Below are 56,683 nucleotides of genomic sequence, written 5' to 3' on the forward strand. Positions count from 1 at the left end.
GACGTGCGGCTTCCGCGACGTCGGCACCCGCGAGCGGGTGGGCCGCGACTACGGCACCTGGCGCGACGTGACCCTGATCGAACGCCGCAGCCCCGCAGTGATCTGACGCTCCCCCGCCCCGGCACTGGCCCGTCCCGGCCCGCCCGGTGATCAAGAAGTTTGTGTCCGGTCGGCGCGGTCCGGGAGACGTAAACCCCTTGATCACCGGGTGAGGTCGCGGCAGGACACGCTCCAGGATCAGGTCAACCATCTGCCGGAACTCGGGGAGCTTGCGGCCGAAGATCGGGCTGTCCCCCGCGACCTCACCGCCGTTGACGAGCGTCGCGGCCGGCCCCGGCGAGCCGGCCACCGGCCCGACCCGGCAGCCGAAGGTGACGCGTCGTCAGCATGGATGTCGGCCCAGGTCCGCTCCGCGGCGGTGTCGCAACAGCCGCAGACGGACTGCCGTACCTGGCGGGTGCTCTCGTCGATCGTCAGTGTCACGGCGCGAACCCGAGCGAGCCGTGATCGGCCGCGCGTACCGAAGAAGACTTGACGCCCCGGCCCGCGAGCGCCAAGGTTAGTTACATGAGTAATGAACCAAAGAACCAGGATGGATGACGGCCGGCCGATCTTCGTCCAGATCGCGGAGATGATCGAAAACTCGATCATCGACGGGACGTACGCGGAGGAGACCCAGGTGCCGTCGACGAACGAGCTTGCGGCGTTCCACCGGATCAACCCGGCGACCGCCGCCAAGGGGATCAACCGCCTGGTCGATGACGGGCTTCTCTACAAGCGCAGGGGGATCGGAATGTTCGTGGCAACGGGCGCCGTCGAAACACTCCGGGAACGCCGCCGGCGCGAGTTCTCCGACCAGTACGTGCGGCCCCTCATCGAGGAGGCACGCAAGTTGGGCATCGGCACCGAGGAGCTGAAGAAGCTCATCGACACAGGGGAGGAACAGCGATGAGCGTCGTGGCGGCAGCCGGGCTCACGAAGCGGTTCGGCGAGGTGACCGCTCTCGATGACGTCACCTTCACGTTGACGGGCGACAAGATCTATGGGCTTCTCGGCCGCAACGGCGCCGGCAAGACGACGCTGATGCAGCTGATCACCGGCCAGAACAGCGGCACCAGCGGCGACCTCATGCTCTTCGGTGAGCGGCCGTACGAGAACGAGCGGGTGCTGTCGCGGGTGGTCTTCATCAAGGAGAGTCAGACGTACCCGACCGCGTACCAGGTCCGGCACGTGCTGAGCCTGGCCAAGCGGCTGTTCCCCAACTGGGACGAGGACTTCGCGCAGTCCCTGGTGGACGACTTCGACCTGCCGCGCAAGCGCAAGGTACGCAAACTGTCCCGCGGCATGCTGTCCGCGCTGGGCGTGACGATCGGCCTGGCCGCACGCGCGCCGCTGACCTTCTTCGACGAGCCGTACCTCGGTCTCGACGCGGTCGCCCGGCAACTCTTCTACGACCGGCTGCTCGCCGACTACGCCGAGAATCCGCGCACCGTCGTGCTCTCCACACACCTCATCGACGAGGTGGCCGACCTGATCGAGCACGTACTGCTGCTCGACCGCGGAAAGCTGCTGCTCGACGCGCCCAGCGACGAGCTGCGCGGCGAGGTGGTGGAGGCGTCCGGCCCGGCCGCTGCGGTGGACGAGTTCGCCGCCGCGCACCAGGCGCTGCATCGTGAGCAACTCGGCGGCGCGGTCCGCGCGTCGCTGCGCGGGTCGTTCGACGACGCCGAACGGACGCGCGCCAAGAAGCTCGGCATCGACCTGGCGCCGGTGTCGCTCCAGCAGGCCGTGGTGCGCCTGACGACGGAAAGGACGAACGCGCGATGACTCGTATCCTCGACGTCGCCCGGATGCACACCATCGCCTGGGTCAGCCAGTTGGCCTGGCCATGGGGCATCATGGCCATCTCGCTCGGCGTCAACCTGCTGATCTTCGCCTCGATCGACGAGGCCGCGCCGGGCAAGAACACCACGGGCGGTCTGGTCAGTATCTACATCGTCTGCTCGATCGTCGCCGCCACCTCGATCAGCCAGGTGTTCCCGTTCGCGCTCGGCATGGGCGTCACCCGGCGCACCTTCTACCTCGCCACGGTGCTCGTCAACGTGGTGCAGGCGGTCGTCTACGGCGTCCTGCTCTACCTGCTCAACCTGATCGAGGGCGCCACCGGCGGCTTCGGGATCCAGCTGCGGTTCTTCCGAATCCCGTACGTCGACGTCGACAACGGGCTGTTGCAGATCGCCGTCTACGCGGTGCCGTTCCTGTTCCTGAACTTCGTCTCCGTCTTCGTCGCCGTCTGGTACGTCCGGTTCGGCATGAACGGCCTGTTCGGGGCCGGCGCGGCCCTGATCCTGGTGACCGGCCTGCTCGTCGCGTTGATCACCTGGCAGGGATGGTTCGGTGACATCTGGCAGTGGCTGAGCAGCCAGCACCAGGTCAGCCTGCTGGTGGGGTGGCCCGCCCTGATCGCCGCGGTGGCCGCCCTCGGGGGGATGGCGGCCATCCGCCGGGCCAACGCCTGACGGCGGGCACGGATGGTCGGCCGACGATCCGCGCGATGCGGGTCGTCGGCCGCCACCAGCAGCTTCCCGGTCCGGTCGCATCGACAGCTGTTGTCGGACCTGCTCGCTAGCATTGCCGCGATCGCCGACGAGAGGGGTGCGCCGTGGACCAGAGCGACCTCACGACGTTCGTGGACCGGAACCTGCAAGGCGCGCGCTTCACCAGGTCGACGCTGGCCGGCGCGGTGATGCGCGGCGTCGACGTGCGCGGGCTCGACATCGACGCGCCGTGGCTCACCGACGGCGCGCTGCTGGTCAACGGTGTCGACGTCGTGCCGCTCGTCGAGGCCGAACTCAACCGGCGGTTCCCCGGGCGCGAGCTGAGGCGTGCCGAGGATCCCGACGGCCTGCGCGCGGCGTGGGCGGCGCTCGAACGAGCCTGGGCGGCCGCGGTCGACCGGGTCGTGTCCATGCCCGACGGCGCCGCCGACATCTCGATCGACGGCGAGTGGTCGTTCGCGCAGACCCTGCGCCACCTCGCGTTCGCCACCGACGCCTGGCTCGGCAAGGCGATCCTGCGCCTGCCGCAGCCCTTCCATCCGCTCGGGCAGCCACACGCCGAGTACGAGACGGACGGACTCGACATGTCGATCTTCCCCGCGGCGCGGCCGAGTCTCGCCCAGGTGCTCGATCTGCGCGCCGAGCGGCAGGCCATGGTGCGGGACTTCCTCACGGGCGTCACTCCGGAGCTGCTCGCCGAGCCTCGGCCGTCAGCGTGGTCACCCGAACACGAGAAGCCGGTCCTGCACTGCCTTCACGTCATCTTCGACGAGGAGTGGGAACACCTCCGCTTCGCGGTGCGCGACCTGGACGCGCAGGCGTAGCGTCCGGTGTCCACGTGGACCGGCCCCGCATCGGAGGCCTCGGCGGACGGCTCTCCCAAGGCGCGCATCGTCACCGGGTTGCTGTGCGACGGCAACCGGATACTCCTGTGCCACCGCTCTCCCCTGCGTCGTGTGCTGCCCGACGTCTGGGACCTGCCCGGCGGGCACGTCGAACCCGGGGAACCGCCCAGTGTCGCACTTGCTCGTGAGCTCCGAGAGGAACTGGGCGTCGACGCGGCGTTGCCGTCGGGTCCACCAGTGCACGAGGTTCACGCCGACACGTTCTCCATGCGGATCTGGCTGGTCGAAGCGTGGACGGGGTATCCGGCCAACCTCGCGCCGGAGGAACACGACGCCATCGGCTGGTTCACCGAAGACGCGCTCGGAGCGCTGCCGCTGGCTCATGCCAGCTACCCCGCCCTGTTCCGCAGGGTTCTTGCCGAGCGTCGCGCCTGACCACGACGGACACGTCTCTCGGCACGAATGCGCGCAGGGGGAGCCTGCGGCTCGGTCGATCACTCGCCCGGGCCGGGACCGGAAGTCGTCGCCCCGCCGGACCCCCACCCGCCCCGGCACCCGAACCGATCCGGGTCGAACGCCGCGTCAGCTGCCGAGGAACCCTTGTCATCGCCGGCCAACGCATCCACGTCGGTATCCACCACGCCGGAACCACCCTCACCGTCGAAGCCTCCGACACCACCTTCCGCGTCCACAACGGCGACCAACTCGTCGCCGAGGTCACCCGCACCACTGTCAAGCCGATCGCCCGGTTCAAGGTCCGCAAACCCGAACCCTCACGCGCGGCCCGCACCCCGCAGCACCGGGACGAAGCTTGACGCCCGGCGGTGCCATTCCTAGCTTTGTCGCTCATGAGCTGGGGTAAGGAAACTGGCAGATCGACCATGGATAGCACCAGGTTGACGAAGGCCCTCGGCTACACCGTCGGCGACCTGCTCCTGATCTCAGCCGAGGCGTTCGACACGCGGGTCGTCAGGACCACGCCCCAGCGCCTGCTCATCGACTGGCCATGGCGGGAGGCGGACCCCGAGTCAACCAACTCATGGGATGGCACCGTGGGCTTTCCTCGTGACCCTGACGCGCACGGCTGGCTCAACACACCGTGGCGACTGGAGCCCGACGCCTCCGAACTGCATGCCGGTGACCCTTGCTTCGTCGGCATCCCACCGACGGAGGTGCGGGTTACCTCCATCGAGAGGTTCGACCCTCCCGCCGACTTCGGATTCCTACCCCGGCCGGACTACGCGCTTGAGATGGTTCCTGTCGACGCGATCGAGGACCAAGAAGCGGGCTACGTCCACTACCTCAACAGCCAAGAGCCGATCCACATCGAAGTTCTTGCCAACCCCGACTAGCCAGGGCATACACAAGCGCTACCCTCAACCGAAGATCGTCTAGCCGGACGTGTCACCCACGTCCCGAGACTGATCTGTCACGCAGGTCCTGAGACCCGACATCGCTGGCAGCCGCTGGCAGCCGGTGTCGTAATCCGGTTGATGCGCTAAACGGCGATGCCAGTTGACGGGTTACACAAGCCCGGAGAGCGCCGGGCACCGACGGTGACACCATGGTTCACGACGCTGGCGTGCTGGCAGCCTGGGCAGGAAGATCGCAGGTCATGAGCCGCATCGTGGACGTGTCGAGCCCTCTCGACATGCAGCAGCTTCGAGTCAGGCTCGACGATGCTTCGGTTGTTCAGTTCAGCCAGCCACTCGCCGAGGCGGAGTACAGGTTGCTCGCCGCGCTATTGGCGGAGCATCCGACGGTCACTCTGCGCGCGTACGGCTTCGACGAGGACCTCGCTACGCTCCGGTTCCTGCGCTGGTTCCCACGCCTCCGTCGCTTCAGCGTCGCCCACCTACACAACCTGACTGACTTGGCGCCGCTGCACCAACTGAGCGCCGACGTCGAGCTCCTCGACATCGGCGAGACCCGCAAGCCTCTCAACCTGACCCCGGTCGCCGCGTTCCGTGACCTTCGCCAACTGCGGATCGTCGCGCACCGAGGCGGCCTTCCGGAACTGATCGACGCCAACCCCAACCTGCAGGGACTTTCGCTGTGGCGACTCCCGGTCGACCAATATCTCCCACTGATTGCCCTGCCCCACCTGCAGTCATTGGCGCTGACCCTCGGCTCGTTGGCACACGGCGAATGGCTGCTCCAGGTCCCCACGCTTCGCTACGTCGCGCTACGCGCAGTTCGCAAGCTCACCGACCTCGACCCGGTGACACGCCTGCCCGCACTGCAATGGCTGTGTTTGGACGCGCTCACTGCGGACCGACTTCCCGACTTCAGCTCCTGCACTACGCTGCTACGCGCCGACTGCACCGCCATGCGACACCTTCGGCACACGACATCCCTACAGGGCCTCGCTGCCGCACCCCAGCTGCGGGAGCTGTCGGTAACTGAGGCCCTGCTCCCTGCTGATGCGTTCAAGCCATTCGTTGATCACCCGACGCTTGAACACGTCAGCGTCGGCCTAGGCACCGAGCGCCGCAGCGGCGAGGCTGAGCAACTTCTGCGGCGGACACCACCACGCTCCGACACTGACTTCGCCGTGAGGTACGGCCTTCTACGCGTGCTGTAGCCGGCCGCAAGACCCGCGAGGAGTTCGGGTGCGGGATCAGAGCTGATCCAGCGTGGTAGCGGCACTGTGAGGCCATGGCCCGAAGTGGGCCGGCGAACTGCAACCCTTCAAGTCGACTCACGACCTGCGCAACCACTACGCTTCGGTCCTGCTGATGCAGGGCGAGTCGGTCATCACCGTGGCCGAACTGCAGGTGCATGCCGGACTCGGAGGAGCGCACCCGCCGGGCGGTCGATGAAGCGTGGGGTTGTGCCCCCGGTGTGCCCCAGGGCGAGGCACCAAACCGCTGACCTGCGGAAACGGGCCGGATTCAGACGTTGAAGCGGAACTCCACCACGTCGCCGTCCTGCATGACGTACTCCTTGCCTTCGATCCGGACCTTGCCGGCGGCCTTCGCCGCCGCCATCGATCCGGCCTCGACCAGGTCGTCGTAGGAGACCACCTCGGCCTTGATGAAGCCGCGCTGGAAGTCGCTGTGGATCACCCCGGCGGCCTCCGGCGCGGTCGCGCCGACCGGGACGGTCCAGGCCCGCGCCTCCTTGGGGCCGGCCGTCAGGTACGTCTGGAGCCCGAGCGTGCGGAAGCCGACCCGGACGAGCTGGTTCAGGCCGGGCTCGGACTGCCCGATCGACTCCAGCAGCTCGCGGGCCTCGTCCTCGGGCAGGTCCACCAGCTCAGACTCGATCTTGGCGTCCATGAAGATCGCCTCGGCCGGCGCGACCAGGCCGCGCAGCTCGTCGAGGAACTCGGCGTTGCCCAGCTCGGCCTCGTCGACGTTGAAGACGTAGAGGAACGGCTTGGTGGTGAGCAGGTGCAGCTCACGCAGGTGTTCCAGCTCGACCTTCGCGGCGGCGGCGCCCGCGTACAGGGTCACGCCGTTGTCGAGGACCTCGACCGCCTTCTTGGCTGCCTCGACGGCGGCGGCCCGGTCCTTGCGGAGCTTGGCTTCCTTCTCCAGCCGGGGCAGCGCCTTCTCCAGCGTCTGGATGTCGGCCAGGATCAGCTCGGTGTTGATCGTCTCGATGTCGTCGGCCGGGGAGACCTTGCCGTCGACGTGCACCACGTTCGGGTCGGAGAAGGCGCGCACCACCTGGCAGATCGCCGAGGCGTCGCGGATGTTGGCGAGGAACGCGTTGCCCCGGCCCTGCCCCTTGGACGCGCCGCGGACCAGGCCGGCGATGTCGACGAAGGAGACGGGCGCCGGCAGCACCTTCTGCGAGGAGAAGATCTCGGCCAGCTTGGTCAGCCGCTCGTCGGGCAGCCCGACCACGCCGACGTTCGGCTCGATGGTGGCGAACGGGTAGTTCGCGGCGAGCACGTCGTTCTTGGTCAGCGCGTTGAACAGGGTGCTCTTGCCCACGTTGGGCAGGCCGACGATGCCGATGGTGAGACTCACGACGAACCAGCTTACGCGGTTCGCCGCCCGCGCCGGGCAGGCAGGTCCGCGAAGCCTGTCACTCCGACAGCAGGCGCGGCTCGATCCGGGTCTCCCGGGCGGTGCCGTCCTCGGCGCGGACCAGCTCGTACGCGGCCACGCCCGGCCGGTCGGCCACCGCCTCGGCCAGCCGGGCGCCCCGGTAGATCAGCCCGACGCCGTCGTCGGTGCAGTGGCTGGCCGGGAGCGTGCCGTCGGCGACCAGCCGGTGCATCAGCGGTCGCCGCTGTTCCTCGCTGTCGTAGTGCACGCCGTTGCCGTACGGGAGCCAGCCCAGCCCTTCGGTGAAGGGCCGCAGCGTCGGGCTGTAGCTGTCGGTGGCGCCGCCGGTGTGCCAGCAGATCGAGCCGGCGGAGACACCGCCGAGCACCACGCCTGCCTGCCAGCACTCGTGCAGGATCTCCGGCAGACCGTGCACCCGCCAGACCGCGCAGAGGTTGGCCACGCTGCCGCCGCCGACCCAGATGACGTCCTGCGCGAGCAGGTGGGCGCGGATGTCCTCGACGTTCGGCATCGGATAGAGCGCCAGGTGGGAGGCGCGGAACCGGGTGCCGGCGAAGGCGCCGTAGAAGACGGTGAACCCGGTCGGCTGGTCCCCGGTGGCCTGGCCGAGGTAGCAGACGCGCGGCGCGTCACCGGCCCCGGCCAGGTCGGCCATCAGGTCGAACAGGGCGCTGGGCCGGGCGTCCCAGGGGCCACGACGACGGCTGGCGAAACCCATGCTGGTGGCGACGATCGTCGGTTCAGTGGCGGGCACGGGCGTCCTTCCGGCCGATGACAGTGACGATCATTGTGCCGGACCGGAGGTGTCGGCCGCGGCGAGCAGCGTACGCAGCAGGTCGGCCAGCCGCTCCTGGTCGGCCGGGGGCAGCGCGTCGAGGATCCGCCGCTGCACCGCGAGCCCGGCCTCGGCGGACTCCTCGACCACCCGGCGACCGGTGTCGGTGAGTATGACCCGCAGCGCCCGCCGGTCGGCCGGGTCCGGCGAGCGCCGTACCAGGCCGGCCCGTTCGAGGCGGTCGAGCCGCCCGGTCATGCCGCCCGAGGTGAGCATCAGCGAGGCGGCGAGCGCCTTCGGCGCCAGCGTGTACGGCTCACCGGAGCGGCGCAGCGCGGCGAGCACGTCGAACTCACCTCGGCTGATGCCCCAGGCCGCGTACACCTTCTCCTGGCCGTCGCCGACCAGCCGGGCGAGCCGGTAGATGCGGCCGAACACGGCCATCGGCTCGGGCCGCATGCCGGGTCGTTCCCGCCGCCACTGCTCGACGATCGCGTCCACCTCGTCGCCTGCCACGGCTGCCGATTGTGCCCCACGTCCCACTTCCCTTTTCGCTCGGGCCTGAGTAGCTTAGCCCTAAGATACTTAGAGCTGAGGAAGCTGCTGTGAACTCTCGCTGGACCGACGTCGCGCTCACCGCCGCCGCCCCCGTCACCTGGGGCACCACCTACCTGGTCACCGCCGAACTCCTGCCCCCGGACCGGCCGCTCTGGGCCGGCGCGATCCGCGCCCTCCCGGCCGGTCTGCTGCTGCTCGCGCTGACCCGAAGGCGACCACACGGCCGCTGGTGGGGGCGGGCCGCCGCGCTCGGCGCGCTCAACATCGGGGTGTTCTTCCCGCTGCTCTTCCTCGCCGCGTACCGGCTGCCCGGTGGCACCGCCGCCGTGCTCGGCGCCGCCCAGCCGCTGCTGGTGGCGGTGCTGACGGTCGCGCTGCTCCGCGACCGCCCCACCCGGCCGGCGCTGGTCGCCGCCGTGGCCGCCCCGCTCGGCGTCGCCCTCGTGGTGCTGCGCCCCGGCGCCGGCCTCGACCCGCTCGGCGTCGCCGCCGGGCTCGCCGGGGCCGTGGCGATGGCCGCCGGGCTGGTGCTCACCCGCCGCTGGGGCCGGCCGCCCGGAGTGGGCGTCCTGGCCGCGACGAGCTGGCAGCTCGTCGCCGGTGGCCTGATGATCGTGCCGGTCGCCGCCGCCGTCGAGGGTGCGCCGCCCGTGCCCGACGGGCCGGCTCTTCTCGGGTACGCGTGGCTCGGGCTGGCCGGCACCGCGCTGGCGTACGTGCTGTGGTTCCGGGGCGCGGCGCGACTGCCGGTGTCCCGCGTGTCGGTGCTCGGCGCGTTGAGCCCGCTGACTGCGGCGACGCTCGGCTGGGCGGTGCTCGGTGAGGCGCTGGACCCGGTCCAGCTCGCCGGTTTCGCGGTGGCCGTGGCGGCGATGGTGCTCGCCCAGATGCCGGACCGGCCTCCTCGCCCGCGGCTGGGTGGCGACGCGGACCACCCGGCGATGGCGCTGGTCGGGCTGCCGGCGGGCGGCGGAGCGGTGGGCTGGTGGCGGCGCCGTCAGCCGGCCCGCAGCCGGCGCCAGTCGTCCGGCCACGCCTCGGCGGCGATACCCTCGGGCAGCGCACCGGCCGGCAGTTGCGCCGCGGCGGCCAGCGGCAGCGTGAACCGGTGCGCGGCGGCGGGCCCGGCCTCGTACGACCGGTCGAGCAGCCACCGCACCTCGTCGGCGGTCCAGCCCAGGCCGGACCGGGCGGCGATCTCCCGGACCAGCCGCAGGCCGACGCGGGTGTCGTCGTCGTAGAAGCGCATGCACCAGTGGTGCGCCCACATGCCGAGCGCGCGCAGCCCGTCCGGGTCGAGTGAGCCGGCCAGCCGGCCGCAGGCGGTGTCGGGGAAGGGGCGCCCGAGGTCACCGGCCCGGTCGCGCTCGATCGCGCCGTAGGCGGCCGGCGCCACCAACCTCATCCGCTCGTAGAAGCCCTGCACCACCGCGGCGTCCAACGGTGCCCGCCCCGATCGCATCAGCGGACACCCCGCCCGGCCACGCTCGCCATGCCCCGCACCTTTTCTTGAGTTGGTGGCGGGACCGTACCGACCACTTACGACACTTTCTCGGGTCCGCCGGGCATGATCCACACCATTCCGCCGAGGTGGCGGCATCCGGGAACCGGCGATACCGCCACCTCCCCGAGCTGACGCGACTGCCACACGTCATGTCCGAATACCGCCAGCCACGGCCGGGGACGGCGAGGCAGGATCGGGGGCATGGAGCTGGACTTTGAGCGGTGTTACCGGGCCGTCGACAGCCGCGATCCGCGGTTCGACGGCTGGTTCTACACCGGCGTGACGTCGACCGGGATCTACTGCCGGCCGTCCTGTCCGGCGATGACACCCAAGCGGCAGAATGTCCGCTTCTTCCCGTCGGCCGCCGCCGCGCAGGGGGCCGGGCTGCGGGCGTGCCGCCGGTGCCGGCCGGACGCGGCGCCGGGCTCCCCGCAGTGGGACGTCCGGGCCGACCTGGTCGGCCGCGCCATGCGGCTGATCGCCGACGGCGTGGTCGACCGCGACGGGGTGCCCGGGCTGGCCGGCCGGCTGGGCTACACCGAGCGGCACCTGCACCGGATGCTCCAGGCCGAGCTGGGCGCCGGCCCGCTGGCGCTGGCCCGGGCACAGCGCGCGCAGACCGCCCGGATCCTGATCGAGACCACCGGCCTCGGCCTGGCCGAGGTGGCCTTCGCCGCCGGGTTCGGCAGCGTCCGGCAGTTCAACGAGACGGTCCGTGAGGTCTACGGCGGCACCCCGTCCGAGCTGCGCGCCGGGCGACGCGGTCCGGCCTCGGCCACCGGCGCGGGCACGCTCTCGCTGCGGCTGGCATACCGGCCACCGCTGCACGCGGGCGCGCTGCTGGACTTCCTCGCGCTGCGCGCGCTGCCCGGCGTCGAGGTGGTCCGCGACGGCACCTACCACCGGGGGCTGCGCCTGCCGCACGGTCCCGGCACGGTGGCGCTGACCCCGTCCGACGGCCACATCGACGCCACGTTGCGGCTGGCCGACATGCGTGACCTGGCTCCCGCGGTGGCCCGCTGCCGCCGCCTGCTCGACCTGGACGCCGACCCGGTCGCGGTGGACGCCACCCTGGCCGCCGACCCGGCGCTGGCCCCGGCGGTCGTCGCCGAGCCGGGCGTCCGGCTTCCGCACGCGGTCGACGGCTTCGAGCTGGCCGTCCGCGCCGTCGTGACCCAGCAGGTCTCGCTGACCTCGGCGCGGACCACGCTCACCCGCCTGCTCTCCGCCGTCCGGTCGGCGAGCGGTTCGGGCACCGACGACCCGGCCGACGGCCTGGTGGCGTTCCCGGGTCCCGCCGACGTGCTCGCGGCGCCGGACCCGGCGTTCCGGATGCCGGCCGCCCGCCGGGAGACGATCCGGGCGCTGGCCCGCGCCGTCGCCGACGGGACGCTGGACCTGGAACCCGGGGGCGACCGGGAGGAGACGGTCCGGCTCCTGGCCGCGGTGCCCGGCGTCGGCCCGTGGACCACCGGCTACCTGGCCATGCGCGCACTCGGCGACCCCGACGTCGCCCTCACCACCGACCTGGGCGTACGCCGCGGCGCAACCGCGCTCGGCCTGCCCGACACCCCCAAGACCCTGCTCGCGTACGCCGAACGCTGGCGCCCCTGGCGGTCCTACGCGACGATCCGACTCTGGAGAGCAGCATGAGCACTGTGGACAGCACCGTCATCGACACACCGGTCGGCCCGTTGAGCGTGCTCGCCGGCCCCGACGGCGCGGTACGCGCGGCCGGCTTCACGCCCGACCCGGCGGCCCTGGCGCCGTTGACCCACCAGAGCCTGCGCGGCGACCTGCGGGAGCGGGCCGACCTCGGGCCGGTGACCGCCGCCGTGCGCGCCTACCTGGACGGAGACCTCGCCGCGATCGACGCGATCCCGGTGGAGCAGCACAGCGGCGGGCTCTTCCTGACGCACGCCTGGCAGGTGCTGCGCGACGTCAAGCCCGGCGACCCGGTCACCTACACCGGGTTCGCCGCGCTGGCCGGACGCCCCGCCGCGGTCCGCGCCGCCGCGGCGGCCTGCGCGCGCAACGCCGCAGCGCTCTTCGTGCCCTGTCACCGGGTGCTGCGCACCGACGGCACGCTCGGCGGCTACCGCTGGGGCCTGCCCGTGAAGAAGTGGCTTCTCGGGCATGAGGGACGGGTGACGGCTAGCTGACAGCGGAAACGTCACCCCCGGCGGCTACCGTCGGGTAGTGCCCGCGCCCAGCGACGGCAACCCCGCGGCGCAAGACGACGCCCGGTCCAAGCCGCTGCGCAACCTCTGGCGGCTGCGGCCCTACCTGCGCCCGTACGCGACGGAGTTCGCCTGGCTGCTGGTGGCGGCGCTCGCGGCCACCGCGGCGAGCCTGGCCGTTCCGCTGGTGGTGCAGCGGGTGGTCGACGGGCCGGTGGCCCGGCACGACGAGGCCGGGCTGCTGCGGCTCGGCGCCCTCGCGCTGCTGCTCGGGCTGGCCGAGGCGGTTCTCATCTTCATCCGCCGCTGGACCCAGTCGTCGTCCTCGGTGGGCATGGAGGCGGCCATCCGCGCCGACATCTACGCCCACCTGCAACGGCTCCCGGCCGGCTTCCACGACCGCTGGCAGTCCGGCCAGCTGCTGTCCCGGATCACCAGCGACCTCTCGGTGATCCGGCGGTTCCTCTCCTTCGGGCTGCTGTTCCTGGTCCTCAACCTGATCACCTACGTCGCCGTGGTGGTGCTGCTGATCCGGCTGCACCCCTGGCTGGGGTCGCTGGTCGCGGCCAGCGCCGTACCGCTGTTCCTGATCAGCCGCCGCTTCGCCCGGCACTACCACGCGGCGTCGCGCCGGATGCAGGACCAGCAGGGCGACGTGGCCACGCTCGTCGAGGAGACCGCGCAGGGGCTGCGCACCATGCGGGCGTACGGGCGGGGGCCGGAACTGGCCGCACGGTTCGCCGTCGGCGCGCGCCGGTTGCACGACACCGGGATCGGCAAGGCGCGGCTGCTGGCCCGCACCTCGGCGCTGTTCGACCTGGTGCCCAACCTGACCCTCGGCGCGGTCCTGGTGACCGGCGCGGCGGCCGTCGCCGAGGGCGCGCTGTCCATCGGGGAGCTGGTCGCGTTCGTCAGCCTCCAGCTCATGCTGATCTGGCCGGTGCAGTCGCTCGGCTGGATCATCGCCAACGGCCAGGAGGCCGCCACCGCCGCCGACCGGATCCAGGAGGTGCTCGACACCCGCCCGACGATCGTGGACGCGCCGCACGCCCGGTCGCTGGAGCGCGCCGACGTACGCGGCCGGCTCCGCTTCGAGGGGGTCACCTTTCGCTACCCGGGCACCTCGGCGCCGGTGCTGCACGACCTGGACCTGACCGTCGAGCCGGGCGAGACGATGGCGCTCGTCGGCGTCACCGGCTGCGGCAAGAGCACGCTGCTGTCGCTCGTCCCGCGGCTGCACGAGGTGACCCGCGGCCGGATCACCGTCGACGGGCGCGACGTGCGTGACCTGCGGCTCGGCTCGCTGCGACGGCTGGTCGGGGTGGCGTTCGAGGAGCCGACCCTGTTCTCCATGTCGGTCTGGGAGAACCTGACGCTGGGCCGGCCGGACGCGGGCGAGGAGGAGGTCCGGGCGGCGCTGGCGCTGGCGCAGGCGGACTTCGCGTACGAGCTGCCCTGGGGGCTGGCCACCCGGGTCGGTGAACAGGGGCTGTCGCTGTCCGGCGGGCAGCGGCAGCGCCTCGCGCTGGCCCGCGCGGTGCTCGGGCGGCCCGCACTGCTGGTGCTCGACGATCCGCTCTCCGCGCTCGACGTGCACACCGAGGCGCTCGTGGAGGCGGCGCTGCGCCGGGTGCTGCGGGAGAGCCGCACCACGGCCCTGCTGGTGGCGCACCGCCCCTCGACAGTGGCGCTGGCGGACCGGGTGGCGCTGCTGGACGGCGGCCGGATCGTCGCCGTCGGCACCCACTCGGAGCTGCTGGCCCGGGTGCCGGCGTACCGGGCGGTGCTCTCCGCCGAGCCGGAGCGCCGTTCCGGCGGCGTCGGTCTGGTGCGCTCGTGACCGGCGGCGCGCCGCGGGTGCCCCGGCCCCGCGACGCGCCGCGCGACACCGGCGCGCGCACCGCCGGGCACGGGCAGGCGCACGGCGCAGCCGGCCCACGCCACGACGACGCGAACCGCACCGGCGGACGCGACGACCTGTCCCGCTGGCGCGGCCGGGCCACCGACCCGGACGCCGACCGCAGCCGCGCCGAGGACTCCTCCCCGGCGGCGGTGGCCCGGCTCCGCGCCCGCAGCCGGCTCCTGCTGCGGCAACTGCTGCGCCCGCACCGGCGTGCGCTCGGGCTGGCGGTGGCGCTTCTGCTGGCCCAGAACGCCGCCGCGATGTCCGGCCCGTACCTGGTCATGCTCGGCATCGACCGGGGCATCGGGCCGCTGCGGGCCGGTGATCCCGGCCCGCTGATCGCTGTCGCCGCCGCGTTCGTGGTGGCGACAGCCGTCGAGTACGCGGCCCGGCGCGCGTTCCTCACCCTCGCCGCCCGGATCGGCCAGGCGGTCCTGCTGGACCTGCGCCGACGGGTGTACGGGCACTTCCTCCGCCTCGACGTCGGTTTCCACGAGCGCTACACGTCCGGCCGGATGGTGTCCCGGCTGACGAGCGACCTGGAGTCGATCGCCGAGCTGGTCGACGGCGGCATCGACAAGCTGGTGATGGCCGGGCTGTCGGTGCTGTCGGTGGCGGGCATCCTGCTCTGGCTGGACCTGCCGCTGGCGGCGGTGACGCTGCTGGCGTTCCCGTTCCTGTTCCTGCTGTCACGCTGGTTCGCGCGCGCGTCGGCGGGCGCCTACCGGCGTACCCGGGAGGCGGTGGCGCTGGTCATCGTGCACTTCGTGGAGTCGCTGCGCGGGATCCGGGCGGTGCAGGCGTACCGCCGGGAGGAGCGCAACGAGCGCATCTTCGCCGCCGTGAACGACGACTACCGACGCTCCAGCCTGCGTGCGTTCCGGCTGATCGCGATCTACTCGCCGGGCATCCGGCTGATCGGCAACCTGACCACGGCGGTGGTGCTCGGGTACGGCGGCTGGCGGGTGCTGGGCGGCGGCGTGGAGGTGGGTGTGCTCGCCGCGTTCCTGCTCTACCTGCGCCGGTTCTTCGAGCCGATGGAGGAGCTGAGCCAGTTCTACAACGCGCTCCAGTCGGCGACCGCCGCGTTGGAGAAGCTGGCCGGGGTGCTGGACGAGCGCCCGGCGGTGGCCGAACCGGCGGACCCGGTGCCGCTGCCGGCCGGGCCGCCGCGCGGGGCGGTGACGTTCCGCGCCGTCGACTTCGGCTACCGGCGGCAGACGCCGATCCTGTCCGGCCTGGACCTGACCGTGCCGCCCGGGCAGACGGTGGCGCTGATCGGGCCGACCGGCGCCGGGAAGTCCACTGTCGCGAAGCTGCTGGCCCGGTTCCACGACCCGGACGCGGGCGCTGTCGACCTGGACGGGGTGAACCTGCGTGACCTGGCCGACGCCGAGCTGCGCCGGGCGGTGGTGCTGGTGACCCAGGAGACCCACCTGTTCAGCGGCTCCGTGGCCGACAACATCAGGTTCGGGCGGCCGGACGCCGACGACGAGGCGGTGGTCGCGGCGGCGCGGGCGATCGGCGCGCACGACTTCATCGCCGCGCTGCCCGACGGGTACGCCACGGACGTGCACCGGCGCGGCGGGCGGCTCTCCGCCGGGCAGCGGCAGCTCGTCGCGTTCGCCCGGGCGTTCCTCGCCGACCCGCGGGTGCTGATCCTGGACGAGGCGACCTCGTCGCTGGACGTGCCGACCGAGCGGTTGGTGCAGCGGGCCCTGCACAACGTGCTGCGCGACCGCACCGCCTTGGTGATCGCCCATCGTCTCTCCACCGTGGAGACGGCGGATCGGGTGCTGGTGCTCGACGACGGCCGGATCGTGGAGGACGGCCCACCGGCCGAGCTGATCGCCGCCGACGGCCGCTACGCCGCCCTGCACCGCCAGTGGCGCGACTCGCTCCTCTAGCTCGCTCCTCCGACCCTCGTTGATCTTGCACTTGCGGCCCGAGGGATGCCCGAAAAGCGGCTTGTGCCGGGGCGGCAAGCGCAAGATCGGCGAGGACGCGCGGGGTGGGGAAAGTCGTGGAGTGCGGCAACCGGGCTGCCTACCATCGGACGATGACCGACACGACGATCAGCGCCCGCGGCGGCGTCCCCGAGCGTCCGAGCCTGGACGGCCTCGAGGAGACCTGGGCCCGCCGCTGGCAGTCCGACGGCACGTACGCGTTCGACCGTACGAAGGAGCGGTCGGACGTGTACGCGATCGACACTCCCCCGCCGACCGTGTCGGGCGAACTGCACATGGGGCACGTGTTCTCGTACACGCACACCGACGCGGTGGCCCGGTTCCAGCGGATGCGCGGGCGCACGGTCTTCTACCCGATGGGCTGGGACGACAACGGGCTGCCCACCGAACGCCGGGTGCAGAACGTGTACGGCGTGCGTCCCGACCCGGCGCTGCCGTACGACAGCAACTGGCGGCCGCCGTCCGCGCCGGTGGACGACACGGCCCGGAAGAACCCGACGGCGATCTCCCGGCGCAACTTCATCGAGCTGTGCGAACTGCTCACCGTGGAGGACGAGAAGGCGTTCGAGGCGCTGTGGCGGCGGCTCGGGCTGTCCGTGGACTGGTCGCTGACGTACACCACGATCGGGTCGGCGGCCCGCGCGGCCAGCCAGCGCGCGTTCCTGCGGAACCTGGCGCGGGGCGAGGCGTACCAGGCCGAGGCGCCGACGCTGTGGGACGTCGGGTACGGCACCGCCGTGGCGCAGGCCGAGCTGGAGGACCGGGAGCGGCCCGGCGCGTACCACCGGCTGCGGTTCACCGGGCCGGACGGCCGCGAGGTGCTGATCGACACCACCCGCCCGGAGCTGCTGCCGGCCTGCGTGGCACTGGTCTGCCACCCCGACGACGAGCGGTACGCGGACCTGGTCGGCGCGTCCGCGCGTACCCCGGTGTTCGGGGTCGAGGTGCCGGTGCGCGCGCACCCGCTGGCGGACCCGGCCAAGGGCACGGGCATCGCGATGGTCTGCACGTTCGGTGACCTGACCGACGTGACCTGGTGGCGTGAGCTGCGGCTGGACACCCGCGTGGTGATCGGCCGGGACGGACGCCTGCTGCCGGAGCCGCCGGCCGGCGTGCCGGCGGAGCCATACGCGGCGCTGGCCGGGCAGACGGTGAACGGCGCCCGGCGGACGCTGGTGGAGCTGCTGGCCGACGCGGGTGATCTGGTCGGCGAGCCGCGCCCGATCACGCATCCGGTGAAGTTCTACGAGCGCGGCGACCGGCCGCTGGAGATCGTCTCGACCCGGCAGTGGTATCTGCGCAACGGCGGCCGGGACGCCGGCCTGCGCGAGGAACTGCTGGCCCGGGGTCGGGAGCTGCGCTGGGTGCCGGAGCACATGCGGCACCGGTACGAGCACTGGGTGGGCGGCCTCACCGGTGACTGGCTGGTCAGCCGGCAGCGGTTCTTCGGCGTGCCGGTGCCGGTGTGGTACCGGCTCGACGACACTGGCGAGCCGGACTGGACCCACCCTCTCACACCGGACGAGGCGACGCTCCCGATCGACCCGAGCAGCGAACCGCCGCCCGGATACGAGGAGTCGCAGCGCGGCGTGCCGGGCGGTTTCACCGGCGACCCGGACGTGCTGGACACCTGGGCCACCTCGTCGCTGACCCCGCAGATCGTCGGCGGCTGGGAGACCGACCCGGACCTGTTCACCAGGGTCTTCCCGATGGACCTGCGCCCGCAGGGCCACGACATCATCCGGACCTGGCTGTTCGCCACCGTCGCCCGGTCCCACCTGGAGCACGGCGCGCTGCCCTGGCACACCGCTGTGCTCTCCGGCTGGATCCTCGACCCGGACCGCAAGAAGATGTCGAAGTCCAAGGGCAACGTGGTCACGCCGATGGCGCTGCTGGAACAGAACGGCTCCGACGCGGTCCGCTACTGGGCCGCCAACGGCAAGCCGGGCATGGACCTCGCCTTCGACCCGGCCCAGGTCAAGGTGGGCCGGCGGCTGGCCACCAAGCTGCTCAACGCGTCGCGGTTCGCGCTCGGGCTGGGCGCCGCCGACGCACTGCGGGCCGCGGCGACCCAACCGCTGGACACCGCGATGCTCGCCGAACTGTCCGGCGTGGTCGCGACCGCGACCACCGCCTTCGACGGGTACGACCACACGGCCGCCCTGATGGCCACCGAAGCGTTCTTCTGGCGGTTCTGCGACGACTACATCGAGTTGGTGAAGGAGCGCGCCTACGGCACCGGGCCGGCGGCCGACTCGGCCCGGGCGGCGCTGGCGACCGCGTTGTCGGTGCAGTTGCGCCTGTTCGCGCCGGTGCTGCCGTTCGTCACCGAGGAGGTCTGGTCGTGGTGGCGGTACGGCTCGGTGCACCGCTCGCCGTGGCCGACCACGTACGAGGTGGGCCGCGCGACGCAGGCGCCGGGTGACCCGGAACTGCTGCGACTGGCCGCGGACGCGCTGGGTCAGGTGCGCCGCGCCAAGTCGGAACGGAAGCTGTCGATGAAGGCGGACGTGCCGCTGGCCGAGGCGCTCGGACCGGCGGCGGTGCTGGACCAGCTCGGCACGGTCGCCGACGACCTGCGCGCGGCGGGCCGGATCGCGAAGCTGGACCTGCTGCCGGATCGCACCACCGAACTGGTCATCGCCTGCGCGTTCTGAGCGCCGTCGGCGATGTAAGGAAGGGCCCCTTCTTAACGCCTGGCGTTGTAGAAGGGGCCCTTCTTAACACCCGAAGGGCCGGCCGGACCGGCCCGCGGCGGTGCATGCCTCAGTCGGCCGCGCAGGCCGCCTTGAGCTTGTCCCGGGCGGCGGTGAGATCCGCCCTGCTCGGCGCCTTGCCCGGCGCCTTGGCCCAGGCGTCGGCGAGGTCGCTCATCTCGGTCGCGACGCCCTTCACCGCGCTGTTCACCTCGTCGCTGTTGGTGAAGGCGTGCGTGTAGAGCGTGGCCGCGCCCGCCGAGTACTGCGCGCTGACCGCCGAGTGACCGGCCGGCGGGCCGATCTTCTCCGCCTCGGCCACCTCCTTCAGGGCGGCGGTGATGTCCTTCTCCGCCGTCGCGCAGGTCTTCCGGGTGGCCTCGTCGAGGCCCACCGGGGCCGGCGTCACCGGCGGCACGGACGTGGCGGCCGGGGCGGAGGGCGCCGCCGACCCGGCCGAGGGGGCCACCTCGTCGTCGCCGCAGCCGGACATGACGATCATCGCCACCGCGGCCGGAGCCAGCAGGGCGAAGCGAGCTGAACGCACAGTGTTCTCCCCGTGTCGGTGTTCGTAGCCGCCGCAAACTAGCAGACCGGACACGGCAGGGCGGAACCCGTTTTCCGTCGCGAACGCCGGAAAACGGGTCCCGCCCTGCGGGCTCAGCTCGTCTCGCCGGCCACGCTGAACGAGCGCAGGCGGTCGATCGCCAGCACGGTGAACCCGACCGCCACCAGCGCGGTGAGCACCGCCGCGACCGGCACCGAGACACTGGTGCCGAGCAGCGGCGTCGGCGCCATCCGGTCGGCCAGGGCGATCACCCACTGCTGGATCGACAGCACCCGGGTGCCGCTGACGAACCGGCCCAGCAGGCCTTCCCAGATCAGCACGTAGACCAGGCCGAGCAGCACCGGCCGCCGGGTCACCAGGCTCAGCGCCAGGAACAGCGCCGAGTACGCCAGCGCGCCCGCCGCCGAGGCGACGACCAGGGCGAGTCCGAGGCGTACCGAATCGGCGAGCACGCCCGCGACGTAGATCGGGACACCGACGGTGACCGCCGTGACGCCGGCCGCGACCGCCAGCTTCGGCAGCACGATCTGCCAGCGCGGCAGCGGCTTGGTGAGGATGTGCACGACGGTGCCGTCGTCGATCTCCGCGCCGAGCACGCCGGTGCCCTCGATCAGCGCCACCACCGGCAGCACCACCGCCAGGCCGAGGCCGACGAGCACCGGCGGGCCCCACTGGCCGGGGTCGACGCCGAGCGACCGGCAGAGCACCGCCAGGCCGATCAGGATCAGCGGCAACGGCAGCAGCATGAGGAACCGGCTCCGGCCGAACAGGCCGCGCGCGGTGATCCAGGTGACTGTCGACATCATGCCTCCACCAGATACGAGAAGACGCTCTCCAGCGACTCGTCCTCCGGCAGGAGCTGCCGGACCCGGATGCCGTGCCGGAGCGCGATCCGGGGCAGGGCCCGGGTGAACGCGCCGTAGTCGCCGGCCTTGACGGTCAGGCCGGTGCGGCCCAGCTCGACGCCGGAGACCGACGCCTCGGCCATCAGCGCCACCGCCAGGGCGCGGTCGTCGGTGGAGCGGACCGCGAACACGTGCGGCCGGTTGGTCATCAGGCGGCGGATGGTCCGGTAGTCGCCGGAGGCGGCCAGCCGGCCGGCGACCATCACCTGGACGGTGCCGGAGACCTGCTCGACCTCCTCCAGGATGTGCGAGCTGAACAGGATGGTCCGTCCCGCGTCGCCGAGCCGGTGCAGCAGCGCCATCATGTGCAGCCGCTGGCGCGGGTCCATCCCGTTGAACGGCTCGTCGAGCAGCAGCACCTGCGGGTCGTGCACCAGCGCGGCGGCGACCCGGGTGCGCTGCCGCATGCCCTTGGAGTAGGTGCCGATCCGGCGGGTCTGCGCGTCCTCCATCTCGACCAGCTCGATCGCCCGCTTCGTGGCGGCCTCCGGGTCGGGCAGCCGGTGCAGCTTCGCGCTGGCCAGCACGAACTCGTACGCGCTGAGGAACGTGTGCACCGCCTCGCGCTCGCTGACCAGGCCGAGCCGCCGGTAGACGCCGGGGTTGCGCCAGGTCGGCTCCCCGTCCAGCGTCACCGTGCCGCGCGACGGCGACAGGAAGCCCGCCATCATGTGCAGCAGCGTGGTCTTGCCGGCGCCGTTGGGGCCGAGCAGGCCGGTCACGCCGGGGCCGAGCCGCATGGTGACGTCGTTGACCGCCACCACGTTGCCGTACCAGCGGGAGACACCGGCCAGGTCGAGCGTGCTCGTCGCGGCGGCGGGCGCGCCGGCCGTCGACTGGGTGCTGATCGCCGTCATCGGGCGGCCACCTTCCGGTATCGCAGGAGCAGCAGGCTGACGCAGGCGGCGACCAGCAGCACGGCGACCGCGGCGTAGACCGGCCCGAAGTCGCCGATCGGCATGCCACCCCGTCCCTGGGTCAGCCGGTCGCCGAGCGCCCAGTTGCCCACGCCGCCGACGAGCGTCGGCGGGGAGGCGACGAAGGCCAGCTCGTTGATCGTCCGCGAGGGCAGGATGGACAGCACGCCGACGACCGGCGTGGTCATCAGGAAGACCGCCACGATGCCGCCGGCCGCGAACGCGCGCTTGCCGGTCAGCGAGGCGACGAGCAGCGCGATCGAGGCGAACACCACCGCCCAGAGCCCGGCGTAGAGCAGCCCGGGCAGCAGGTCGAGCAGTTCGTCCCACACCCCGCGTACGCCCCGGTTCGTGGTGAACGCGGCGCCGAGGAACATCACCAGCTGCGGGCCGCCGAGCAGCAGCCACAGCGCGGTGACAAGCGCCAGCAGCTTGGACAGCGCGTAGTCGCCGCGCGGCAGCGGCCGGGAGAAGTACAGCGGCAGCACGCCGCTGCGCAGGTCGCGGGAGACCAGCTCGGGCGCGGCCACCGCGGCGAAGAAGATGACCAGCCAGCTCATCGCGTCGGCGAACTGGGCGTACGTCATCACCACCTCGCCGATCTGGCTGCGCACCGCGGTGACGCCGGCGGCCACCACGGTCACCACGGAGACGACCAGCCACGGGAAGATCTTGGCCTTGGCGCTGCGGCCCAGCCCGAAGACGGTACGCACGCCGTGCAGGTAGAGCGCGCCGAAGACCTGCCGGCGGCCGAGCCGCGGGCCGGTGTAGCGCTGGTAGCCGATGTCGTGGATGACCCCGGTCGCGTCAGACATGGCTGGGCTCCCTCGCGGCGAAGAGTTCGGCCACCCGGTGCCGCCGCTGGTCCAGCCGGTGCAGCGGCAGGTCCAGCTCGGCGACCGCGCCGAGGATCTGGTCGTAGGTGGCGTCGTCGGCGAGCTGGAGGAGCAGCAGCCGCCCGTCGCGGGTCACCGGCAGGTCGAGCGCGGCGAGCCGGGCGGCCAGCTCGTCGGTGCCCTCGCTCACCTCGACGGCGAGCACGTCGGTGGCGGTGGTCATGGCGGACACCCGGTCGGCGCGCAGCAGCCGGCCGCCGTCGATGGCGACGAGCGTGTCGCAGATCCGCTCCACCTCGCCGAGAAGGTGCGAGCAGACCACCACCGAGATGCCGAACTCGGTGCCGATGCGGTGGATCAGCGCGAGCATGGCGTCCCGGCCGGCCGGGTCGAGGCCGTTCGTCGGCTCGTCGAGCAGCAGCAGATCGGGATCGTGTACGAGCGCCTGGGCGAGCTTGACCCGCTGCTTCATACCGGTGGAGTAGCCACCGACGGCCCGGTGCCGCTCCTCGTGCAGACCGACGTGGCGCAGCGCCTCGGAGGCCCGTTCCCGGGCGACGGTGCGCGGCAGTCCGCTGATCCGGCCCAGGTGGGTGACCAGCTCGGCGGCGGACAGGTCGGGCGGGAGGGCGTCGTGCTCGGGCATGTATCCGACCCGGGCGCGGACCGCGGCCGGGTCGGTGGTCGGGTCGAGGCCGAGCACCTGTACCCGGCCGCTGGTCGGCGGGAGCAGACCCAGCAGGATCTTGATCAGAGTGGACTTGCCGGCGCCGTTCGCGCCCACCAGCCCGATGATCCCCGGCTCGACCGATACGGTGAGGTCGGTCAACGCGGTGACCCGGCCTCCGTACGTCTTGGTCAGCGACTCGGTCGCGAGCAGTGTCACGCCGTTCAGCGTAGAACTCCGGGGCCGCGCCGGAGCCCGTCCTGACCCGGGCGATCCCCTGATCCCTCGGCTCCGGGCCCCCTAGGTGACCGACGGGGTAGCGGCGTCGCGGGGAAGCTGCCACCGTGTGAGGCGACTCGACGGGGGGCGTCATGAGCGACGGTACGGACCGGCCGGCGGTGAGCGTGGTGGTGCCCACGTACAACTGCGGTGCCCACCTCGATCCGCTCGTCGCGTCGCTGTCGCGGCAGGGGCTGCCGCCCGGCGGATACGAGGTGATCTTCGCCGACGACGGGTCGACCGACGGGACGCCGCAGCGCCTGGACGAGCTGGCCGCTGCCGACCCGCACGTGCGGGTGCTGCGCCTGCCGCACTCGGGCTGGCCGTCGCGCCCGCGCAACCAGGGGCTGGAGCAGGCACGCGGCGAGTACGTCTTCTTCGCCGACGACGACGACTGGTTCGGCGACGAGGCGCTGGCCCGCCTGCACTCCTGCGCCCGGGCACACGACGCGGACATCGTCGTCGGACGGATGATCGGGCACCGGCGGGGCGTACCGCGGGAGCTGTTCCGGGAGAACCGGTTCGACGCCACCCTGGCGAACGCGCCGCTGGCCGACAGCATGACCTGTCACAAGCTGTTCCGGCGGTCCTTCCTCGACCGGCACGGGCTGCGCTTCCCGGAGGGCCACCCGCGACGCCTGGAGGACCACCGGCTGATGGCGGCGGCCTACCTGCTCGCCGAGCGGATCTGCGTGCTGGCCGACCACCCCTGCTACCACCACGCCCGCCGCGAGGACGCGGGCAACGTCACCGCCACCCGGATGGACCCGGCGGAGTACTACGCGGCGCTGCGGGCCGCGATGGACATCGTGGACGCCCACCGCCCACCGGCCGCGGCCCGCCTGCGGCTGCACCGGCGCTGGCTGCGCAAGGAGATGCTGAACCGGCTGCGCGGGCAGGCGCTGCTGAGCGCGCCGGAGCCCTGGGCCGGGCAGGTGGCGGACGAGGTGGGGCAGCTCGTGAAGGAGCGTGTCGCACCCGAGGCGATCGCCGGGGTGCCGCCGATGTACCAGGTGATCGCGCATCTCGCCGCGCAGGGGCGGATGGCCGACCTGCGCCGGCTGGCGGAGTGGGACGTGAGTGTCCGGGCGCACGCCGCCGTCGACCGGTGGCAGGTGGAGGGACGGACGCTGACCGTCGCCGTCTCCGCCCACCTGCGCGCCGGGGACGAGCCGCTGCGCTTCGACGACCGAGGGCTGCCGGTGCTCCCGGTGGCCGAGGCCGCGCCGGACGGTGTCGTGATGCGGGCCGGCGGGGCGAGGACCGACGTGGTGATCCGCCGCCGGGAGACCCGGGAGGAGTTCTTCCTGCCGGTCGACGCCACCACCGAGCCGGCCGCCGACGGCCGGGTCTGTCACCGCAGCACCGCCACCGTCGACTTCGCGGCGCTCGACGGCGGCCGGACCCGGGGCACCTGGGAGGTCCGGGCCCGGGTGATCCAGGCCGGGTGGGCGCTGGACGCGAACCTGCCGCTCGTGGTGCGCTGCGCGGCCGACGGCGGGCCGCCGCGGGTGGAGGATCCGCGCCGGCTCCGCGCCCGGATCCGGCGGGCGGTCCGGCGGATCCGGGATCGCGCGCTCGGCCGGACGGCGCGCGCCGGCAGCCGTTCGCACGATCGACCGGCGGCGGCCCGGCGGTAAGGATTCGAAGACCCCGGTTCGTCCTCGGCACGATCGCCGGAACGCGCGATTACCGGGAGGCCGGGTGGCGCTCTCGACCGATCGCCGGTGGGCTGCGAAACTGTGTGCCGGCCGGTGAGTTGGGGGTTCGATGAGCAACGGGTGGCTGCTGCCCGAGGACGTTCTGCGGGATGCGCCGTCGTACGCGCCCAGACCCGCTGAGCTGGCCGATCTCCAGTTGTTGCTGAGCGGGGCGTACGCGCCGCTCACCGGTTTCATGAGCCGGGCCGACCTGACCTCGCTGAGCCGGCGCGGCCGGCACGCCGACGGCACCCCGTGGCCGGTGCCGGTGACGCTCCAGGTGCCGGCCGCGCTGGCCGACGGGCTCGACCCGGCGGACCCCGCCCGCCGGGCGGTGGTCCTCACCGACGGCGAGGGCGCGCCGGTCGCGGCGATGGACGTGACGGACGTCTGGCCGGGCCGCGAGGGCCTGGTGGGCGTCGGTGGCACGGTGCGCCGCCTGGGCGACGGCGGCCACGGACCGTTCCAGCGCCTGCGGCGCGGCCCCGACGAGGTACGCGGCCTGCTGCCGCCGGGCCGGGTGCTCGGGGTCTTCGCCGACCGTCCGCTGCACCGCCCGCAACTGGCGCAGATCGCGCACGCGGCCCGCACGCTCGGCGCGCACCTGCTGGTGCTGATCCCGGTGGGCGAGGGGTCGACCGGTGGCCTGCCGTCCGAGGCGCTGGTGCGTACCGTGTTCGCCGCCCGCGACCGGATGCCCCCGGCGACGCTGGTGGCGGTGCCGCTGGCCCGCCGGCGTGACGAGATCAGCGACGCGCTGCTGCGGGCCCGGGTCGCCGCCGCGTACGGCGTGACCCACCTGCTCTCCACCGAGGGCATGCTCTCCGGCGCCGGCCTGCGTGTGCTGGTGCCCCGCGAGCTGGCCTACGACAACCGGGACGGGCAGTGGCGCTGGCGGGAGGACATCCCGCCGCGCAACCGCCGGCTGGCGCTGAGCGTGGAGGAGATCGACGACCTGCTGGACCGGGGCTTCCCGCTGCCCGAGTGGCACACCCCGCCGGCGGTGGCGAAGGAACTGGTCCGGGCCCGCCCGCCGCGGCGGTACCGAGGACTGGTGATCTTCCTGACCGGGCTGTCCGGCTCGGGCAAGTCGACGATCGCCCGGGGCCTGGCCGACGTGCTCCGTGAGCAGGGCGACCGCACGATCACGCTGCTCGACGGCGACGTGGTGCGGCGGGAGCTGTCAGCCGGGCTCGGGTTCAGCAAGTCCGACCGGGATCTCAACGTGCGCCGGATCGGCTGGGTGGCCGCCGAGATCGCCCGGCACCGCGGGGTCGGCATCTGCTGCCCGATCGCGCCGTACGCGGCGGCCCGCGCCACCGCGCGGGAGATGGCCGAGGCGGCCGGCGCGGGCTTCCTGCTGGTCCACGTGGCGACGCCGCTCGCGGTCTGTGAGCAGCGCGACCGCAAGGGCCTGTACGCCCGCGCCCGGGCCGGCCTGCTCACCGGGATGACCGGCATCGACGACCCGTACGAGGAGCCCACCGACGCGGATCTCGTGGTGGACACCTCGGACATCAGCGTCGAGGAGGCCATCGGGAAGGTGATGGAACACCTCACCGAGACCGGCTGGGTGGAGCCCCGACTCCAGCCCGCCTGACCTTTCGGCCGCCGGACGCGTCCGGCCTGCGAGCACCTCGACCGCCGTCGTCCGGCCTTACGGACGACGGCGGTTTCGCATCGCCCCTCGCTGCGCGGTAGTGTTCGCCTTTGTTGGAACACGTTCGACCGCGTGAGCAACGCGGTCGGTGACGCTCGGAGGTGGGCCGGAATGCTGGCGCGGCAGCGGCAGACGGCGATCCTGGAACGACTGCGTCTCGCCGGCGGCGTCCGGGTCACCGAACTGGCCGCCGAGTTCGGCGTGTCCGACATGACCATCCGCCGCGACCTGGACACGCTGCACGAGCAGGGCCTGCTCGCCAAGGTGCACGGCGGCGCGACGCCCGCCGGTCCCGGCTCGACCGACGAGCCCGGCTTCCGCGCCAAGGCCGACCGCCAGTCCGCCGAGAAGGCGGCGATCCTCGACCACGCCGCAGGGCTGGTCCGGCCCGGCGCCGCCATCGCGCTCTCCGCCGGCACCACCACCGCCGAGCTGGCCCGGCGACTTGTCGACGTGCCCGGCCTCACGGTGGTCACCAACTCGCTGCCGGTGGCGGAGGCGCTGCACGTCGGCGGCCGGCCCGACCAGACAGTGGTGCTCACCGGCGGGGTACGCACGCCGTCGGACGCGCTCGTCGGGCCGCTCGCCGTGGCCGCGATCGCCGCGCTCCACCTGGACGTGCTCTTTCTCGGCGTGCACGGCATCAGCGAACGGGCCGGGTTCACCACGCCCAATCTGATGGAGGCGGACACGAACCGGGCGCTCGTGGCCGCCGCGGACCGGCTCGTGGTGCTGGCCGACCACACCAAGTGGGGCACCGTCGGCATCTCGTCGATCGTGCCGCTGGACGCGGCAGACGTGCTGGTCACCGACGACCGGTTGGCGCCCGAGGCACGACGGGTACTCGACGACAGGGTGGGCGAGCTGGTGACGGTGCCCGCGCAGAGGGGGGCGCAGTGAAGCGTACGCAGATCGCGCTGGCCGACGGCCGCGAGCTGATCTACTTCGACGAGCGGGACGACGTGGTCCGGGACCAGCCGGACCGGCGGGACCTGCCCCCTCCCCCGCCCGCCTCGCAGCTGCGGTACGACCCGCTGACCGACGAGTGGGTGGCGGTCGCGGTGCACCGGCAGACCCGCACGTTCCTGCCCCCGGCCGACCAGTGCCCGCTGTGCCCGTCCCGGGGCGACCGGCACAGCGAGATCCCGGCGCCGGACTACGACGTGGTCGTGTTCGAGAACCGGTTCCCGTCGCTGAGCCAGCGGGTGGCCGACGAACCGGCCGAGATCACGCCCTTCACCCCGGTACGGCCCGGCCTCGGCAGGTGCGAGGTGGTCTGCTTCACCGACGACCACAACGCCTCGTTCGCCCGGCTCTCCCCGCACCGGGTGCGGACCGTGCTGGACGCGCTCGCCGACCGCACCGAAGCGCTGAGCGCGCTGCCCGGCGTGGAGCAGGTCTTCCCGTTCGAGAACCGGGGCGTGGAGATCGGGGTGACGCTGCACCACCCGCACGGGCAGATCTACGCGTACCCGTTCGTCACGCCGCGTACCCGCGACATGCTGGCCGCCGCCCGGCGGCACGCCGAGCGCACCGGCGGCAACCTGTACGCCGACGTGCTGGCCGCCGAACGCGCCTCCGGGGAACGGGTGGTGACGAGCAACGAGCACTGGACCGCGTACGTCCCGGCGGCGGCGCGCTGGCCGTTCGAGGTGCACGTGGCGCCGCACCGGCCGGTGCCGGACATCCCGGCGCTCGACGACGCCGAGCGGGACGCGTTCGGGCCGCTATACCTGGACCTGCTGCGTCGCTTCGACGGGCTGTTCGACCTGCCGATGCCGTACATCGCGGCCTGGCACCAGGCGCCGGTACGGATCGACAGGGAGTTGGGCCACCTGCACCTGCAGCTGTTCAGCATCCGGCGGGCCAAGGACAAGCTGAAGTACCTGGCCGGGTCGGAGTCCGGCATGGGGGTGTTCATCAACGACATCGCCCCCGAGCGAGCCGCCGAGCTGCTGCGCGCCGCATGAAAGGAAGGGCCCCTTGTTAACGCCTGCGGTAGAGAAAGGGCCCCTTCTTAACGACCGTGGCCCGGGCACGGGGGCGCGGGGGGCCCGGGACAGGACCCCCCGCAGGGAAGGGACGGCTGGCTGCGCTCAGCAGCCTCGAAGGTCGGCCGCCCGGCGCGCGGCGACGGCCCACCTTCACGGACGCGACTGGCATCTCGTCCACCCTGTCAACGAGAACGCACCGAGCGAGGTCACGCCGCCCCGACGGCCCTGAGGTGTTAAAAAGGGCCCCTTCCACAACGCGAGGCGTTAAGAAGGGGCCCTTCCTTACACGTCAGGCGGCGAGCCGGCGCGCCAGGTTCTCGTCGAGCGCGTTCATGAACTCGTCGGTGGTCAGCCACGGGGCGTCCCGCGAGATGAGCAGCGCGAGGTCCTTGGTCATCTGGCCGCCCTCGACGGTGTCCACGATGACCTTCTCCAGCGTGTTCGCGAACTCGGTGACCGCCGGGGTGCCGTCCAGCTTGCCCCGGTGGGCCAGGCCCCGGGTCCAGGCGTAGATCGAGGCGATCGGGTTGGTCGAGGTCTTCTCGCCCTTCTGGTACTGCCGGTAGTGCCGGGTGACGGTGCCGTGGGCGGCCTCGGCCTCGACGGTGCGGCCGTCCGGGGAGAGCAGCACCGAGGTCATCAGGCCGAGCGAGCCGAAGCCCTGCGCGACGGTGTCGGACTGCACGTCACCGTCGTAGTTCTTGCAGGCCCAGACGTACCCGCCCTCCCACTTGAGCGCCGCGGCGACCATGTCGTCGATCAGCCGGTGCTCGTAGGTGAGGCCGGCGGCCTCGAACTCGGCCTTGAACTCGTTCTCGAACACCTCGGCGAAGATGTCCTTGAACCGGCCGTCGTACGCCTTGAGGATGGTGTTCTTGGTGGACATGTAGACCGGGTAGTTGCGGTCCAGGCCGTACCGGAACGAGGCGCGGGCGAAGTCCCGGATCGACTCGTCGTAGTTGTACATGCCCATGGCGATGCCGCCGCCGGGGAAGTTGGCGACCTCCATCTCCATCGGGGTGCCGCCGTCGGCCGGGGTGTAGGTGATGGTCACCGTGCCCGGGCCGGGGACGACGAAGTCGGTGGCCTTGTACTGGTCGCCGTGCGCGTGCCGGCCGATGATGATCGGCTTGGTCCAGCCCGGGACGAGCCGCGGCACGTTCGACATGATGATCGGCTCGCGGAAGACCACGCCGCCGAGGATGTTGCGGATGGTGCCGTTCGGCGACCGCCACATCTTCTTCAGGCCGAACTCCTCCACCCGGGCCTCGTCCGGGGTGATGGTGGCGCACTTGACGCCGACGCCGTGCTCCTTGATGGCGTTGGCGGCGTCGACGGTGACCTGGTCGTCGGTGGCGTCACGGTGCTGGATCGACAGGTCGTAGTAGTGCAGGTCGACGTCGAGGTAGGGCAGGATCAGCTGCTCCCGGATCTGCTTCCAGATGATCCGGGTCATCTCGTCGCCGTCGATCTCCACGACCGGGTTGTTTACCTTGATCTTCGCCATCGGCCGGCGCTCCTCTCGGGGGACACGTGCTCAAGCAGTACGAGCGTACTGGAAACTGGCCGGCAGTCCCCAGGCGGCCCGGGTGGGCCGCCGGAAAAGCGGGCTGCGCCGTACCGCGACCCGCTGGCATCATCGTGCGATGCCGCGCAGCCGCACCCTCGGGTCTATCACGGTCACCGCGCTGTCCGACGGCGAGGGGCCCTTCTTCCAGCCCCGCGGCGAGGCGTTTCCCGGCGCCACCCAGGCGCACTGGGCGGCTGCCGACCGGCTCGACCCGGGCGCCGTCACCGCCGACGGCCGGTGGTGGCTGCGGTTCCGCGCGTTCGCGGTGCGGACCGGCGACGGGCCGGTCACGCTCGTCGACGCCGGCATCGGCCCGGCCGACTCGCTCGCCGCGAGCTGGGCGCCGGTCCCCGGCCGGCTGCCGGCCGAGCTGGCCGCCGCCGAGATCGATCCGGCCGACGTCCGCACCGTGGTCCTCACCCACCTGCACACCGACCACGTGGGCTGGGCCGGCGCGCTGTTCCCGAACGCGGACCACCTGGTCCAGCGCGCCGAGCTGGACGCGCTGGAGCTGTTCCACCCGGAACTGCCGGCCCGGCTGCTGGGGCCGTTGCGCGCCGCCGGCCGCCTGCGGGTGGTCGACGGCGAGACGCCCCTCACCCCGGGGGTACGGCTGCTGCACACCCCAGGCCACACGCCGGGTCACCAGTCGGTGCTCATCGAGGCGGACGACGAGCGCCTCCTGATCACCGGCGACCTGCTCGTGCACGCGATCCAGTTGGTCGCCCCGGAGCTGGCGTACGCCCACGAGGTGGACCCGGACGAAGCCCGCCACTCCCGCACGACCCTGCTGGCAACCCTCTCCCCCGCCGTCCTGGCCACTCCCCACCTGACCGCTCCCTTCACCCCCCACCCCCGACCGGCTCGATCATGAGTTTGGCGGCGGAATTGGAGATCGAATACGCCGTCAACTTCATGATCGACGGGGAGGGCGGGAAGAGACGCGGGCGGGACAGCGGAAGGCCCGCCGGCAGAAGCCGGCGGGCCTTCTGCTCGATGGGTCGGGCGTCACATGCTGGCGACGTCGCCCTGCTTGGCGCGGACGGCCTCGGCGGCCTCCTTCAGCGCGGCCAGCTCGTCGGCGTCCAGGTCGGTCTCGACGACCCGCTTCACGCCCTCGGCGCCGATCTCGGCCTCGACGCCCAGGTAGACGCCGGAGATGCCGTACTCGCCGTCGACCCAGGCGCAGACCGGCATGACCTCGCCGGAGTCCTCGGCCACTGCCTTCGCCATCCGGGCCGCGGCGGCGGACGGGGCGTAGTACGCCGAACCGGTCTTGAGCAGCGCGACGACCTCGGCGCCACCGTTGCGGGTCTTGACGACCAGCTCCTCGATCTGCTCGGCCGGCATGACGTCACGCAGCGGCTTGCCGTTCACGGTGCTCTTGGACGGCACCGGGACCATCGTGTCGCCGTGCGAGCCGAGCGTCAGGGTCCGTACCGACTTCACCGGTACGCTCAGCGCCTCGGCGACGAAGTTGGTGAAGCGGGCGGTGTCCAGCATGCCGGCCTGGCCGAGCACCCGGTTGCGCGGGAACTGGGTGGCGAGCTGGGCCAGCGCGGTCATCTCGTCGAGCGGGTTGGACACCACGATGACGACGGCGTTCGGCGCGTACTTGGCGACGTTCTCGGAGACCTGCCGGACGATCTTGGCGTTGGTCTCCAGCAGGTCCATCCGGCTCATGCCGGGCTTGCGCGGCAGGCCGGCGGTGATGACGACCACGTCCGAGCCCTCGATGGCGTCGTAGCCCTCGCCGTTCGGGCCGGTGGTGACGCCGACAACCTTGGTCTCGAAGCCCTCGACCGCGCGGGACTGGTTGAGGTCGAGCGCGAGACCCGCCGGCTTGCCCTCCACGATGTCGGTGATCACGACGGTGTCGAAGACGTCGTACTCGGCCAGGCGCTGTGCGGTGGTCGAGCCGTAGAAGCCGGCGCCGACGACAGTGACCTTCTTACCCATGGTCGTCCCACTCCCTGATCCCAGTCGGTTTTCCGGACCGTATCAGCCATCCTGGCACCGATCGGGCCAGGGGCGGACGGTTATGACCTGGGTGGGTGTCAGCCCGCCCGCTCGGCCCGTTCGACCACGTTGGTGAGCAGCATCGCCCGGGTCATCGGACCGACGCCGCCGGGCATCGGCACGAGCTTGCCGGCGACCTCGGCGACCTCCGGGTCGACGTCGCCGGTGTAGCGGCCCTTGCCGTCGTCGCCGATCACGCGCGTGATGCCGACGTCGACCACTGTCGCGCCCGGGTTGACCATGTCGGCGGTGAGCAAACCCGGTACGCCGGCGGCGACGATGACGACGTCGGCGGCGCGGGTGTGCGCGGCGAGGTCGAGCGTGCCGGTGTGGCAGAGCGTCACCGTGGCGTTCTCGCTGCGCCGGGTCAGCAGCAGGCCCAGCGGACGGCCGACCGTGTTGCCCCGGCCGACGACGGCCACGTTCGCGCCGCGCAGCGGCACGTCGTGGCGGCGCAGCAGCTCCACGATGCCGCGCGGGGTGCAGGGCAGCGGCGCGTCGTACCCGAGGACGAGCCGGCCCAGGTTGACCGGGTGCAGCCCGTCGGCGTCCTTGTCCGGGTCGATCGACTCCAGCGCACGCTGGGTGTCGAGGTGGCCGGGGAGCGGGAGCTGGACGATGTAGCCGTGGCAGGCCGGGTCGGCGTTCAGCTCGGCGAGCGCCGCGTCGAGCTGCTCCTGGGTGGCGTCCGCGGGCAGCGTGACCCGCAGCGAGGCGATGCCGACCTCGGCGCAGTCGCGGTGCTTGCCGTTGACGTACGCCTGGGAGCCGGGGTCCTCCCCGACCAGCACCGTGCCGAGGCCGGGGGTGATGCCGCGTTCCGCGAGCGCCTTGACCCGGGCCCGTAGCTCGTCCTTGATCTCCGCCGCGGTGGCCTTGCCGTCCAGGATCGTCGCCGTCACGTCGTGATCGTCTCACGCCCGCTGGCGGGCCCGGACGACGACGGCCGACGATCACGCTGCGCAACGTGCGCTAAGTCACGGAGAGTCACCAATCACGGTGACGCCGCAGCCCGGTCACACCCGGACGGGCAGGGACCGGACAGCGGGAACAGCCGTCGCAGACCGCCCGGCCACGCGCGGACCGGAACAGAGGCAACCAGGAAAGAACCAGGCAGGGGCGAGGTTTAGCACGCGCGAGCGGCAACGACAAGACAGGGCGAACACGATCCGTCATCGATCAACCACGCGCCAGTTGTCGATGGGCCGAACCGCGACCTACCGTTACCGCTCGTTGCGCAGAGTCACCCAACGTCGGGACGACCGCGCAGCGTGAGGAGATGAGGAGACCCCATGCGTGTTCGTAGGCTCGCGGCCTGGGCCGCGCTCCCGCTCGCGGTGACGCTCGGCCTGACGGCCTGCGGCTCGGGCGGCGGCAGCGGCGGTGCCGGCAACCCCGACGCGGCCGTGCGGATCGAGATCGCCGAGCCGCAGCACCTGGTGCCCACAAACACCAACGAGACGAGCGGCTCCCAGGTCCTGTCGGCCCTGTTCAGCCCGCTCGTCGACTACGACGAGGCGAACAAGCCGCACGAGGTGGCGGCGGACTCGGTGACGACGTCGGACAACAAGGTCTGGACGATCAAGCTGAAGCCCGGCTACACGTTCCACAACGGCGAGAAGGTCACCGCCGACAACTACATCGACGCCTGGAACTACGGCGCGTACGCCCCGAACGGCCAGAACTCCAGCTACTTCTTCGAGAAGGTGGCCGGCTACGACGACCTCCAGGGCGAGACGCCGAAGGCGAAGACGCTCAGCGGCCTGCAGAAGGTCGACGACCTGACCTTCACCGTGACGCTCAACGAGCCGTACGTGGACTTCAAGTCGATGCTCGGCTACACCGCCTTCTACCCGCTGCCCGAGGCGGCCTTTTCCGCGCCGGGCGTGCTGGCCGAGGGCTACGAGCAGGCCCCGATCGGTCAGGGCCCGTTCAAGATGAAGGGCAGCTGGCAGCACGACGCCAAGGTCGAGGTGGAGCGCTACGACGCCTTCCCGGGCCAGCAGCCCAAGGTCGCCGGTGTCGAGTTCCGCATCTACCAGCAGCCGACCGCCGCGTACGCGGACGTGCTGTCGGACAACCTCGACGTGATCAAGACGATCCCGACCGAGAACCTGTCCACCGCCGCGACCGACCTGGGCGACCGCTACCAGGAGAGCCCGGCCTCGTCGCTGCAGGTGCTGGCCTTCCCGACGTTCCAGGAGGAGTTCAGCAAGCCCGAGGTGCGCAAGGCCATCTCGATGGCGATCGACCGGGACGAGATCACCAAGTCGATCTTCAAGGACTCGCAGCGGCCGGCCCGCTCGTTCGTCTCGCCGGTGGTCGCCGGCTACCGGGAGAACACCATCGGCACCGCGGGCGCGTTCGACCCGGTCAAGGCCAAGGCCATGTACGAGGCCGCGGGCGGCCCGAAGAAGATCGAGCTGTCCTACAACGGCGACGGCGGCCACAAGGACTGGATCGACGCCACCTGCAACCAGCTCAAGGCCAACCTGGGCGTGGACTGCGTCGGCACCGCCGAGCCGAAGTTCGCGGACCTGCTGACCAAGGTCAAGAAGAAGCAGCCGGTCGGCCTGTTCCGGATGGGCTGGGTCATGGACTACCCGTCCATGGAGAACTACCTCGGCCCGCTGTACAGCAGCACCGGCTCGTCGAACTACTACGGCTACAGCAACCCGGAGTTCGACAAGCTGCTCGCCGAGGGCGCCCGCGCGGCGACCGAGGACGAGGCGATCAAGAAGTACCAGGCGGCGGAGGACCTGCTCGCGCAGGACATGCCGGTGATCCCGCTGCGGTACGGGCAGAACAACTTCGGCCACTCGACCAAGGTCAAGAACGTCCACGTGGACCTCTTCGACCGGGTGGACCTGCTGAAGATCGAACTCGCCTGACACCCTGCTGACGGGCCGGGCCACCCCCACCGGGTGGCCCGGCCTTGGCATTGGCCCGCATTTGCGCCGTTTTCGGCAGACTTGCCAGCATGCTCCGCTTCATCCTGCGGCGACTCCTGCAGATGGTCCTCGCCTTCTTCGGGACCACTCTGATCGTCTACGCGCTGATGTTCGCCGGGCAGGGCGACCCGATCCAGGCCCTCGCCGGGGAGCGGCCGGTGACCCCCGCGCAGCGGGCCTACCTGACCGAGAAGTACCACCTGGACGCGACAGGGGTCGGCGGCTTCTTCTACCGCTACTTCAACTACCTCGGTGGCCTGGTCCAGGGTGACCTCGGGCAGTCGCTGACCGGGCGGCAGATCAGCGACATCCTCGCCGCCGCCTGGCCGGTCACCCTCAAGCTGGCGGTGATCGCGATGGCGGTCACGGTGATCTTCGGAGTCACCGCCGGCGTGATCGCGGCCATCCGCCGCTCCGGCGTGTTCGACCACGCCACGCTCGTGCTCACGCTGCTGGTGCTCGGCATACCCACCATCGTGCTCGCGCCGCTGGCGCAGTACTTCTTCGGCGTACGCTGGCCGATCTTCCCGCCCACCGCCGGAGCGCAACCCTCCTTCTACGCGCTGCTGCTGCCCGGCATCGTGCTCGGCTCGCTGTCCCTGGCCACCGCGCTGCGGCTGACCCGTACCTCGGTGACCGAGAACCTGCGCGCCGACTACGTCCGCACCGCCCGCTCGAAGGGCCTGCGGCGACGCCGCATCGTCGGCGTGCACGTGCTGCGCAACTCGCTCATCCCGGTGATCACCTTCCTCGGCGTCGAGCTGGGCAACCTGATGGGCGGCGCGATCATCACCGAGGGCGTGTTCAACGTGCCCGGCGTCGGCTTCAACCTGTTCCGCGGCATCCGCACCGAGGACGGCCCCCTGGTGGTCGGCATCGTCAGCGTGCTCGTCGTGGTCTACCTGCTCTCCAACCTGGTGGTGGACGTGCTCTACGCCGTCCTCGACCCGAGGATCCGCTATGAGTGACTTCGAGACGGTGGCGGCCACCGAGAACCAGGCGGCGCGGCGCGGCGTCTCCGGCGAACCGGGCACGCCCGGCCGGGCCGGGCGGCCGGAGCGGGCCCGCAGCCTGGCCGGGGACGCGTGGCGGGACCTGCGCCGCAACCCGGTCTTCTGGATCAGCCTGCTCCTGGTGGTGCTCGTCGCCGCGATGGCGGTGGTCCCCGGGCTGTTCGCCGCGAACGACCCGCGCGACTGCGTGCTCTCCCGCCAGCACGCCGGGCCGTCCGGCGGGGCCATCTTCGGGTACGACTTCCAGGGCTGCGACACGTTCGCCCGCGCGGTCTACGGCGCCCGCGCCTCACTGCTGGTGGGGGCGCTCTCCGCGCTGATCACCGGCGTGATCGCGCTCGTCGTCGGGATGCTCGCCGGCTACTTCGGCGGCTGGGTCGACGCGGTGCTCTCCCGGGTGATCGACATCGTGCTCGGCATCCCGCTGCTGCTGGCCGCGATCGTGCTGCTCAAGCGGGTCAGCACCAGCGGCGACACGGTACGGCTGTTCGCGGTGATCTTCGTGCTGGCGCTGCTCGGGTGGACCACCGCGGCCCGGGTGGTCCGCTCCTCGGTGATCACCGCCCGGGAGCAGGACTACGTGGCCGCAGCCCGGATGCTGGGGGCCGGCAACGGTCGGATCATGTGGCGGCACATCCTGCCGAACGCGCTCGCCCCGGCCATCGTGGTGCTCACCATCGCGCTCGGCTCGTTCATCGCGGCCGAGGCGACGCTGAGCTTCCTCGGCATCGGCCTGAAGGCGCCGACCATCTCCTGGGGCATCGACATCGACGCCGGGCGGGTGCACATGCGCGAGTCGGCGACGCCGCTGATCGTGCCGTCGGCCTTCCTCGCCCTGACCGTGCTCGCCTTCATCATGCTGGGCGACGCGATCCGCGACGCCTTCGACCCGAAGCTGCGGTGACAACCCATGACCCAGTCGTCGGCCCGGCCCACGCCGGCCTCGCCCACCCCGCCGGGCGGGCACCTGCTGGAGGTACGGGACCTGCACGTCGAGTTCCGCACCCGCGAGGGCGTGGCCCGGGTCATCAACGGGGTGACGTACCACCTGGACGCCGGGGAGACGCTCGCGGTGCTCGGCGAGTCCGGCTCCGGCAAGTCCGTCACCGCCCAGGCGATCATGGGCATCCTGGACACCCCGCCCGCGTACGTGCGCGGCGGGCAGATCCTCTACCAGGGGCGGGACCTGCTGACCCGGCCGGAGGAGGAACGCCGTCAGATCCGGGGCACCGAGATCGCGATGATCTTCCAGGACGCGCTGTCGGCGTTGAACCCGGTCTTCCCGGTCGGCTGGCAGATCGGCGAGTCGCTGCGCGAGCGGGCCGGGATGTCCCGGGCCGACGCGCGCAGGCGCACGACCGAGCTGATGGACCTGGTCCGGATCCCGGCCGCGGCGAAGCGGCTCGGCGACTACCCGCACCAGTTCTCCGGCGGCATGCGCCAGCGGGTCATGATCGCCATGGCGCTGGCGCTCGACCCGAAGGTGCTGATCGCCGACGAGCCGACCACCGCGCTGGACGTGACGGTGCAGGCGCAGATCATGGACCTCCTGGCCGACCTGCGCCGCGACCTCGGCACGGCGCTCATCCTGATCACCCACGACCTGGGCGTGGTCGCCGGTGTCGCGGACCGGATCGCGGTCATGTACGCGGGCCGCATCGTCGAGCACGCCGACGTGCGCGCGCTGTACCGGGCGCCGGCCCACCCGTACACGAAGGGGTTGCTGGAGTCGATCCCGCGCCTGGACGTGCGCGGCCAGGAGCTGTCGAGCATCCGCGGCCTGCCGCCGAACCTGATGGCGATCCCCTCCGGCTGCCCGTTCCACCCCCGGTGCCCGTACGTCCAGCAGGTCTGTGTGGACGAGGTGCCGCACGACCTGGTGCTCGGCGACGGGCGGACCAGCGCGTGCCACTTCGCGCAGGAGGTGCACGATGACAGCGCCGGCTGACGCCACGAAGGTGCGCGGCGAGACCATCCTCTCCGTCGACCACCTGGTCAAGCACTTCCCGATCAGCCAGGGCGTGCTGTTCAAGAAGACCATCGGCCAGGTCAAGGCGGTCGACGGCGTCTCGTTCGAGCTGCGGCGCGGCGAGACGCTCGGCGTGGTCGGCGAGTCCGGCTGCGGCAAGTCCACGCTGGCCCGGTTGCTGATGCGCCTGGAGACGCCCACCGCCGGGCGGGTCACGCTGGAGGGCCGCGACCTGCTCCGGGCCGGCGGGGCGGACCTGCGCCGGCTGCGCCGCAACATGCAGATGGTGATGCAGGACCCGTACACCTCGCTGAACCCGCGGATGACTGTCGGCGACATCGTCGGCGAGCCGTTCGAGATCCACCCGGAGGTGGCGCCGAAGCGCAGCCGGCGGCAGCGGGTGCAGGAGCTGCTGGACGTGGTCGGGCTCAACCCGGAACACGTCAACCGGTACCCGCACCAGTTCTCCGGCGGCCAGCGGCAACGCATCGGCATCGCCCGGGCGCTCGCGCTGCGGCCCGAGATCATCGTCTGCGACGAGCCGGTGTCGGCGCTCGACGTCTCCATCCAGGCCCAGGTGATCAACCTGTTGGAGCAGCTCCAGGACGAGTTCGGGCTGTCGTACATCTTCATCGCCCACGACCTGTCGGTGGTGCGGCACATCTCCGACCGGGTCGCGGTGATGTACCTGGGCCGGATCGTCGAGATCGGCACCGAGGAGCAGATCTACCAGCGGGCCACCCACCCGTACACCCAGGCGCTGCTGTCGGCGGTCCCGGTGCCCGATCCGGAGGCCCGCGACCGGCAGACCATCATCCGGCTCAGCGGCGACGTGCCCAGCCCGGCCGACCCGCCGTCCGGCTGCCACTTCCGGACCCGCTGCTGGAAGGCCGAGGAGGTCTGCGCGGTCCAGGACCCGCAGACCGTGCCCCGGGCGGCGGACCCGCACCCCAGCGCCTGCCACTTCGCCGAGGTCCGCACCGACGTGTGAGCGTGACGAAGGCCCCGTCCCCCGGAGGAAGAGGGGGCGGGGCCTCCGCTGCGGCGGGTTGGGCGTGGACCCGGGGCGATCCCGGCGGCGTTGAGGCGCGCCGCCGTACGTGATCGGTGTCCCGCGACGGAACCGCCGGGTCGACGCGGCGGTCCGATGCGGCTCGGGTGAGGTGTCCCGGCGTGCGGGTCCCGGGTCCGGCGTGGCTCAGGCGGCCGGCGGGGCGCGCGCGGCGAGCGGGCCGCGCGGCGGCAGCGGCACGACCGGCGGCCGGGGCGCGGGCACGACGGGTTCCGGCACGGCCGGACCGGCCACGCGCGGGAGCGCGGCCGGGGCCAGGTCGTCCGGTCCGTCGGCGTAGCCGAGGCCGCCGCCGTGGTCGTGCCACGGCCCGGCGGCAAGCTCCGACCAGGAGATTCCGGGGTACGCGGTACGCAGCGCGACCGGGCTCGTTCCGGCGGACGGCGCGGCGGCGAGCGTTCCGGCAGGTGGCGCGACGACGGCGGGCGCGGCGGCCGATCCCAGTCCGGCCAGGACGAAGGCCAGCGTGACGACGACGGCGGTCAACCGGTCGCGAACGCGCATGGCACACCTGCCGGTCTCACGGGCGGCGGAGACGGTCGATCGTCGCCGCGCACACGCTAGCAACCGGTTCCGGCGGCGGGCAACGGCCCGGCGTCCGGGTGCGTCCGTCGGGTGGACGACCGACGCACCCGGGCGACTACGGCCTGGTCAGTGGAAGAAGTGCCGCGTCCCGGTCAGGTACATGGTGACGCCCGCCGCCTTGCAGGCCGCGATGGTCTCCTCGTCCCGGATCGAGCCGCCCGGCTGCACGATCGCCCGTACCCCGGCGTCGATGAGGATCTGCGGGCCGTCGGCGAACGGGAAGAACGCGTCGGAGGCGCAGACCGAGCCGCGGGCCCGCTCGTCGCCGGCGCGGCTGACCGCCAGCCGCGCCGAGTCCACCCGGTTGACCTGACCCATGCCGACGCCGACGGTGGCGCCGTCGCGGGCCAGCAGGATCGCGTTGCTCTTGACCGCGCGGACCGCCCGCCAGGCGAACGCCAGGTCGCGCAGCGTCGCGGAGTCGGCCGAGTCGCCGGTGGCCAGCGTCCAGCCGGACGGGTCGTCGCCGGGCGCGTCGACGGCGTCCCGCGACTGCACCAGCACGCCGCCGCTGACCTGCCGCCACTCGGCGGGCCGCACGGCGAACTCGGGCGCCCGCAGCAGGCGGAGGTTCTTCTTGGCCCGCAGCAGCTCCAGCGCGTCCTCGTCGAAGCCGGGCGCCACCAGAACCTCGGTGAAGATCTCCGCGACCTGGCCGGCCATCGCCGCGTCGACCGGCCGGTTCACCGCGATCACCCCGCCGAACGCGGAGACCGGATCGCAGGCGTGCGCCTTGCGGTGCGCCTCGGCCACGTCCGCGCCGACCGCGATGCCGCACGGGTTGGCGTGCTTGATGATCGCCACCGCCGGCTGGTCCGGGAAGTCGTTGGCGGCCCGCCAGGCGGCGTCCGCGTCGACGTAGTTGTTGTAGGACATCTCCTTGCCGTGCAGCTGCTCGGCCTGGGCCAGCCCGGCCGGCGCGCCCGGATCGGTGTAGAGCGCCGCCGCCTGGTGCGGGTTCTCGCCGTACCGCAGCACGGCCTGGCGGCGCAGCGCCAGCCCGGCGAACTGCGGCCAGCCGTCCTCGGCCGGCGCCACGGTGGTGGCGAACCAGTCGGCCACCGCCACGTCGTAGTCGGCGATGTCGGCGAAGGCCCGGGCGGCGAGCGCCCGGCGCTGGGCGATCGTGAAACCGCCGTCGGCGAGCGCGGCCACCACCGCCGGGTACGCGGCCGCGTCGGTCACCACCGCGACCGAGGCGTGGTTCTTCGCCGCGGCCCGCACCATCGCCGGGCCGCCGATGTCGATCTGCTCGACACACTCTTCGGTGTCGGCGCCGGAGGCGACGGTGGCCTGGAACGGGTAGAGGTTGGAGACCAGCAGGTCGATGCCGGCGATGCCGTGCTCGTCGAGCTGGGCGGCGTGCGCGTCCTTGCGCAGGTCCGCGAGGAGACCACCGTGGATCTTCGGGTGCAGCGTCTTGACCCGCCCGTCGAGGATCTCCGGGAAGCCGGTGACCTGCTCGACCGGCGTGACCGGCACCCCGGCGCCGGAGATCGTCGACGCGGTGCTCCCGGTCGACACGATCTCCACGCCGGCCTCGTGCAGGGCGCGGGCCAGCTCGGCCAAGCCGGTCTTGTCGTAGACGCTGACCAGCGCGCGCCGGATCGGGCGGCGGCCGGCGTCCTCAGTGGCGTTCACGGGATGGTGACCTTTCTTCCGGTGATCGTCCAGCCTTCACGGACCAGGCGGCCGACCTGCTCGACGAGCTGGCGCCGCTCGGCGGACTTGATGCGCTCGGTGAGCGTGTCCTCGTCGTCGCCGTCGAGCACCGGCACGGCGACCTGGGCCACGATCGGCCCGGTGTCCATCCCGGCGTCGACGAAGAACAGCGTGGCCCCGGTGACCTTCACGCCGTACGCCAGCGCGTCACGGGGGCCGTGGATGCCGGGGAACGCCGGCAGCAGCGTGTTGTGCGTGTTGAGGTAGCGGTCGCCGAACGCGGCCAGGAACTCCGGCCCGACCAGCTTGAGGAACCCGGCGCTGATGACCAGGTCCGGCCGGTGCTCGGCGACCCGCGCGGTGAGCGCCTTGTCCCAGTCGGCGCGGGTGGGGTGGTCCTTGACACGCTCGACGAAGGACGGCACGCCGGCGGCGGCGGCCCGGTCCAGGCCGGCGATCCCGTCCCGGTCGGCGCCGACGGCGACGACCCGGGCGCCGAAGCCGGGGTCGGCGGTGGCGTCCAGCAGCGCCTGGAGGTTGCTGCCGGAACCGGAGACGAGGACGACGAGGCGGGCGACGGACGCGGGCTCGGTCACGCGGCAACCCTATCGGGCAGGTCAGGCGCCCCGGCCTCGGGGCAGCGGCTCAACGGTTGACCTCCCGGGTGGCGTGCTCGCGGTACGCTGCCGGTCGCCCGGTGTCCGGCCTCGCGCCCGGCCCGCACCCCACGAAGAATCCGGCACGCCGCGTGCCGTCGGACCGAGGAGTACGTCGCATGCAGCCCGGATACCCCCCGCAGCAGCCACAGCAGATCGACAACAACATGACGATGTCCATCGTCGCGATCTTCCTGTTCTGGCCGCTCGCGATCCCGGCCATCATCAACGCGTCGAAGGTCAACCCGCTGATCCAGCAGGGCGACTACGCCGGCGCCCAGGCTGCCGCCGCCGAGTCCAAGAAGTGGTCCAAGTGGGCCCTCATCGCCGGCCTGGCCTGGATCGCCATCATCGTGGTGGGATGTTGCCTCCTCGGCGGCCTGGCTGGTATCGCCGGCAACAGCGGCAGCAACTGACGCACAACCGAACCGAACCTGAGGAGCACCCAGACATGCAGCCCGGTTACCCCGGCCAGGACCCGTACGGCCAGCAGCCGAACCAGGACCCGACCGCTCAGCCGAACGACCCGTACGCCCAGCCGCCGCAGGCCCCGCAGTACGGCCAGCAGCCCCAGTACGGCCAGCAGCCGACGTCGGGCCAGCCGTACGGCCAGCCCACCTCGGGTCAGCCCGCCTACGGCCAGGACCCGTACGCGCAGCAGCAGCCGCCGTACGGTGCCGCGCCGCAGTACCCGACCGCCGGCTACCCGGCCGGCCCGGCGCAGGGTCAGGGCCAGAACAACACCATGGGCCTGGCCGGCATGATCGTCGGCATCGCCTCGATCGTGCTCGGCCTGTGCTGCCCGCTGCTGGGTGTCCCGGCCGGCATCGTGGCGGTCGTCCTCGGCGTGCTCGGCCAGAAGAAGGTCCAGGCGGGCGAGGCCAGCAACGCCGGCCAGGCGCGGGCCGCCCTGATCTGCGGCGCCGTCGGCGTGGTCGTCGGCATCGTCAGCGCCATCGCGGGCGCTGCGATCAACATGAACAACTTCGGCGCCTGACCGTCGTTCGAACGAGGGGCGTCCGGCGACCGCCGGGCGCCCCTCGCGCGTCTCTCTCCCCGCGCGGCGCCGGACGGATCAGCGGGGCGCCGGGGTGGCGCGGGGCGGGGGTGCCGGACGCGCCGGGCGGGTCAGGGTGCGGGTGGCGGCCGCGCCGAGTACCGCGCCCACCGCGATCACCAGGGTGGCCACCACCGCCACCGGCCAGGGCGACGGGCCGACCTCGGCCAGCCGCCCGCCGCCGAGCGGCCCGCCGGAGACCGCCGCGACCAGCCCCAGCAGCACGCCGGCCACCGGTCCGGCGAGCGCGGCCGGCCCGAGCAGCGCCGGCCAGGCCACATCGGCCCGTTCCTCGGCGGCCGCCCGGATCAGCCGCCGGGCCAGGAGCCAGCCGGCCGCCATCGCGGCCAGCACCGGCACCGCGAGCAGCGCGGCGCCGAGCCCGTCCATCGGGCCGCGGGGCAGGCCGGCCAGCAACGGTACGGCCTGCAGCGCGCCGACCGACACCTCACTCGTGCGGACGGCGGTGTCGGTGCCGACGGCGAACCCGGGACCGAGCAGGTAGCTGGCCGACCAGGCGATGGCGTTCGGCGCGTACGCGAGGCTGACCAGGGTGATGCCGGCCTGACCGGCCACCCCGGTCCGGTAGGCGCCGATCATGTCGGCCGCGTCGCCGCCGCCGGTGGCCACCGCCAGTCCGGCCGCCCCCGCGCCCGCGCCGAGCAGCAGCAGCGCCGCGACCAGGCCGGTACGCAGGCCGTCGCGCAGCGGCGGTGGGCAGCGCGCGGTCAGCAGCGCCCAGACGCCTGTGGTGCGCAGCGCCCCGACCAGGGCGGCCGGCACGCCGAACGCGGCGAACGTGAGCGCGGCGGTGACCGGGGAGACCCGCAGCCCGCCCGCGTCGACGGCGAACGCGGCGAGCGCGCCGAGCAGCGCGTACGCGATCCCGACGGCGGCCGCGACGGTGAGCGCCTGGCGGGGCGAGCCGGCCCCGCGCGCGCCGACGGCCCGGCTGACGTGCACGCCGGCGCGGGTGAGCCGCCAGACGGCGAGCGCGCTCAGCGCGAGCGGGATCAGGCCCAGCGGCCCGGCTGTGGTCTGCAGCGGCACGCCGTGCCCGAGCAGCCAGCCGGCCAGGCCGGCGCGCAGCGCGCCACCGAGCGAGCCGGCGTCCTCGCTGAGCTGGGCCAGGCCCAGCACGACGGAGACCGGCAGCCACGAGGTCAGCGCGGCCCAGAGCGCCGCCACCCCGGCCGCGACGGGCAACGGCGCCCGGCTGCGCGGCTCCTCGCCCGAGCGCGGCGCGGGCACCCGCGCGGCCGGGCGGGCGCGGCCGGGTGGCCGTTCCCCGGCGCGGGGACCGGAAGCCGGACGGCGTGGCTGGTCAGGGGTGACACGTGACATCGGGTCTACTCTGGCACGCCGCGGGAAGGACGGCAGTCCGATACCGGGTCGGCAGCGCGGCGAGTTCGCCGAACCCCCGCCTCAGCGGTGGTGATCCGGTCTAGCCTCGGCCTCAGACGCGACCATTCCCGTCGCGGCGCCTACCGTTCGGAGGAAGCCGTGCACGCTCCGTATCCGCCACCACCGCCGCCGCCGGCCGTCGGCCGGGACCGGACCACGCTCTGGGGCGTCCTCGGCATCGTCTTCGGCCTGTTCTGCTGCGGCATCCTGGGCATCGTCTTCGGCGCGCTGTCGATCCGCGACGCGCGGCGCAACGGCAAGTCGCAGCTGCTCGGCTGGCTGGCCATCGCGTTCGGTGTGATCAACATCGTCGCCAGCGCCATCGTGCGGGCCCGGGGCAACTCGTACTACCCGTACTGGTACCGCTGAACGCGAGGGGGCCGGCCGGTTCCCCGGTCGGCCCCCTCGGCGCGTGGTACGGCCGCTCAGCGGCCGGACATGAGCTCCCGCATCAGGTTGGCGGTCTCGGTCGGGGTCTTGCCGACCTTGACGCCCACCGCCTCCAGCGCCGCCTTCTTGGCGTCGGCGGTGCCCGCCGAGCCCGAGATGATCGCGCCGGCGTGACCCATGGTCTTGCCGGGCGGGGCGGTGAAGCCGGCGATGTAGCCGACCACCGGCTTGGTGACGTTGGCCTTGATGAACTCGGCCGCCCGCTCCTCGGCGTCGCCGCCGATCTCACCGATCATGACGATCGCGTCGGTCTCCGGGTCCGCCTCGAAGGCGGCCAGGGCGTCGATGTGGGTGGTGCCGATGATCGGGTCACCGCCGATGCCGACGCAGGTGGAGAAGCCGATGTCGCGCAGCTCGTACATCATCTGGTAGGTCAGCGTGCCGCTCTTGCTGACCAGGCCGATGCGGCCGGAGCCGGTGATGTCGGCCGGGATGATGCCGGCGTTGGACGCGCCCGGCGAGGCGATGCCCGGGCAGTTCGGGCCGATGATCCGGGTGCGCTCGCCCTTGGACTTGTTGTACGCCCAGAACGCGGCGGTGTCGTGCACCGGCACGCCCTCGGTGATCACCACGGCCAGGTCGATGCCGGCGTCGATCGCCTCGACCACGGCGGCCTTGGTGAACTGCGGCGGCACGAAGATGACTGTGACGTCCGCGCCGGTGGACTTCATCGCGTCCGCGACGGACGCGAAGACGGGCAGCTCGGTGCCGTCGAAGTCGACGGTGGTGCCGGCCTTGCGCGGGTTCACGCCGCCGACCACGTTGGTGCCGGCGGCGAGCATCCGCCGGGTGTGCTTGGAACCCTCGGAACCGGTCATCCCCTGCACGATGACCTTGGAGTCCTTGGTCAGCCAGATAGCCATTGTCAGACCCCCGCAGCTGCCAGCTCGGCGGCCCGCTCGGCCGCGCCGTCCATGGTGTCGACCCGCTGGATCAGCGGGTTGGCCGCGCCGTCGAGGATCGCCCGACCGGCCTCGGCGTTGTTGCCGTCGAGACGGACGACGAGCGGCTTGGTGGCCTTCTCGCCGCGCTGCTCCAGCAGCGCCAGCGCCTGCACGATGCCGTTGGCGACCGCGTCGCACGCGGTGATGCCGCCGAAGACGTTGACGAAGACGCTCTTGACCGACGGGTCGGACAGGACGATCTCCAGGCCGTTCGCCATCACCTCGGCGCTCGCGCCGCCGCCGATGTCGAGGAAGTTGGCCGGCTTGACGCCGCCGTGCCGCTCGCCCGCGTACGCGACCACGTCGAGCGTGGACATGACCAGGCCCGCGCCGTTGCCGATGATGCCGACCTCGCCGTCGAGCTTGACGTAGTTGAGGTCCTTGGCCTTGGCGGCCTGCTCCAGCGGGTCCACCGACGCCTGGTCGACCAGGGCCTCGTGGTCCGGGTGCCGGAACGCGGCGTTCTCGTCCAGCGTGACCTTGGCGTCCAGGAGCAGCAGCTTGCCGTCCTTGGTGGTGGCCAGCGGGTTCACCTCGACGAGCGTGGCGTCCTCGGCGACGAACGCCTGCCACAGCTTCACCGCGACGTCGACGACCTGGTCGGCGACCTCGGCCGGGAAGCCGGCCGCGGTGACGATCTCCCGGGCCTTCGCCTCGTCGACGCCGGTGTTGGCGTCGATCGGAGCCTTGACGACCTTCTCGGGCGTCTCGGCGGCGACCTGCTCGATGTCCATGCCGCCGGCCACGCTGGCGATGCAGAGGAAGGTGCGGTTCGCCCGGTCGAGCAGGTAAGAGAAGTAGTACTCCTCGGCCACGTCCGCGGTCACGGTGATCATGACCTTGTGGACGGTGTGACCCTTGATGTCCATGCCGAGGATGTCGGTGGCCCGGGCCACCGTCTCCTCCGCGCCCTCGGCCAGCTTCACGCCGCCGGCCTTGCCGCGGCCACCGACCTTCACCTGCGCCTTGACGACCACCCGACCGCCGAGGCGTTCGGCGATCGCGCGGGCCTCCTCCGGGGTAGTGGCGACGCCGCCGGCGAGCACGGGCAAGCCGTGCCGCTCGAACAGGTCCCGCCCCTGGTACTCGTACAGGTCCACGTTTGCGCGTCCCGTCCCGTCTCCGCGGCGCGCCGTCGCGCCGCCACCAGCGTTGGAAAATCAGTTTGACGCCTGTCATCAGAAGAGACAGGCCATTTGCCGCAGCCTAACGAGATGGGAACCGGCGGCAACCGAGCGGGTGCGGGGTGTGCGGTAATGCACAGCCCTCTTCGGCCGGCACCGGTTTCCGGCGGCGCCGGAACGCGGCGGCGGCCGCGGTTGTCAGCCGTCCGGGGGATGTGCCTGACCGGGCGTAACCGCCGGTCGGGGGCGTCGTTGAGTGTGATGTCGGAGCGCTGGTCAAGCGCGACGACGGGAGCGGCCGATGCCCTGTCGGTCGAGGGGTGGCGGCGGGGCATCGTGCATAGAGGGGCCGGGCGTGTGAGGGGTGCGTCCGGCCCCTCCCCCGTGCCCGGAGCCGCAAATGCGGCGGGTCAGCCGACCGGCTGGGCCACGTTCTCCCGCACCCATTCGACGATCGACCCGGTGGTCGCGCCGGGGGTGAAGATCTTCGCGACGCCGAGCCGCTCCAGCTCCGGCAGGTCGGCCTCGGGGATGATCCCGCCGCCGAACACCACGATGTCGGTGGCCTCGCGCTCGGCGAGCAGTTCGAGTACGCGCTTGAACAGCGTCATGTGCGCGCCGGAGAGCACGGACAGGCCGACCGCGTCCGCGTCCTCCTGGATGGCGGTCTCCACGATCTGCTCGGGCGTCTGGTGCAGGCCGGTGTAGATGACCTCCATGCCCGCGTCGCGCAGGGCACGCGCGACGACCTTCGCGCCCCGGTCGTGGCCGTCCAGGCCGGGCTTCGCGACGACGACCCGGATACGAGAGCTCATCTGCGCACACCTTTCACCAGGACACTGACCTGAACGAACGGTAACCCGGCGGAGCGGGGGGCGGAAAGCGGGGCCCGGACCGTCCCACGCCCGGGCTACTCTCCTACCGCTCAGGCGCGGACGCGGAAAGCCGGACACCTCCGCCGATCGGTCACTGTCCGCGACGAATGGACAGTCGGAGGCCCATCCGACCGGCGGCACGAGACATGACAAGCCAGGATGGAAACGGACATAACGAATCGCCAGTTCGGCGCTTCGGCTTGTGACAGGAGTGGCAGTTGGCTAACGTGTCCACGGTTGTCATCAGGTCCACGGACGGGTGACGACGCGACACCGGAGGTTCCACCGAGCTTCACCGAACGGTCCGGAGTCGCATCGGATCCCCGACAACGGAGGGTGTGCGTGCGCCAGCGCCTGTCGTCTGAGCCCGATCGCTATCGCGGCCGCCGTCGCGTACCCACCCCCCCGCGGAGCCGCTACGCGGCGGTGGTCACCACCGCGTTCGTCGGCGCCGGCATCGTCGCCATCGGCGCGAACGCCCTTCCTGACGCCAAGAGCGTCAACCCCTCGGTCCTCGACGAGCTCCGGCAGGCCTCGGTCGCCAGCCAGGACGCGGCGGCCCGTGCCGACAGCGCCGACCGCGCGTCCCGGTCCGACCGCACCGACAGCAAGATCACCGAGCAGGACCCGTGGCTCCTGCCGCTGCACGGCTACGACTTCAAGTCCCCCTACGGCATGCGCTGGGGCAAGCTGCACACCGGCATCGACCTGGTTGCGCCGGAGGGCACGCCGTACAAGGCGGTCCACGCCGGGACGGTCACCAAGGCGGGCTGGTTCGGCGGCTACGGCTACGCGGTGATCGTGAAGCACTCCGACGGCACCGAGGCCATCTACGGCCACTCCTCCGCCGTGTCGGTCAAGGAGGGCCAGGAGGTGAAAGCCGGCGACCAGCTCGGCCTGGTCGGCAACACCGGCCACTCCTACGGCTCCCACCTGCACCTGGAGATCCATGTCAAGGGCCAGCCGCAGGACCCGGTGGCGTTCCTCAAGGAGCGCGGAGTGGACATCCAGCTCGAAATCGAAGCGATTTACGGCGACGTAGCCGCCTCCTGACGCTCAGTACGCCCCGTCACCGCCCGGATCACACGATCCGGGCGGTTTCGTTTGGCGGAAGTCTGCCACGTCACACCCGCCGGTGTGAGCGGGACCACATCGGTAGGTGATCGTCTTCGCCGATGAACCGCCCGTCCGGTCGGCAACCGGGCACGCCGTGACGGCCCGCAGCCATTGCTCCGGCCACCCGATACCCGCCACCACCTGCGCCGACACCAGTATTTCGTGGTCACGTGCCCCTCGACTGGTGAAGGATCCCGTGCAGCACAGCAGCCCCACCCCGGACAACGCTCCCGCCCGGCACCGGCGTCCGCGCCGCGCCCGGCGCACCGCATACGTGGTCACCGGCGCGGTGGCCCTGCTCGGCCTCGGCATCGGCGGCGTGGTCACCGTCGCCGACCGGTCCGCGCCGACGCCGGCCGCCGTCGACCTCGGCGTACAGGCCCGCGTCGACGACGCGGCCCGCGCCGACCGCTCGGCCCGCGAACCGATCACCCCGTCCGCCGTCCCGGCCAGCCCCGCGCCGAGCCCGAGCGCGACCACCCCGGCGCCGAAGAAGACGGCCACCGCCAAGCCCAAGCCGAAGAAGACCGTGGCGAAGAAGGCGGTGGCGAAGAAGCCGACCTGGGTCATCCCGATGAAGGGCGCGGACATCACGTCCTGCTACGGGCCCCGCTGGGGCACCCAGCACGCCGGCATCGACTTCGCCATGCCGGCCGGCACCCCGATCCACGCCGCCGCGGCGGGCACCGTGGTCAAGGCCGGCGACGTGGGCGACGGCTACGGCATCTCGGTCTTCATCGACCACCACAACGGCTACCTGACCCACTACGCCCACCAGAGCCGGCTCGCCGTCGCCGTGGGCGACAAGGTCACCGCCGGTCAGGTCATCGGCTACGAAGGCTCCACCGGCGACTCCACCGGCCCGCACCTGCACTTCGAGGTGCACCAGGGCGCCATGTGGAACCAGATCGACCCGGCGCCGTTCCTGCGCGCACGGGGCATCGACGTGGCCTGCTGACCGCGCCACGACAGGGGCAGGGCCCGGTCCGGCCACGAGCCGGACCGGGCCCGCTCACGCTCAGAGCTTGTCGATCGGGGCGTGCCGCAGCACCAGCCACATCGTCTGGTCGCCGAAGTCGATCTGCGCCCGGGCGCCCGGCCCGGCCCCCTCCACCGCCAGCACCCGGCCCAGGCCGTACCGCTGGTGGTTGACCCGGTCCCCGGCCGAGACCTTCGGGGCCTGCTTCAGCTCACTCGCCGTGGACAGCCGGCTGGCGTCCACGCCCAGCCGCTTCGCCAGCTCGGTCGCCTTCGGCGTGCCGCCGGCGAAGCCGCCGCGGCCCAGGCGGTCCGCCCGGCCGCCGACGCCGCCGCCCCCGCCACCCCACGAGGTGTACGACCCCTCGGTGCGCTCCCAGCGGACCAGCTCCGGCGGCAGCTCCTCCAGGAACCGCGACGGCGGGTTGTACGCGGGCGCGCCCCACGCCGACCGGGTCACCGCGCGGGACAGGTAGAGACGCTGGCGGGCCCGGGTGATGCCCACGTACGCCAGCCGCCGCTCCTCCTCCAGCTCCCGGGTGTCGCCGAGCGAGCGCAGGTGCGGGAAGACGCCGTCCTCCAGGCCGGTCAGGAAGACCACCGGGAACTCCAGGCCCTTGGCCGTGTGCAGCGTCATCAGCGTGACCACGCCCTGGTGGTCCGGGTCGTCGGAGGGGATCTGGTCGGCGTCGGCGACGAGCGCCACCTGCTCCAGGAACCCGGCCAGGGTGGCCCGCTCGTCCTCGGCAGCGAGCGCCTCGATCCGTTCGGTGTACTCCCGGGCGACGCTCACCAGCTCCTGGAGGTTGTCCACCCGGCCGGCGTCCTGCGGGTCGAGGCTCTCCTCCAGCTCGGCCAGGTAGCCCGAGCGGGTCAGCACCGCCTCCAGCACCTCCTCCGGCGTGCCGGTGGCGGCCAGCTCCCGCGCCGCGTCGAGCAGCGCGACGAACTCGGCGATGCCGTTCGCGGCCCGGGTGGAGATGCCCGGCGCGTCCTTGGCCCGGCGCAGCGCCGCACCGAAGGAGATGCGGTCGCGCCCGGCCAGCGCCTCCACGCACGCCTCGGCCCGCTCGCCGATGCCCCGGCGCGGGGTGTTCAGGACCCGCCGCAGGCTGACCGTGTCGTCGTCGTTCACCACCGCGCGCAGGTACGCGAGCGCGTCGCGGACCTCCTTGCGCTCGTAGAAGCGCACCCCGCCGACCACCTTGTAGGGCAGGCCGACCCGGATGAACACCTCCTCGAACACGCGGGACATGGCGTTGGTGCGGTAGAAGACGGCCACGTCGCCCGGGCGGGTGTCGCCGTCGTCGACCAGGCGGTCGATCTCGCGGGCGACCCAGTCGGCCTCGGCGTGCTCGGTGTCGGCGACGTACCCGACGATCTGCTCCCCGGCCCCGGCGTCGCTCCACAGCCGCTTCGGCTTGCGCGAGGTGTTGCGGTCGATGACCGCGTTCGCCGCGTTGAGGATGGTCTGGGTCGAGCGGTAGTTCTGCTCCAGCAGGATCGTGCGGGCGTCGGTGAAGTCCCGCTCGAACTCCAGGATGTTGCGGATGGTCGCGCCGCGGAACGCGTAGATCGACTGGTCGGCGTCGCCGACCACGCACAGCTCGGCCGGCGGGATCCCCTCGGTGCCGGAGACCAGCTCCTTGATCAGCACGTACTGGGCGTGGTTGGTGTCCTGGTATTCGTCGACCAGCACGTGCCGGAACCGCCGCCGGTAGCTCTCCGCCACGTACGGGTGCGACTGGAGCAGGTGCACCGTGGTCATGATCAGGTCGTCGAAGTCCAGCGCGTGCGCCTCGCGCAGCCGCCGCTGGTAGAGCGTGTACGCCTCGGCGAGCGCCCGCTCGTTCGGCCCCTTGGCCCGGCCGGCGAACTCCTCCGGGTCGACCAGCTCGTTCTTCAGGTTCGACACCTGGGCGGCCAGACCCCGGGCCGGGTAGCGCTTCGGGTCCAGGTCCAGCTCGCGGGCGACCATCTGCATCAGCCGGCGCGAGTCGTCCGCGTCGTAGATCGAGAACGTCGACTTCAGGCCGGCGTGCTCGTGCTCGGCCCGCAGGATGCGTACGCACGCGGAGTGGAACGTCGACACCCACATCATCCGGGCGCGCGGGCCGACGAGCGCGGCCACCCGCTCCTTCATCTCGCCGGCGGCCTTGTTGGTGAAGGTGATCGCGATGATCTCGCCGGGATGCACGTCCCGGGCGGCGAGCAGGTAGGCGATCCGGTTGGTCAGCACCCGGGTCTTGCCGGAGCCGGCGCCGGCCACGATGAGCAGCGGGGAGCCGGCGTGGGTCACCGCGTCCCGCTGGGGGCCGTTCAGGCCGTCGAGGAGGGCCTGCGGGTCCGACCCGGGGGCCCCGGGGCGGCGCGGCGGGGTCGGCCGGGACTCCGGCGCAGGCGGGGACGCGGGGATGTCGAAGAGAGGATGCATCGCAGTCCGAGTCTATGCCGTCGGCCGGACACTTCCCCGCCCGCGCGGCCGGTCGGCGCCCGGCGGCACGTCTCACCTGTTGGTGCGTCTTCTTGCGCGCCCGCCCGGGTGGTCGGCATACTCGACGACGTGTTCGATCAGCGCTTCTACTTTTACTACGGCACCGGGAGTCCGGCAGCCGTGGGTCGCGCCTGATCACAGACCTACGAAACGCCCCGGGCTCGGAGAGCCCGGGGCGTTTCCGTCCCGGGATCCGGGTACCGGGCCCGAGCCCCGAGAGGGACGACGATGATGACTGACGTGGTGGAGTCCAGCGGCAGCCCGGCGCGCAACGGCCGGCCGGCCGCCGCCGCCCCGAGCGGCGCCGCGGCGTCCCGGACCGGCACCGACGACGCGACGGCCGCCGAGCGGATCGGTGAGATCCGGCGGCGGATCGACGAGATCGACAGCACGCTCATCGCGCTCTGGCAGGAGCGGGCCGCGCTCTCCCAGGAGGTCGGCGCGACCCGGATGGCCTCCGGTGGGACCCGGCTCGTGCTCTCCCGCGAACGGGAGATCCTGGAGCGGTTCCGGGCCGAGCTCGGCGCGGACGGCACCCAGCTCGCGCTCCTGCTGCTGCGCGCCGGTCGCGGCCCGCTGTGACGCCGTGACGCCCCCGGATACGACGAACCGCCTACCGGCGTCGAGTTGACGCCGGCAGGCGGTCCGGTTCGGTTCAGGCCGCGTCGTGGGTGACGACGATCTCCCGCTTCTCCGCGAAGTGGCAGGCGCTCGGGTGGTCCGAGCCCGGCCGGATCTGGAGCAGCGGCACCTCCTGGGCGCAGACGTCCTGCGCCTTCCAGCACCGGGTCCGGAACCGGCAGCCCGAGGGCGGGCTGACCGGCGAGGGGACGTCGCCCTGGAGCCGGATGATCGCCTTGCTCTCGCGCACCGTCGGGTCGGGCACCGGCACCGCCGACAGCAGCGCCTGGGTGTACGGGTGGGTCGGACGCTCGTAGATCTCGTCCTCGGTGCCGATCTCCACCATCTTGCCCAGGTACATCACCGCGACCCGGTCGGAGAGGTGACGCACCACCGACAGGTCGTGGGCGATGAAGACGTACGACAGGCCGAACTCGCCCTGGAGCTTCTCCAGCAGGTTCATCACCTGCGCCTGGATGGAGACGTCCAGCGCCGACACCGGCTCGTCGCAGACGATCACCTCGGGCCGCAGCGCCAGCGCCCGGGCGATGCCGATGCGCTGCCGCTGGCCGCCGGAGAACTGGTGCGGGTACCGGTTGATGTGCTCCGGGTTGAGGCCGACCAGGTCGAGCAGCTCCTTGACCTTGGTGCGCCGGCTGCCGCGCGGAGCCACCTCGGGGTGGATCTCGAACGGCTCGCCGATCAGGTCACCCACCGTCATCCGGGGGTTGAGCGAGGTGTACGGGTCCTGCATCACCAGCTGGATCTGCCGGCGCAGCCGACGCAGCGCGCCACCGGAGAGCTTGGAGATGTCCTGGCCCTTGTAGAGCACCTGGCCGCCGGTCGGCTTCTCCAGGTTCATCAGCACCCGGGCCAGCGTGGACTTGCCACAGCCGGACTCGCCGACCACGCCGAGCGTCTCGCCGGCCTTGAGGTCGAAGGAGACGCCGTCGACCGCCTTGACGTGGCCGATGGTCTTCTTGAACACCACGCCCCGGGTCACGGGGTAGTGCTTGACCAGGTCACGAACCTCGATGATGTTCTCAGTCACGGTTCACCAGTTCCTCGGCGAAGTGGCAGGCGCTGGCCCGGCCGTTGCCCAGTTGCAGCAGCGGCGGGACCTTCTCCCGGCACACCGGCTGCGCCATCGGGCAGCGCGGGTTGAACGCGCAGCCCGGTGGGATGTTCATCAGGTTCGGCGGGAGGCCCTTGATCGTGCGGAGCTCCTGGCCCTTCTCGTCCATCCGCGGGATCGAGTTGAGCAGGCCGAGCGTGTACGGGTGTGCCGGCTTGCGGTACAGGTCGTAGACGTCGGCTTCCTCGACGATCCGGCCGGCGTACATGACCGCGATCCGGTCCGCGACGTCGGCGACCACGCCGAGGTCGTGGGTGATCAGGATCATGCCCATCTGCCGTTCCCGCTGGAGCTCACCGAGCAGGTCCATGATCTGGGCCTGCACGGTCACGTCCAGGGCGGTGGTCGGCTCGTCGGCGATCAGCACCTCGGGGTCCAGCGCCAGCGACATGGCGATCATGGCGCGCTGCCGCATACCGCCGGAGAACTGGTGCGGGTAGTTGCTGAACCGGCCCTTGGCGTTGGGGATCTTCACCTGGTCGAGCATCTCGATCGCGCGCTTCTTGGCGTCCGAGCGGCTCATGCCGCGCCGGATGCGGAACTGCTCGGCGATCTGGAAGCCGACTGTGAAAACCGGGTTGAGGGCCGAGAGCGAGTCCTGGAAGATCATGGCGATGCCCTCGCCCCGGATCCGCCGCCGCTGCTCGGGGGACATGGTGAGCATGTCCTTGCCGTGGAAGCGGACCTGGCCGCCGGTGACGAACCCGGGCGGGGTGTCCAGGATGCCCATGATGGTCTGCGCGGTGACGCTCTTGCCGGAGCCCGATTCGCCGAGCACGGCGAGGGTCTCCCCCGCGTCGACGTGGTACGTGACTCCGTTGATGACCTTGGCGACGCCGTCCCGGGTACGGAACTCCACCCGAAGGTCGTCGACCTCGAGCAGCCGGCCCGAGGGGCGACCGGATCCGTCGGCGCCCGGCGCGGACTGCTCGGACACGAGAATGTCGGACAACTCAGTTCCCCTATCGAAGCTTCGGGTCGAGGGCCTCGCGGACCGCCTCGCCGAGCATGACGAAGCTCAGCACTGCGGCGACGAGGAACGCGGAGGGGAAGAACAGCAGGTACGGCGAGACCCGGATGTAGTTCTGCGCCTCGCTGATCATGATGCCCCAGGAGACGACCGGGCTCTTCAGGCCGATGCCCAGGAACGAGAGCGTGGCCTCCGCGCCGATGAACGAGCCGACCATGATCGTGCCGTAGACCAGAAGCGGGGCCAGGCAGTTCGGCAGCAGGTGCTTGAGGATGATCCGGCCGGTGCTGGCGCCGAGCGCGCGGGCCGCGACGATGTAGTCGGCCTCCTTGGTGGCGAGCACCGAGGAGCGCATCAGCCGCATCACCACCGGCCAGCTCAGCACGCTCAGGGACAGGATGACCAGGCCCATGATCGTCCACTCGCCGTTGTCGGTGCCGGAGCCGTTGAACGTGGTCAGGATGACGATCGAGCCGAGCACGAACGGCAGGCCGAAGAAGATGTCCGCGACACGGGACAGCAGCGCGTCCACCCAGCCGCCGCGGTAGCCGGCGATGATGCCCATCGTGCCGCCGACGAGCAGCGTCAGGACGGTGGAGACCACTGCGACCACGATCGAGGCGCGGGCGCCGTAGATGACCCGGGCGTAGACGTCGCGGCCCTGCACGTCGTAGCCGAACCAGGCGGCCGACGACGGCTCGACCCGGCTGCGGTCCAGCGAGCCGTTGACCGCGTCGCCGGAGGTGAACAGCCACGGGAAGGCCGCCATCACGAGGAAGATCAGGATGATCGTCGCCGAGATCCAGAACAGCGGCTTGCGGCGCAGGTCGATCCAGGCGTCACCGAGCAGGCCACGCGGCTTGTTCTGCTTCGCGCTCTCCGGCAGGCCCGCGTTGGTGGGCGCGCCCGACCCCGCCTCGGTGGGCATGGTCGCGGGCGGCGTCGACACGATCGACGCGGTATTCGGGTCACTCATGCCCGTACCTCGCTGCGCTCGGCGCGGGCGTGGTTACCCGCGCAGACTGCTGGGACGTTTCGTACGCTGCGGCGGTCACTCATAGCGGATCCTCGGGTCGAGGGCGGCGTAGAGCAGGTCCACCACCAGGTTCATGATGAGATAGACGAGCACCAACACCACGACGATGCCGACAACGGTAGCGCTCTCCTTGGTGACGATCGAGCGGAGCACCTGACGGCCGATGCCGTTGATGCCGAAGATGCCCTCCGTCACGATCGCGCCACCCATCAGCGCGCCGAGGTCGGTGCCGAGCAGGGTGACCACCGGGATGAGCGAGTTGCGCAGCAGGTGCACGCCGACCACGCGGCGCATCGGGAGGCCCTTGGCGATCGCGGTGCGGACGTAGTCGGCACGCCGGTTCTCGGCGATGCTCGTACGCGCCACCCGGGCGATGTACGCCATCGATGCGCTTCCGAGCACGAAGCCCGGCACGATCAGTTCACTGAACCGCATCTCGTTGGACACG

General features: G+C 72.1%; 52 protein-coding genes and 1 pseudogene (1 of these 53 cut by a window edge). 29 read left to right on the forward strand and 24 right to left on the reverse strand.

Annotated elements, in window-relative coordinates:
* Positions 1-592: 592 nt before the first annotated feature.
* The 7 genes from BAW75_RS18065 to BAW75_RS18100 all read left to right on the forward strand — a co-directional run bounded on the left by BAW75_RS18065 (position 593) and on the right by BAW75_RS18100 (position 5,987).
* Complete coding sequence (locus tag BAW75_RS18065) at positions 593-952, forward strand: GntR family transcriptional regulator (protein WP_043328406.1); 360 nt, start codon at positions 593-595, stop codon at positions 950-952.
* Positions 949-1,827 carry an ATP-binding cassette domain-containing protein gene (locus BAW75_RS18070; protein ID WP_043328404.1) on the forward strand — a complete coding sequence of 293 codons (879 nt, stop codon included), beginning with the start codon at positions 949-951 and terminating at the stop codon, positions 1,825-1,827. The genes BAW75_RS18065 and BAW75_RS18070 overlap by 4 nt, the downstream gene beginning before the upstream one ends.
* On the forward strand, positions 1,824-2,519 hold the full coding sequence (locus BAW75_RS18075; protein WP_064447924.1) for a hypothetical protein: 696 nt from the start codon (positions 1,824-1,826) through the stop codon (positions 2,517-2,519). The genes BAW75_RS18070 and BAW75_RS18075 overlap by 4 nt, the downstream gene beginning before the upstream one ends.
* Before the next feature lie 143 nt (positions 2,520-2,662).
* A complete protein-coding gene (locus BAW75_RS18080; protein WP_244206166.1) occupies positions 2,663-3,382 on the forward strand; it encodes a DinB family protein in 720 nt (239 codons plus the stop codon).
* 6 nt (positions 3,383-3,388) lie between these two features.
* Positions 3,389-3,838, forward strand: coding sequence for an NUDIX domain-containing protein (locus tag BAW75_RS18085; protein ID WP_104114324.1), 450 nt, complete (start codon positions 3,389-3,391; stop codon positions 3,836-3,838).
* Between the two features lie 461 nt (positions 3,839-4,299).
* Positions 4,300-4,755, forward strand: a complete 456-nt coding sequence (locus BAW75_RS18095) for a hypothetical protein (protein WP_167435583.1) — start codon at positions 4,300-4,302, stop codon at positions 4,753-4,755.
* Between the two features lie 263 nt (positions 4,756-5,018).
* The gene (locus BAW75_RS18100) at positions 5,019-5,987 is read left to right on the forward strand and encodes a hypothetical protein (RefSeq protein WP_104114326.1); all 969 of its coding nucleotides are present in this window, start codon (positions 5,019-5,021) and stop codon (positions 5,985-5,987) included.
* A 310-nt stretch (positions 5,988-6,297) separates the two neighbouring features.
* Here the strand turns inward: BAW75_RS18100 and ychF are convergent, their stop codons facing one another.
* From ychF to BAW75_RS18120, 3 genes are read right to left on the reverse strand one after another with little or no spacing between them, the layout of a single operon-like run.
* Positions 6,298-7,383, reverse strand: a complete 1,086-nt coding sequence (ychF, locus tag BAW75_RS18110; RefSeq protein WP_104114327.1) for a redox-regulated ATPase YchF — start codon at positions 7,381-7,383, stop codon at positions 6,298-6,300.
* Positions 7,384-7,441: 58 nt separating this feature from the next.
* Positions 7,442-8,179: a Type 1 glutamine amidotransferase-like domain-containing protein gene (locus BAW75_RS18115; RefSeq protein ID WP_104114328.1), complete on the reverse strand. Its 738-nt coding sequence runs from the start codon at positions 8,177-8,179 to the stop codon at positions 7,442-7,444.
* A gap of 30 nt (positions 8,180-8,209) precedes the next feature.
* The gene (locus BAW75_RS18120) at positions 8,210-8,716 is read right to left on the reverse strand and encodes a MarR family winged helix-turn-helix transcriptional regulator (RefSeq protein ID WP_104114329.1); all 507 of its coding nucleotides are present in this window, start codon (positions 8,714-8,716) and stop codon (positions 8,210-8,212) included.
* A gap of 89 nt (positions 8,717-8,805) precedes the next feature.
* Here BAW75_RS18120 and BAW75_RS32955 point away from each other — a divergent pair.
* Positions 8,806-9,627 (forward strand): annotated as a pseudogene (locus BAW75_RS32955) (EamA family transporter); the annotation flags it as partial.
* Positions 9,628-9,755: 128 nt separating this feature from the next.
* Here the strand turns inward: BAW75_RS32955 and BAW75_RS32960 are convergent.
* On the reverse strand, positions 9,756-10,220 hold the full coding sequence (locus BAW75_RS32960) for a hypothetical protein (RefSeq protein WP_244206167.1): 465 nt from the start codon (positions 10,218-10,220) through the stop codon (positions 9,756-9,758).
* 243 nt (positions 10,221-10,463) lie between these two features.
* On the opposite strand from BAW75_RS32960, the gene BAW75_RS18130 reads away from it, so the two are divergent.
* From BAW75_RS18130 to valS, 5 genes are all read left to right on the forward strand, one after another.
* Positions 10,464-11,915: an AlkA N-terminal domain-containing protein gene (locus BAW75_RS18130; protein ID WP_043328388.1), complete on the forward strand. Its 1,452-nt coding sequence runs from the start codon at positions 10,464-10,466 to the stop codon at positions 11,913-11,915.
* A complete protein-coding gene (locus tag BAW75_RS18135) occupies positions 11,912-12,424 on the forward strand; it encodes a methylated-DNA--[protein]-cysteine S-methyltransferase (protein WP_104114331.1) in 513 nt (170 codons plus the stop codon). The genes BAW75_RS18130 and BAW75_RS18135 overlap by 4 nt, the downstream gene beginning before the upstream one ends.
* Positions 12,425-12,461: 37 nt before the next feature.
* Positions 12,462-14,282 carry an ABC transporter ATP-binding protein gene (locus BAW75_RS18140; protein ID WP_104114332.1) on the forward strand — a complete coding sequence of 607 codons (1,821 nt, stop codon included), beginning with the start codon at positions 12,462-12,464 and terminating at the stop codon, positions 14,280-14,282.
* Between the two features lie 137 nt (positions 14,283-14,419).
* Entirely contained in the window at positions 14,420-16,252 is a 1,833-nt protein-coding gene (locus BAW75_RS18145) for an ABC transporter ATP-binding protein (protein ID WP_205797832.1), read from the forward strand.
* Between the two features lie 152 nt (positions 16,253-16,404).
* Positions 16,405-18,969 carry a valine--tRNA ligase gene (valS, locus tag BAW75_RS18150; RefSeq protein ID WP_104114334.1) on the forward strand — a complete coding sequence of 855 codons (2,565 nt, stop codon included), beginning with the start codon at positions 16,405-16,407 and terminating at the stop codon, positions 18,967-18,969.
* Between the two features lie 109 nt (positions 18,970-19,078).
* Here the strand turns inward: valS and BAW75_RS18155 are convergent, their stop codons facing one another.
* From BAW75_RS18155 to BAW75_RS18175, 5 genes are all read right to left on the reverse strand, one after another.
* Positions 19,079-19,516: a hypothetical protein gene (locus BAW75_RS18155; protein WP_208635268.1), complete on the reverse strand. Its 438-nt coding sequence runs from the start codon at positions 19,514-19,516 to the stop codon at positions 19,079-19,081.
* A gap of 152 nt (positions 19,517-19,668) precedes the next feature.
* Positions 19,669-20,379: an ABC transporter permease subunit gene (locus BAW75_RS18160; protein ID WP_104114335.1), complete on the reverse strand. Its 711-nt coding sequence runs from the start codon at positions 20,377-20,379 to the stop codon at positions 19,669-19,671.
* Complete coding sequence (locus BAW75_RS18165) at positions 20,379-21,338, reverse strand: ABC transporter ATP-binding protein (RefSeq protein WP_064448850.1); 960 nt, start codon at positions 21,336-21,338, stop codon at positions 20,379-20,381. Before BAW75_RS18165 ends, BAW75_RS18160 begins: the two co-directional genes overlap by 1 nt.
* Positions 21,335-22,213: an ABC transporter permease gene (locus tag BAW75_RS18170; RefSeq protein ID WP_043328381.1), complete on the reverse strand. Its 879-nt coding sequence runs from the start codon at positions 22,211-22,213 to the stop codon at positions 21,335-21,337. Before BAW75_RS18170 ends, BAW75_RS18165 begins: the two co-directional genes overlap by 4 nt.
* The gene (locus BAW75_RS18175) at positions 22,206-23,120 is read right to left on the reverse strand and encodes an ABC transporter ATP-binding protein (protein WP_104114336.1); all 915 of its coding nucleotides are present in this window, start codon (positions 23,118-23,120) and stop codon (positions 22,206-22,208) included. The genes BAW75_RS18170 and BAW75_RS18175 overlap by 8 nt, the downstream gene beginning before the upstream one ends.
* A 152-nt stretch (positions 23,121-23,272) precedes the next feature.
* On the opposite strand from BAW75_RS18175, the gene BAW75_RS18180 reads away from it, so the two are divergent.
* From BAW75_RS18180 to galT, 4 genes are all read left to right on the forward strand, one after another.
* Positions 23,273-24,820 carry a glycosyltransferase family 2 protein gene (locus tag BAW75_RS18180; protein ID WP_084789606.1) on the forward strand — a complete coding sequence of 516 codons (1,548 nt, stop codon included), beginning with the start codon at positions 23,273-23,275 and terminating at the stop codon, positions 24,818-24,820.
* 130 nt (positions 24,821-24,950) lie between these two features.
* The gene (gene cysC, locus BAW75_RS18185; protein WP_104114337.1) at positions 24,951-26,480 is read left to right on the forward strand and encodes an adenylyl-sulfate kinase; all 1,530 of its coding nucleotides are present in this window, start codon (positions 24,951-24,953) and stop codon (positions 26,478-26,480) included.
* 171 nt (positions 26,481-26,651) lie between these two features.
* Positions 26,652-27,440, forward strand: a complete 789-nt coding sequence (locus BAW75_RS18190) for a DeoR/GlpR family DNA-binding transcription regulator (protein ID WP_104114338.1) — start codon at positions 26,652-26,654, stop codon at positions 27,438-27,440.
* Complete coding sequence (galT, locus tag BAW75_RS18195; RefSeq protein ID WP_104114339.1) at positions 27,437-28,510, forward strand: galactose-1-phosphate uridylyltransferase; 1,074 nt, start codon at positions 27,437-27,439, stop codon at positions 28,508-28,510. The genes BAW75_RS18190 and galT overlap by 4 nt, the downstream gene beginning before the upstream one ends.
* 313 nt (positions 28,511-28,823) lie before the next feature.
* Here the strand turns inward: galT and BAW75_RS18200 are convergent, their stop codons facing one another.
* The gene (locus tag BAW75_RS18200; RefSeq protein WP_043328372.1) at positions 28,824-30,041 is read right to left on the reverse strand and encodes an NADP-dependent isocitrate dehydrogenase; all 1,218 of its coding nucleotides are present in this window, start codon (positions 30,039-30,041) and stop codon (positions 28,824-28,826) included.
* Positions 30,042-30,180: 139 nt separating this feature from the next.
* On the opposite strand from BAW75_RS18200, the gene BAW75_RS18205 reads away from it, so the two are divergent.
* Positions 30,181-30,978, forward strand: coding sequence for an MBL fold metallo-hydrolase (locus tag BAW75_RS18205; protein WP_104114340.1), 798 nt, complete (start codon positions 30,181-30,183; stop codon positions 30,976-30,978).
* A 134-nt stretch (positions 30,979-31,112) separates the two neighbouring features.
* On the opposite strand, the gene BAW75_RS18210 is transcribed toward BAW75_RS18205, so the two are convergent.
* Together BAW75_RS18210 and BAW75_RS18215 are read right to left on the reverse strand one after the other, a co-directional pair.
* Entirely contained in the window at positions 31,113-32,063 is a 951-nt protein-coding gene (locus BAW75_RS18210) for a malate dehydrogenase (RefSeq protein ID WP_043328370.1), read from the reverse strand.
* A 98-nt stretch (positions 32,064-32,161) separates the two neighbouring features.
* The gene (locus BAW75_RS18215; protein WP_043328369.1) at positions 32,162-33,025 is read right to left on the reverse strand and encodes a bifunctional methylenetetrahydrofolate dehydrogenase/methenyltetrahydrofolate cyclohydrolase; all 864 of its coding nucleotides are present in this window, start codon (positions 33,023-33,025) and stop codon (positions 32,162-32,164) included.
* Positions 33,026-33,415: 390 nt separating this feature from the next.
* Between BAW75_RS18215 and BAW75_RS18220 the strand changes: the two genes are divergently transcribed.
* The 5 genes from BAW75_RS18220 (at position 33,416) to BAW75_RS18240 (ending at position 39,047) form a co-directional block, all read left to right on the forward strand.
* Complete coding sequence (locus BAW75_RS18220) at positions 33,416-35,014, forward strand: peptide ABC transporter substrate-binding protein (RefSeq protein ID WP_043328368.1); 1,599 nt, start codon at positions 33,416-33,418, stop codon at positions 35,012-35,014.
* An 89-nt stretch (positions 35,015-35,103) separates the two neighbouring features.
* Positions 35,104-36,042: an ABC transporter permease gene (locus BAW75_RS18225; RefSeq protein WP_104114341.1), complete on the forward strand. Its 939-nt coding sequence runs from the start codon at positions 35,104-35,106 to the stop codon at positions 36,040-36,042.
* Entirely contained in the window at positions 36,035-36,991 is a 957-nt protein-coding gene (locus BAW75_RS18230) for an ABC transporter permease (protein WP_104114342.1), read from the forward strand. The genes BAW75_RS18225 and BAW75_RS18230 overlap by 8 nt, the downstream gene beginning before the upstream one ends.
* 6 nt (positions 36,992-36,997) lie before the next feature.
* Positions 36,998-38,035 carry an ABC transporter ATP-binding protein gene (locus BAW75_RS18235; RefSeq protein WP_104114343.1) on the forward strand — a complete coding sequence of 346 codons (1,038 nt, stop codon included), beginning with the start codon at positions 36,998-37,000 and terminating at the stop codon, positions 38,033-38,035.
* Positions 38,019-39,047, forward strand: a complete 1,029-nt coding sequence (locus tag BAW75_RS18240; protein WP_104114344.1) for an ABC transporter ATP-binding protein — start codon at positions 38,019-38,021, stop codon at positions 39,045-39,047. The genes BAW75_RS18235 and BAW75_RS18240 overlap by 17 nt, the downstream gene beginning before the upstream one ends.
* 207 nt (positions 39,048-39,254) lie before the next feature.
* Here the strand turns inward: BAW75_RS18240 and BAW75_RS18245 are convergent, their stop codons facing one another.
* The 3 genes from BAW75_RS18245 to purN form a co-directional block, all read right to left on the reverse strand.
* A complete protein-coding gene (locus BAW75_RS18245; protein WP_104114345.1) occupies positions 39,255-39,632 on the reverse strand; it encodes a hypothetical protein in 378 nt (125 codons plus the stop codon).
* A 147-nt stretch (positions 39,633-39,779) separates the two neighbouring features.
* On the reverse strand, positions 39,780-41,354 hold the full coding sequence (gene purH / locus BAW75_RS18250; protein WP_104114346.1) for a bifunctional phosphoribosylaminoimidazolecarboxamide formyltransferase/IMP cyclohydrolase: 1,575 nt from the start codon (positions 41,352-41,354) through the stop codon (positions 39,780-39,782).
* Positions 41,351-41,971 carry a phosphoribosylglycinamide formyltransferase gene (purN, locus tag BAW75_RS18255; RefSeq protein WP_069088272.1) on the reverse strand — a complete coding sequence of 207 codons (621 nt, stop codon included), beginning with the start codon at positions 41,969-41,971 and terminating at the stop codon, positions 41,351-41,353. Before purN ends, purH begins: the two co-directional genes overlap by 4 nt.
* A 179-nt stretch (positions 41,972-42,150) precedes the next feature.
* Between purN and BAW75_RS18260 the strand changes: the two genes are divergently transcribed.
* Together BAW75_RS18260 and BAW75_RS18265 are read left to right on the forward strand one after the other, a co-directional pair.
* Complete coding sequence (locus BAW75_RS18260; protein ID WP_043328361.1) at positions 42,151-42,447, forward strand: CD225/dispanin family protein; 297 nt, start codon at positions 42,151-42,153, stop codon at positions 42,445-42,447.
* Between the two features lie 35 nt (positions 42,448-42,482).
* A complete protein-coding gene (locus BAW75_RS18265; RefSeq protein ID WP_043328360.1) occupies positions 42,483-43,028 on the forward strand; it encodes a DUF4190 domain-containing protein in 546 nt (181 codons plus the stop codon).
* Positions 43,029-43,106: 78 nt separating this feature from the next.
* On the opposite strand, the gene BAW75_RS18270 is transcribed toward BAW75_RS18265, so the two are convergent.
* Complete coding sequence (locus tag BAW75_RS18270) at positions 43,107-44,432, reverse strand: cell division protein PerM (RefSeq protein WP_104114347.1); 1,326 nt, start codon at positions 44,430-44,432, stop codon at positions 43,107-43,109.
* A 159-nt stretch (positions 44,433-44,591) separates the two neighbouring features.
* Here BAW75_RS18270 and BAW75_RS18275 point away from each other — a divergent pair, with 159 nt between their 5' ends.
* Entirely contained in the window at positions 44,592-44,861 is a 270-nt protein-coding gene (locus BAW75_RS18275; RefSeq protein ID WP_043328358.1) for a hypothetical protein, read from the forward strand.
* Positions 44,862-44,917: 56 nt separating this feature from the next.
* On the opposite strand, the gene sucD is transcribed toward BAW75_RS18275, so the two are convergent.
* From sucD to BAW75_RS18290, 3 genes are all read right to left on the reverse strand, one after another.
* On the reverse strand, positions 44,918-45,805 hold the full coding sequence (gene sucD, locus BAW75_RS18280) for a succinate--CoA ligase subunit alpha (RefSeq protein ID WP_030501510.1): 888 nt from the start codon (positions 45,803-45,805) through the stop codon (positions 44,918-44,920).
* Between the two features lie 2 nt (positions 45,806-45,807).
* On the reverse strand, positions 45,808-46,986 hold the full coding sequence (gene sucC, locus BAW75_RS18285; RefSeq protein ID WP_043328357.1) for an ADP-forming succinate--CoA ligase subunit beta: 1,179 nt from the start codon (positions 46,984-46,986) through the stop codon (positions 45,808-45,810).
* Between the two features lie 434 nt (positions 46,987-47,420).
* On the reverse strand, positions 47,421-47,825 hold the full coding sequence (locus BAW75_RS18290) for a coenzyme B12-dependent isobutyryl CoA mutase small subunit (RefSeq protein WP_030501512.1): 405 nt from the start codon (positions 47,823-47,825) through the stop codon (positions 47,421-47,423).
* A gap of 402 nt (positions 47,826-48,227) precedes the next feature.
* On the opposite strand from BAW75_RS18290, the gene BAW75_RS18295 reads away from it, so the two are divergent.
* Both BAW75_RS18295 and BAW75_RS18300 read left to right on the forward strand, forming a co-directional pair.
* Complete coding sequence (locus tag BAW75_RS18295; protein WP_043328356.1) at positions 48,228-48,938, forward strand: M23 family metallopeptidase; 711 nt, start codon at positions 48,228-48,230, stop codon at positions 48,936-48,938.
* 259 nt (positions 48,939-49,197) lie between these two features.
* On the forward strand, positions 49,198-49,959 hold the full coding sequence (locus tag BAW75_RS18300; RefSeq protein ID WP_176722804.1) for a M23 family metallopeptidase: 762 nt from the start codon (positions 49,198-49,200) through the stop codon (positions 49,957-49,959).
* Between the two features lie 60 nt (positions 49,960-50,019).
* Here the strand turns inward: BAW75_RS18300 and pcrA are convergent, their stop codons facing one another.
* Positions 50,020-52,413, reverse strand: coding sequence for a DNA helicase PcrA (pcrA, locus tag BAW75_RS18305; protein WP_104114348.1), 2,394 nt, complete (start codon positions 52,411-52,413; stop codon positions 50,020-50,022).
* Between the two features lie 288 nt (positions 52,414-52,701).
* On the opposite strand from pcrA, the gene BAW75_RS18310 reads away from it, so the two are divergent.
* A complete protein-coding gene (locus BAW75_RS18310; protein WP_104114349.1) occupies positions 52,702-53,055 on the forward strand; it encodes a chorismate mutase in 354 nt (117 codons plus the stop codon).
* Positions 53,056-53,128: 73 nt separating this feature from the next.
* Here the strand turns inward: BAW75_RS18310 and BAW75_RS18315 are convergent, their stop codons facing one another.
* From BAW75_RS18315 to BAW75_RS18330, 4 genes are all read right to left on the reverse strand, one after another.
* A complete protein-coding gene (locus BAW75_RS18315; protein WP_043328351.1) occupies positions 53,129-54,145 on the reverse strand; it encodes an ABC transporter ATP-binding protein in 1,017 nt (338 codons plus the stop codon).
* On the reverse strand, positions 54,138-55,166 hold the full coding sequence (locus BAW75_RS18320; protein WP_043328350.1) for an ABC transporter ATP-binding protein: 1,029 nt from the start codon (positions 55,164-55,166) through the stop codon (positions 54,138-54,140). The genes BAW75_RS18315 and BAW75_RS18320 overlap by 8 nt, the downstream gene beginning before the upstream one ends.
* A gap of 25 nt (positions 55,167-55,191) precedes the next feature.
* Positions 55,192-56,175, reverse strand: coding sequence for an ABC transporter permease (locus tag BAW75_RS18325; protein ID WP_043328349.1), 984 nt, complete (start codon positions 56,173-56,175; stop codon positions 55,192-55,194).
* Positions 56,176-56,250: 75 nt separating this feature from the next.
* Positions 56,251-56,683, reverse strand: partial view of an ABC transporter permease gene (locus tag BAW75_RS18330; RefSeq protein WP_013288523.1) — the final stretch only. The gene runs 494 nt beyond the window's last position; only the last 433 of its 927 coding nucleotides appear in the window; its start codon lies off the right edge, out of view; it ends in the stop codon at positions 56,251-56,253.

The organism is Micromonospora chalcea (assembly GCF_002926165.1).
In the GTDB taxonomy this organism is placed as follows: domain Bacteria; phylum Actinomycetota; class Actinomycetes; order Mycobacteriales; family Micromonosporaceae; genus Micromonospora; species Micromonospora chalcea.

What these genes read in the sequence shown, in the direction of transcription:
- BAW75_RS18270 (WP_104114347.1), bottom strand. Translation starts at nt 44,432, where the DNA reads ATGTCACGTGTCACCCCTGACCAGCCACGCCGTCCGGCTTCCGGTCCC.
- BAW75_RS18075 (WP_064447924.1), top strand. Translation starts at nt 1,824, where the DNA reads ATGACTCGTATCCTCGACGTCGCCCGGATGCACACCATCGCCTGGGTC.
- BAW75_RS18310 (WP_104114349.1), top strand. Translation starts at nt 52,702, where the DNA reads ATGATGACTGACGTGGTGGAGTCCAGCGGCAGCCCGGCGCGCAACGGC.
- BAW75_RS18290 (WP_030501512.1), bottom strand. Translation starts at nt 47,825, where the DNA reads ATGAGCTCTCGTATCCGGGTCGTCGTCGCGAAGCCCGGCCTGGACGGC.
- BAW75_RS18260 (WP_043328361.1), top strand. Translation starts at nt 42,151, where the DNA reads ATGCAGCCCGGATACCCCCCGCAGCAGCCACAGCAGATCGACAACAAC.
- BAW75_RS18070 (WP_043328404.1), top strand. Translation starts at nt 949, where the DNA reads ATGAGCGTCGTGGCGGCAGCCGGGCTCACGAAGCGGTTCGGCGAGGTG.
- BAW75_RS18160 (WP_104114335.1), bottom strand. Translation starts at nt 20,379, where the DNA reads ATGTCGACAGTCACCTGGATCACCGCGCGCGGCCTGTTCGGCCGGAGC.
- sucD (WP_030501510.1), bottom strand. Translation starts at nt 45,805, where the DNA reads ATGGCTATCTGGCTGACCAAGGACTCCAAGGTCATCGTGCAGGGGATG.
- BAW75_RS18165 (WP_064448850.1), bottom strand. Translation starts at nt 21,338, where the DNA reads ATGACGGCGATCAGCACCCAGTCGACGGCCGGCGCGCCCGCCGCCGCG.
- BAW75_RS18235 (WP_104114343.1), top strand. Translation starts at nt 36,998, where the DNA reads ATGACCCAGTCGTCGGCCCGGCCCACGCCGGCCTCGCCCACCCCGCCG.
- BAW75_RS18210 (WP_043328370.1), bottom strand. Translation starts at nt 32,063, where the DNA reads ATGGGTAAGAAGGTCACTGTCGTCGGCGCCGGCTTCTACGGCTCGACC.
- pcrA (WP_104114348.1), bottom strand. Translation starts at nt 52,413, where the DNA reads ATGCATCCTCTCTTCGACATCCCCGCGTCCCCGCCTGCGCCGGAGTCC.
- BAW75_RS18265 (WP_043328360.1), top strand. Translation starts at nt 42,483, where the DNA reads ATGCAGCCCGGTTACCCCGGCCAGGACCCGTACGGCCAGCAGCCGAAC.
- cysC (WP_104114337.1), top strand. Translation starts at nt 24,951, where the DNA reads ATGAGCAACGGGTGGCTGCTGCCCGAGGACGTTCTGCGGGATGCGCCG.
- BAW75_RS18130 (WP_043328388.1), top strand. Translation starts at nt 10,464, where the DNA reads ATGGAGCTGGACTTTGAGCGGTGTTACCGGGCCGTCGACAGCCGCGAT.
- BAW75_RS18230 (WP_104114342.1), top strand. Translation starts at nt 36,035, where the DNA reads ATGAGTGACTTCGAGACGGTGGCGGCCACCGAGAACCAGGCGGCGCGG.
- BAW75_RS18135 (WP_104114331.1), top strand. Translation starts at nt 11,912, where the DNA reads ATGAGCACTGTGGACAGCACCGTCATCGACACACCGGTCGGCCCGTTG.
- BAW75_RS18190 (WP_104114338.1), top strand. Translation starts at nt 26,652, where the DNA reads ATGCTGGCGCGGCAGCGGCAGACGGCGATCCTGGAACGACTGCGTCTC.
- BAW75_RS18205 (WP_104114340.1), top strand. Translation starts at nt 30,181, where the DNA reads ATGCCGCGCAGCCGCACCCTCGGGTCTATCACGGTCACCGCGCTGTCC.
- BAW75_RS18245 (WP_104114345.1), bottom strand. Translation starts at nt 39,632, where the DNA reads ATGCGCGTTCGCGACCGGTTGACCGCCGTCGTCGTCACGCTGGCCTTC.
- BAW75_RS18065 (WP_043328406.1), top strand. Translation starts at nt 593, where the DNA reads ATGGATGACGGCCGGCCGATCTTCGTCCAGATCGCGGAGATGATCGAA.
- BAW75_RS18240 (WP_104114344.1), top strand. Translation starts at nt 38,019, where the DNA reads ATGACAGCGCCGGCTGACGCCACGAAGGTGCGCGGCGAGACCATCCTC.
- BAW75_RS18220 (WP_043328368.1), top strand. Translation starts at nt 33,416, where the DNA reads ATGCGTGTTCGTAGGCTCGCGGCCTGGGCCGCGCTCCCGCTCGCGGTG.
- BAW75_RS18180 (WP_084789606.1), top strand. Translation starts at nt 23,273, where the DNA reads ATGAGCGACGGTACGGACCGGCCGGCGGTGAGCGTGGTGGTGCCCACG.
- BAW75_RS18170 (WP_043328381.1), bottom strand. Translation starts at nt 22,213, where the DNA reads ATGTCTGACGCGACCGGGGTCATCCACGACATCGGCTACCAGCGCTAC.
- BAW75_RS18325 (WP_043328349.1), bottom strand. Translation starts at nt 56,175, where the DNA reads ATGAGTGACCCGAATACCGCGTCGATCGTGTCGACGCCGCCCGCGACC.
- BAW75_RS18100 (WP_104114326.1), top strand. Translation starts at nt 5,019, where the DNA reads ATGAGCCGCATCGTGGACGTGTCGAGCCCTCTCGACATGCAGCAGCTT.
- BAW75_RS18225 (WP_104114341.1), top strand. Translation starts at nt 35,104, where the DNA reads ATGCTCCGCTTCATCCTGCGGCGACTCCTGCAGATGGTCCTCGCCTTC.
- BAW75_RS32960 (WP_244206167.1), bottom strand. Translation starts at nt 10,220, where the DNA reads ATGCGATCGGGGCGGGCACCGTTGGACGCCGCGGTGGTGCAGGGCTTC.
- valS (WP_104114334.1), top strand. Translation starts at nt 16,405, where the DNA reads ATGACCGACACGACGATCAGCGCCCGCGGCGGCGTCCCCGAGCGTCCG.
- BAW75_RS18200 (WP_043328372.1), bottom strand. Translation starts at nt 30,041, where the DNA reads ATGGCGAAGATCAAGGTAAACAACCCGGTCGTGGAGATCGACGGCGAC.